This window comes from Brevundimonas sp. (genome assembly GCF_030682035.1).
In the GTDB taxonomy this organism is placed as follows: domain Bacteria; phylum Pseudomonadota; class Alphaproteobacteria; order Caulobacterales; family Caulobacteraceae; genus Brevundimonas.
In genome coordinates this window covers 1-55366 of the sequence record NZ_JAUXQZ010000045.1, presented here as the reverse complement: position 1 = coordinate 55366, position 55366 = coordinate 1, and the positions used below count along the sequence as shown (strand labels likewise).

Below are 55366 nucleotides of genomic sequence, written 5' to 3'. Positions count from 1 at the left end.
TCCGCCGGGGCGCCTCCTATGAACCGGCTCAACTGTCCCGCGGGATGATCGCCTACGGCTCGATCCTGGCGCTGCAGTCGCCGGAGTTCGTGCAGGGCGTGCGCGCGATCGCCGCTGACCCCGACAACCGTCGCCAGATTATCGACCGCGTCGTGGCGGATCCCGCCTATGCGGCCACCCTGCCCGGCGCGGACGCGGCCGCAGGCCTGATCATCGACACCATCGGTCGGGATTCGGCGGCCATGCTGGTGATCGCCGACGCCGTTGAGGGCGACGCCTATACCATCCAGGAGCGCAACGACCCGCGCCGCCGCTGGGCCGTCGCCCATATCGCGGATCGCGTGACACGGCTGGAGGGCGCCAAGGCCCTGTCGGCAGTGCAGATGCTGCCGTCGGCCGAAGAATCGGCCCGCCTGTTCGCCGCGGCGAACTCGGGCACGGGCCTGTCACTGAACGGTTCCCGCTCGGGGCCGCCCTATACGCCGGCCATCGCCCGGTCGCTGGCCATCGCCGCCCTGGCCGCGCTCGGGGCCGGCGGAGAGGACGCCCGCGCCAATACCGAGGCCCTGACCGTCGAGCAGAACAGCGAGTTCTGCCTCAACATGTCCAAGCTGATGCTGTTCCAATGCCTCGCCGCCTCGCGGCCCAGCTATGAGGACATGTTCTGCGTCGGCCGTCATGTGGCGCGCGATCTGGCCACCTGCACGGCCCAGAACATCACCCCCGCGCCCGTCGAGATCCCGGCGACCGCCGTGGCCGGCGGGGCCCCTGATTCCGCTCCGGTGCAAACGCCCGTGGCCGAAGCAGCGGCGGCGGCGTCGATCTCCGCGACCTCGGCTCTGAACAGCGGGCGCTGACGTTCGTTTCCATTCTGGCGTCGCAATGACGCCTGGGGCGGTTGCGTCCGCGCCGGTTGGCGTGTAATGACCCGCGCTCTTGAATTCAGGGTCCCTGACCCCGCCGCGAGGGCTGACTGGTCAGCGCGGCGTTTGTGTTGTTGAGGCGAGGCGATGGCCGAGATCATTCTGAACGTGGACGTCCGTGATGGCGTCGGCACCGGCGGCGCCCGCGCCGCGCGTCGTGCGGGCATGGTCCCGGGCGTGCTGTACGGCGGCGACAAAGCCCCCGTCGCCATCGCGGTGAACGAGCGCGACTTCCGCAAGTCACTCTATACCGGCAAGCTGCTGGGCCACCTGGTGACCCTGAAGTACGGCGACGAGAGCCAGCCGGTCATCGCCCGCGACGTGCAGTTCGACCCCGTGTCGGATCGCCCCCTGCACTTCGACCTGATGCGCGTCAGCGAAAAGCAGACCATCAAGATCGAAGTGAACGTGCACTTCATCAACCAGGACCAGTGCGAAGCCTTCCGTCAGGGCGGCTCGCTGGAAATCGTTCGTCACTCGGTCGAGGTGAAAGTCCGCGCGGACCACATCCCGGAAGACCTGATCGTCGACCTGGCCGGCCACAAGATGGGCGACACCATCCGCTGGACCGACCTGAAGGGCACGGAAGGGGTCGAACCCACCATCACCGACCGTGACTTCGTGATCGCCTCGATCAAGACGTCTTCGGCCGCCATCTCGGCCGCCGCCGACGAGGCCCACGACGCCGAAGTGGCCGCCGAGGCCGCTGAGGTTGAAGCCACCGAACAGGCCGCCTCCGGCGAAGCCGAAGACGAAGCCACGGAAGACACCGCCGAGGGCTGATCGCCCCTCGACAAACTGCTACTGGAACGGCCCCATCCGGAAGCGGACGGGGCCGTTTCCTTATCCGGACCTCGCGCCATGATCATCATCGCCGGCCTGGGCAATCCGGGACCCAGATACCAGGGCAACCGTCACAACATCGGCTTCATGGCCGCCGACGAGATCGCCCGGCGCTGGTCGTTCGGACCCGAGCGGGCCAAGTTCCAGTCGGTGATCCGCGAGGGCGAGGTCGCGACCGCCGACGGCGCGGTACGCGTCCTGCTGATGAAGCCCCAGACCTTCATGAACGAGAGCGGCCGAGCGGTGGCCGAGGCGGCGCGTTTCTACAAGGTCCAGCCCGGCGCGGTCATCGTCTTCCACGACGAGATCGACCTGGCCCCCGGCCGGTTCCGCATGAAGATCGGCGGCGGCGCGGCGGGCCAGAACGGCGTGCGCTCCATGATCAGCCAACTGGGCGCGGACTTCCGCCGCGGTCGTATGGGTGTCGGACACCCGGGCGAACCGCAGCTGGTGCACGGCCATGTGTTGAGCGACTTCCACAAGGCCGACCAGACCTGGCTGGAGCCGATGCTCAACGCCGTCGCCGACGCCCTGCCCTTCGCCCTCGCCGGCGACGACGACCGCTATCAGGCTGAAGTCATGCGTCTGGCCCCCGCCCCCAAATTCAGCCCTCGCCAGGCTGCGCAGAAGGCGGCGAAGGGCGAGGACTAGGTGTTCCGTCCCCGAGTGTCCGCGGCGCGGCGAGTGCGGGCACGGCCGACAGGGTCGTCGTCAGGACGGCGGCCTTCGGTGCGAATTTCATGCGCCATCGTAACCGGGTGTTGACCGCAGCGCGAGTAGACTGACGCCATGACGCGCTTCATGACCCTCGATTTCGCCGACGGCGACCGGGCCCAGATGCTGGCCCGCGTGCTGGGCATGGCGCGCGGGGCCTATGGCTATGTCGTGACGCCCAATGTCGACCATGTGGTCAAGCTGATGGACGGCCGGGTGGCCCGTGAGGTCTATGAGGGCGCGGCGCTGAAGGTGTGCGACAGCCGCATCCTCAGCCATCTGGCGCGGCTGCGCGCGGTGACGTTGCCGGTATATCCGGGCTCGGACATGACCGCCGACCTGCTGGCCTCGCCGGCCGCAGAGGGGTTGACCATCGCCGTCTTCGGCCCCGACCGCGCGGCCTTCGACGCCCTGGCCGCCCGCTATCCGCGCCAGACCCTGAAATTCCTCGAGGCGCCGATGCTGGTTCCGGGCACGCTCGGCTGGCGGGCGGCCGTCGGCCATGCCGCAGGCTCCGAGTGGGACGTGCTGCTTGCCTGCGTCTCCTTCCCGAAACAGGAGTTGTTCGCCCACGCCCTGCGCGCCGCGGGCAGGAAGACGGGCGTGACGTTGTGCGTGGGGGCCTCGGTGGACTTCCTCACCGGCCGTCAGCAGCGGGCGCCGAAGGTGTTTCAGCAGTTGTCGCTGGAATGGCTGCACCGGTTGCTGAGCCAGCCGAGGCGGATGTTCCGTCGCTATGTCATCGAGGGGCCGGCCATCTTCGGGTGGTTTGTGCGGACCGAAGTCATAGGGCGCTAGTTCCTCCCCCTTGGGGGAGGGGGACCATGCGAAGCATGGTGGAGGGATGTCACCGCCCCACGGTTCTCCGGATGATCCCGAGCGCTCCGTCCATGTCGGCGAGCACGTCTCGCGCCGCGAGGCGGATCATTTGAACGCCTTGCCGGTTCAGCCAGCCCGTCCGACGCTGGTCATGGGCGATGCGATCCGGATGATCGTGGCTGTGGCCATCGATCTCGACGGCCAGCTGAAGCTCGTCACAGTAGAAATCAAGGATGTAGGGGCCGACCGGGTGCTGTCTCCGGAAGCGCCGTCCCACCAAACGTCCGCCGCGCAACGCCTGCCACACCAGGACCTCCGGCAAGGTGAGCCGTCTGCGGAGTTTTCGGGCGTGTTGAACTGTGTCGTGCGGCGCGACCACTCATGCAATCTAACATGGAATTGCGTAATGTCTGGCGCCCCTCCACCATCCTTCGGATGGTCCCCCTCCCCTGGAGGGGAGGATTACGCCGCCACGATCTCTTCCGCTTGGGTCAGGTCCACGCTGACCAGCTGACTCACGCCGCGCTCGGGCATGGTCACGCCGTAGAGGCGGTCCATCCGGCTCATGGTTACCGGGTTGTGGGTGATGACGATGAAGCGGGTGTCGGTGCGGTTGCGCATCTCGTTCAGCATGCGGCAGAAGCGGTCGACATTGGCGTCGTCCAGCGGGGCGTCAACCTCGTCCAGCACGCAGACCGGGGCCGGATTGGCCAGGAACACCGCGAAGATCAGCGCCGCGGCCGTCAGGGCCTGCTCGCCGCCGCTCATCAGGCTCATCACCGCCAGCCGCTTGCCGGGCGGGCAGGCGTAGATCTCCAGCCCGGCCTCCAGCGGATCGTCGCTCTCGACCAGTTTCAGCTCGGCCTGGCCGCCGCCGAACAGGGCCTCGAAAAGGCTCTTGAAATTGTCGTTAATGATGTCGAAGGCCGCGACCAGCCGCTCGCGGCCCTCGGCGTTCAGTTCGTCGATGCCGTCCCGCAGTTTGGCGATGGCGCTGGTCAGGTCCAGCCGCTCGACCTTCATCGTGTTGAGCCGGTCGCCGTATTCGACCGCCTCGTCCTCGGCGCGCAGATTGACGGCGCCCAGGGCCTCGCGCTCGCGCTCCAGCCCGTACAGCAGGCTCTCGGCCCCGGCGGCGTCGGGCGGGCGGGCGATGGCGTCGTCGGTCAGCTTCTGGCCCAGCGCCTCGGGCGACATCTGGGCCGTTTCACGCAGGTTGGTCTCGGTCTCGGCCAGACGCTCGGCGGCCCCGTCGGCCCGCGCCGCCAGCCCGGCCCGCGCCTCGCGCGCCGTTGAGGCCGCGGCCTCGGTCGCCCGCGCGGCCCGGTCGGCCTCGGTCGCCTCGCTCTCGGCGACGGCCAAGGCGTCTCCGGCGGACTTGCGCCGGGTCTCGGCGGCGGTCAGCGCGTCGAGCAGGGACGAGCGCTGCGCCGCCAGCCGTTCGGGCGCCTCGGAGGCCGCCTTCAGCCGTCCGGACGTCCTCTCCGCATCCTTCTCCAGCGCCGCGATCCGCGCCGTGGCGTCCTTCGCCCGCGCGGCCCAGCCGTCGCGCTCGCGGGTCAGGCCGTCCAGCCGCGCCTGACGACCCGCCACCTCGCGCGCCTCGGCGTCGCGCTCGACCCGCGCCGTCGCCGCCGCGCCGCGCGCCGCATCCGCCGCCGTCCGCGCGTCCGCCAGTTCGGCGCGCAGGCCCTCGAGCGTCTCGGACGGGGCGTCGGCCCCTTGCGCCTCGGCCATAGACGCCTGGGCCGCCTCGACCTCGGTGGTCAGCCGGATCAGGGTTTCGTCCAGCGCCTGCGCCCGCGCCTCCTTGCGGGCCTGATCGCGGGCGAGCGTCTCGACCCGGTCGCGCGCCGCCGTGACGGCCTTGTCGAGGGCGAAGGGCGCGGCGCGGGCGGTCTTCACCGCCTCCTCGGAAGCGCGGAAGGCCTCGGTCGCGGCCTTGAGCGCGGCTTGCGCCGCTTCCAGCGCCGGCTTGCCCGCGTCGATCTCGCCTTCCAGCTCGGACAGGCGGGTGCGCTGCGCCAACCGAACAGCGGCGGGACGGGGCGCCTCGGCGCGCTGGACGAAGCCGTCCCAGCGCCACAGGTCGCCAGCGGCCGTGACCAGACGGGCGCCGATCGGCAGGGATTTGGCCAGCCGTTCGATTTCGCTGGCCGGGGCCACGCCGCAAAGGGCCAGACGCGCCTTCAACTGGTCGGGGGCCGAGACGTGGGCGGCCAGGGATTCGACGCCCGTCGGCCAGACGGGAGCGGGTACCTCGGCGCCGGCCCAGTAGGCCGCCGCTCGCGCGTCCAGCGCCGCGTCCAGATCGTCGCCGAGGGCCGCGGCCAGCGCCGCCTCATAGCCCTTGTCGGCCGCGACGCTGTCCAGCGCCGGAGCGTGTTCGCGCTTGCCGTGGACCAGCAGTTGGGCGAGGCCGCGGGCCTCGGTCTGCAACCGACCCAGACGATCCTCGGCCGCGCGGGCCGCCGTGCGCGCCTCGGCCTCGGCCCGCGCGCGGTCGCCGCGTTCGGTCTCGGCCGCTTCGACCGCTGTGCGCGCCGCCGCCAGCTCGAACTGGGCCGTTTCCAGCACCGTCTTCGCCGCCTCGATCTCGGGCGTCTCCAAGGAGCCCAGCGCAGCGCGTTCGGACTGGGCCGATGCCAGTTGCGTCTCCGCCCGGGCCACGCGGGCTTCGGCGTCGCGCTTGCGGGCGCTTTCGGCATTGACCCGCGCCTCGACCGAGGCCGCGGCCCCGGCCACGCGCTCGACCTCGGCGTCGGCGGCCTTGCGGGCGTCCTCGGCGGCGGAGAGAGCGGCCTCGAGCTCGGGGCCACGCGTCGGCGCCCCGGCGATCTCGGCGGTGAGGGTTTCCAGCGCGGCGCCCAGCCGGGTCAGCTCGCTGTCCGCATCGCCCGCCATGGCCGTCTCGCGGTCGATGTCGGCGGCGATGCGGGCGGCTTCGGCGGTCAGGCGGTCGACCTCGGCCCGCGCCGCCTGTTCGGCCATGTCGAGCCGGTCGCGCTCCAGCGAGGCGCGGTGCAGCAGGGCCCCGGCGACGGCGTCTTCCTCGCGGGCGGGCTTGAGGGCCTCCTGCGCCGACAAGGCGGCGGTCTGGGCCCGGCTCGAGGCGGTAGTCGCCTCGCCCGCGGCCCGCTCGGCGTCGGCCAGCTCCTGCGCCGCGCCCTCGGCCGCCACCCGGGCGTCGTTCCAGCGCACAAACAGCAGGGCCGCCTGCAAGGCCCGGATCTCGGCGGAAATCTTCTTGTAACGCTCGGCCTGCCGCGCCTCGCGCTTCAGCCGCGACAGGGCCGTCTCCAGTTCGCGGCCGATGTCGTCCAGCCGTTCGAGATTGGCCTCCGCCGCCCTGAGCCGCAGCTCGGCCTCATGCCGGCGGGTGTGCAGGCCGGCCACGCCGCCGGCCTCCTCGAGGATGCGGCGGCGGTTCTGCGGCTTGGCGGCGATCAATTCGCTGATCTGCCCTTGCCTGACGAGGGCGGGGGAGTTGGCGCCGGTCGAGGCGTCAGCGAACAGCAGCTGGACGTCGCGGGCACGGACCTCCTTGCCGTTGATGCGGTAGGTCGAGCCCTGGCCCCGGTCGATGCGGCGCGACACCTCCAGCATGGGGCTGTCGGTGAAGGGCTGGGGGGCCTTGCGCTGGGCGTTGTCGATGGTCAGCTGGACTTCGGCGTGGTTGCGCGGCGGGCGATCGGCGGCGCCGGCGAAGATGACGTCGTCCATGCCCTGGCCGCGCATGGCCTTGGCGGAGTTGGCGCCCATGACCCAGCGCAGGCCTTCCAGCACATTGGACTTGCCGCAGCCATTGGGGCCGACCACGCCGGTCAGGCCGGGCTCGATATGCACCTCGGCGGGGTCGACAAAGGACTTGAAGCCCACGAGCCGGAGGCGCTGGAACTGCATGTGTTGCTACGCGGTCAACGGGCCGCCGCGGCCGCCCGGATTGCAACCTCCAGCCCGCCCAGCGAGCGGTCCGTCACCCGGCGTCCGTTGACGAAGAAGGCCGGGGTGGTGGTGGCGCCGGCCGCGTTCGCGCTGTCGACGTCCCGGTTTATGGCGGCGAGGATGGCCGGGGTCGCGACGCAGGCGTCAAGCTGGGCCTGGGTGCGGCCGCTGACGGCGATGGCGGGAGCGTACCAGTTCTCGCGCGTCCCGCCCCGGAAGACCGCGTCCTGCCCAAGCATCAGGGCCGAGGCAACCTCGAAGAACCGTTCGGGCGCCGCGCACCGGGCCAGGGCCGCGCCCGGCATCGACATTTCCTCGGGCAGGGTCGGCAGGTTGCGGAACACCAGCCGCACCTGGCCGGTGTCGATGAAGCGCGTCTTGAACGTCGGATATACGAACCGGTGCCAGTCGGCGCAGTGGTTGCAGGCGAAGGAGGCGTATTCGACCACTGTCACGGGGGCGTCGGTCCGGCCAATGCTGCGGTCGGCAGCAGTGACCGGGGCGAGCGTCTGGCGCGCGAGAGCGGAATCCGATCCCGACGCGGAAGCCGCGACCGCGGGCGCCAGCAACGCCAACGCCAGGATCAGCAGGGATCGCCGCCGTGTCGCCACCGCCGCGATCAACCCTTGGCCAGTTCGGCGTCGATCGCACGCGACAGGTCGGCCATGGTCACGCCTTCTGCGCCCGGGGACACGATCGCAACCCCGTTGACGTAGAAGGTCGGCGTGCCGGAGACGCCCGCCTTCACGGCGGCGTTGGAGCGCTCCTCCGCCGCTTTCAGGTTCTCGGGGTCCTTGATGCAGGTCTCGATCTGCTGGTTGCTCAGGCCGGCGCCGTTGCCGATGCGGAACAGGGTGTCGCGCGGGTTGACGCCTGCGCGCCACTCGGCCTGGCTGGCCATGATACCGTGAATCACGTCGAAATATTTGTCCTCGCCGGCGCAGCGGGCGATCATGAAGCCGGCGACGGCGACATTCGTGGGGGGCGTCGGCAGTTCGCGAAAGACATAGCGGACCTTGTTGGTATCGACATAGGCGGCCTTGAACGCGGGCCAGGTGGTTTCCTGCCAGGCGGCGCAGTGCGGACACGTGACCGAGGCGTATTCCACCACGGTGACCTTGGCGCCCTCGGCCGCACCCATGGCCATGTCGCCCTCGGCGGCCGCGCCCGCGCCGCCCCCGCCGCAACCGGCCAGCGTAGCCATGGCGGCCAGGGCCGCGGCGGTCATCGCCGCGCGGCGGCTCATGGCGGCGTATTTGGTCTGGGCGCTCATGGCGTCGTCCTTAGCTGGGGGCGGGATTTTGGAAAGCATCGCGCGACATCCCCGCGTATACGCGCGCTTCAGCACTTTCGAGAACAGAAACGGCGAAGTTTTGTCAACGGCCCGAACGGTCGCGGCCTTTTTCCGGATCGCCCAGAACCGCCCGTCCGAGCCGCTCCAGCGGCCCCTTAAGCGCCTCGGGCGCTGCATCGATCGCGGCCTTCAGCTCGGCTTCTTCATGGGCGGCCAGGGGTTGGGCGGCGGGGCGGCGCTTCGGCGCGGCGGCGATGTCCGACAGCGGCCTGACCGGGCCCTGGGCGATCCTCAGCCGATCGACGCTGCCGGGGCCGAGGAACAAATTGACCCGCGCCAGTATGTCCTCGGACTGATGCTGCACCAGCAGGGCCGCCGGTCCGGCCACGCGCAGCTCCAGCGTCCCGCCGGCGCCGCCCCGACCCTTGGTCAGCTTTTGCGGCCGCGTCACCCGCGCCAGCCGGTCGCCGACGATCTCGCGCCAGCGCGGCTCCAGCGCCGCGGCGCCGCGCCCGAACTTGCCGTCCAGCTCCTTGATCAGCCCCTGCAACGCCCGGCCGGCCTTGGGCGTCGGCCGGGGCGCGGGACGCGTGCGTCGGCGCGACAGGATTTCGCGGGCCTCGGCGTCTGTGGGCAGCGTGCGGCGCATTTCCGGTTTATAGCGCGGTCGATGGCCGCCGTCCCCAATCCCGTGCCCGCTCTCCGCGCCGCCCTGCTGGACTGGTACGATGCCCATGGGCGGACGCTGGCCTGGCGCGCGCCGCCGGGTTCGCCGCGGCCCCATCCCTACCGGGTCTGGCTGTCCGAGGTGATGCTGCAGCAGACTACCACGCCGCATGCGACGCCTTATTTTGAGGCCTTCACCGCCCGCTGGCCGACGGTGACCGATCTGGCGGCGGCGGGCGACAGCGACGTCATGGCCGCCTGGGCGGGGCTCGGCTACTACGCCCGCGCCCGCAATCTGCTGGCCTGCGCCCGGGCGGTGGTTGAAGACTACGGCGCGGTTTTCCCGGACACCGAGGCGGGCCTGCTGGCCCTGCCGGGGGTCGGCGCCTATACCGCCGCCGCTGTCGCCGCCATCGCCTTCGACCGCCCGGCCAATGTGGTCGACGGCAACGTCGAGCGGGTCATGGCCCGTCTGTTCGCGGTCGAGACGCCGCTGCCCGCCGCGAAGCCGGAGCTCAAACGGTTGGCTGCGACGCTGATTGCGGATGACCGCCCCGGCGACTGGCCGCAGGCCCTGATGGACCTCGGAGCCACCGTGTGCCGTCCGGGCAGGCCGTTGTGCGAGGCCTGTCCGCTGACCCGTTGGTGCGCCGGCTACGCCTCGGGCCATCCCGAGCGCTGGCCGTTGAAGACGAAGAAGGCCGAGCGCCCGCACCGGACGGGCGTCGCCTGGGTGCTGCGCGATGACCGGGGCCGGGTGGCGCTGGTGCGTCGCCCCGACGAGGGGCTGCTGGGCGGGATGACGGGTCTGCCGACGTCGGAGTGGAGTGTGGGAGCCGCGGAGACCCCACCGCCCGTCGTCGTGGACTGGCGTGAGGCGGGGACGATCGAGCACGTCTTCACCCATTTCTCGCTGACGCTGACAGTGCGCGTGGCAGAGGGCGGAGGCGACTTCCTCTGGATCGATCCAGAGGAGGCCTTGGCCTCCCTGCCGACGGTGTTCCGTAAGGCACTGGAGCGTGGCCTTGTCTGACGCCGATGGACGCCTGCTATCGCGCCTGTAAGACTGCTGACTGGCGTACCGCCAGTGACAAGATAAGAGTTGCGCCAGATGACCCTCGAAGACGAAGCACCCTCGAAGAGGTCTGTCCGAAAGCGCGCTGATGAGATCAAGCCCTATCGCTGCAAGAACCTGATCGCCGTCATTGAGAATCCGGCTGACATCGCAAACATCGGGACGGTGATACGCAACGTTAACGCCTTGGGCGTGGAGAAGGTCTACGTCGTAGACCCACGCCGCAGCCTTCCGGACGACTGGCAGGACCTGCGTGAAAGTCGCAAAATCTCGAAGACTTCGGTGTCAGCGGTGAAATGGACCTTCGTGAGGCGCTTCGACAGCACGGACGAATGCTTCGACTACCTCGAGAGCAAGAATTTCAGTTCAATCGTCACCTCGCCGCATGTGAAGGGCAAGGCCAGCATCTACCTGCACGAGGGGGACTACACGACCTACGCCAAGCTGGCGGTCTGGTTCGGAAGCGAGACCCTCGGGATCAGCGATCGCGCTGTCGAACGGGCGGCGATGTGCGTTTCGGTCCCGATGTTCGGCATGATCGAAAGCCTGAATCTCGGGACCAGTTCGGGAATTGTCCTCTACGAGGTCGCCAAGCAGCGGCGCGAATATCAAAGCCGGTATGTGAAGCGTAATCGCAGGGTCGAGCGGGCCGAGCTTCTGCCGACCACGTTGCCGCCGCGCGAGGAGCGTTGACGGAGCGCCGAAACGACACCTAACGCACCGTCCGCACCGAGACCGGCCCGTCCCGGTGCAAGGGAATGACCACCGTGTGGTTCCCCATCTGCTGGAAGGCCAGATCGACCATGCCGTCGCCGACCTTCAGGTTGGTAATGTTCAGCCGGTCGATCCCCGACGGCAGAACCGGGTCGTCGATCTCGACGGTCCCGGCGACCGCGTCGATCTCGATCCCCAGCGCCGCCTGCAGCATCAGAAACACCGATCCCGCCGCCCAGGCCTGGGGCAGGCAGGCGACCGGATAGGCGATCGGCGGCTCGCCGGGATTGCGCTCGAAGCCGCAGAACAGTTCGGGCAGGCGCAGGTGGAAATGCGCCGCCGCGGCATAGATCTCACCCAGAAGCAGGGCCACCGCCCGGCGCTCGCCATAGCGCGCCATGCCCGCCGCCGCCATGGCGGTGTCGTGTGGCCAGACCGAGCCGTTGTGATAGCTCATCGGATTGAAGCGAGCCTGACCGGTCGCCAGGGTCCGGACGCCCCAGCCCGAGCGGAACTCGGCGCTGAGCAGGCGTTTCGTCACCCGCCTGGCCCGCTCCGCCGACGGCAGGCCGGTGAACAGCAGATGGCCGGCGTTGGAGCCGATCGACCGGCATTGTTCGCCGTCGCCGTCCAGGGCGATGGCGTAGAAGCCCTCGTCCTCCATCCAGAATCGGTCCTCGACCAGAGCCCGGACCCGCTCCGCCTGCCCCGCCCATTCCGCCTGCCGGCCGTCGCCCAGCGTCGTCGAGAGGTCGGCCATCGCCCGCCAGGCGGCGTAGGCGTAGCCCTGCACCTCCAGCAGGGCGACAGGCCCCTTCGGGAAGCGGCCGTCGGTGTGGAAGATGGAGTCCTCGGAATCCTTCCAGCCCTGGTTCGACAGGCCGGTTTCGGCGCCACGCTGATAGCTGATCAGGCCGTCGCCGTTGATGTCGCCATGGTCCCTCATCCAGCCGACGGCGGCGATCAGATTGGGCCACAGGGTGCGGATCGTGGCGAAATCCCCGGTCCGACGCGCATAGGCGCCGGCGAGGGTCACGAACAGGCAGGTGGTGTCGACCCCGCCGTAGTAGAGGCCGAACGGCACCTCTCCCAGAGCCGACATTTCGCCGCCGCGGGTCTCGTGCATGATCTTGCCGGGGGCCGAGTCCTGGAAGGCCGAGAATTCCGTCGCCTGACGCGCGGCCAGATAGGTCAGCACCCCCTTGGCGAGGGACGGGTCCAGCCACAGCATCTGCCAGGCCGTGATGATCCCGTCGCGCCCGAACGGCGTTGAGAACCACGGCACGCCCGCATACGGATATGGCCCGGTCGGCAGGTCGGTGGTCAGCAGGGCGACGTCGGCCCTGCTCTGGTCCAGCCAGTCGTTGAACCGCGGGCTGCGGGGGCCCCGCAACGAGGCTCCGCGCCGTCGGCGGGTGCGCATGGCCAGTCGCCCCTGCACGGCGTTCTGGCGATAGCGCGCCTCGTCGGGCTGATCGCAGCGGTCCGGGCCGCATTCGATATAGAGGTCGCAACGCCTGCCCTTGGGCAGGCTGAACATGAATTCCGCGCGCGATCCGCTGAGCCGCGCGGGCGGTTCGGAAAAGGCCAGGCAGCTGGTGCGACGGACGTCGTCCAGGCCGACGTAGCCGAAGGTCACGCGACGACCGTCGTGCGTCGGTAACTCGGCGTTCCCGCGTTTTTCGCGCAGGGTCCCCCGAACCTGGAAGATGTCGGCGAAGTCGGCGGCGAAATCGAGCGTCAGTGGCAGCAGCACGTCCTCGACGCCGTGGTTGGCCATCCGGACCCGCTCGAACATCCGTCGGTCCCGGACGAAGCGACGCCGCTCGATATGCAGCACCCCGGCCGGCGCCGAACGCCCGCCCATGGGGGGCAAGGGGCGGTTGGTCGAATGGCAGGTGAAATACACATTGTCCTGGCTGACACCGGAACTGAGCAGCGAGGGCCGTGCCTTCCCGGCCGTCAGGACCAGTCGCGACAGGATGCGGGTGTCATTGACGAACAGTCCGTCCGCTCCGCCCTTCAGGTCGCCCCAGTCGTCAGCCACCAGGAAGGTGTCGCCATCTTTCAGCGCCATCAGCCGTTCGAGGCCATCGGCGCCGCCCGACTCGGTGGCGGTGGTCTGGACCGTATAGGCGTCGTCCATGAAGGCTCCGGTTGGCGGGCGTGACGGCCTCAGACTGGCGATCAAATGCGAACGCTTGAGGGCCGTATCCCGTTCATCGGGCGCCCGTCAGAGAGCTGTCGCGAAGCTTCTGTCCTCGACCGGCCGCAGCGGCCTCACCACATCAGCGACGTGTTTCTCCGCGAAAGGCCGCTTCGCCAGCAGGTCGCCGTAGACGTCCAGATAGCGCCGCGCCATGGCGGTGGCCGAGAACCGCAGGTCGAACCGGGCGCGGATTGCGGTCCGATCCAGCAGGTGGGCGCGGCCTGCCGCCGCCACGGCCTGTTCCAGCGTATCGACCAGGAAGCCGGTCTCCCCGTCCTCGATGACCTCAGGCGTCGAGCCGCAGCGGAAGGCCACCACCGGCGTGCCGCAGGCCATGGCCTCGATCATCACGAGACCGAAAGGCTCGGGCCAGTCGATGGGGAACAGCAGGGCGTCCGCCCCGCCGAGGAAGGCGGACTTCTGGTGGTCGCCGATCTCGCCGACGAATTCGATCAGGGGGTTGCCGTCGACCAGCGGCCTGATGACGGTCTCCCAATAGACCTTGTCGGCCGCATCGACCTTGGCCGCGATCTTCAAGGGCATGTTGAGCTTGGTGGCGATCTCGATGGCCCGGTCCGGCCGTTTCTCGGGTGAGATGCGGCCGAGGAAGGCGAGGTAGCCTTCCGACTTCGCCGAGAACCGGTACATCTCCCCCGGCATGCCGTGGTGGACCGTAGCCTTCCAGTTCGCGTGGGGCAGGGGCCGGCGTTGGTCATCGGAGATCGAGATCAGGCCGAACTCGGGCCAACGCTCATAGACCGCGGGGATATCCTTCATGTCGAGGCGCCCGTGCAGGGTCGTCAACGTCCTGTCGGCGCAACGGGCGAAGAACGGGAAGTGAATCATATCGGTGTGGAAATGGATCACATCGAAATCATCGACGCGCTTCAACGCTTCCGACAGCATGGTCATGTGGGCGGCCAGATCGGATTTCAGCGGAGCGGGGTCCAGGCGGATGGCCTGATCCCGAACCGGAACCAGCCGCGCCCGTGTCCGGGCGTCGGCGCTGGCGAACAGGGTGACATCGTGGCCCAGATCGACGAGGGCGTCGGTCAAGTTGGCGACGACGCGTTCTGTACCACCGTAGAGCTTCGGCGGAACGGCTTCATACAGCGGCGTTATTTGCGCGATTTTCATGTCGTGGCTCCCGACGCCCCGGGGGAAAGGCGTCGGACTACCTAACCATCTCGCACATGCGAAGTTCCCCGAACGGGGATTTTTCCTGTGGAAACTGCGCGGGTTACTGCTGTTTCAGCAACCGCGTCCGTTCACTGCATCCCGGCGCGAACCTCAGCGCGCAGGGTGTCGATCGACCTGAGTCCCTGATCGGTCTTGAAGCGCCAATAGGTCCAGCCGTTGCATGCCGGAGCGTTTTCGAACAGCGCGCCCAGCTTGTGGATGGAGCCGCTCAGCTCGCCGGCCACCAGAGAACCGTCCGCCCGCACCCGCGCCTCGCGGTCACCCTTGGGACAGTACAGCCGATCACCGGGAGATAGCAGACCGGCCTCGACCAGCGCCCCGAATGGCACCTTCACCTCGGCCCGTTTGGAACCCATGACCACCAGGTCCTCGGGCGCGGCGGGGATCACGGCCTTGATCCGCTTTTCGGCCACCCTGGCGTAGGTCTCGTCGCGCTCGATGCCGATCCAGTGACGGCCCAGCCGCTTGGCCGCCGCCCCGGTGGTGCCGGTGCCGAAGAAGGGGTCCAGCACCACGTCTCCGGGGCGGGTCGCCGCCATCAGCACCCGGTGCAGCAGGCCCTCGGGCTTCTGGGTCGGATGGGCCTTCTTGCCATCGGCGTCCTTGATCCGCTCCTCGCCCGTGCACAGGGCCAGGGTCCAGTCGGACCGCATCTGGACGTCCTCGTTGAAGGCCTTCAGGGCGTCGTAGTTGAAGGTGTAGCGCTTCTGGTCCCGGCTCCGCGCCGCCCAGATCAGGGTCTCGTGGGCATTGGTGAACCGCGTGCCCTTGAAATTCGGCATCGGGTTGGACTTGCGCCAGATGATGTCGTTCAGGACCCAGAAGCCCAGATCCTGGATCGCCGCGCCGAGCCGGAAGACGTTGTGATAGCTGCCGATCACCCAGATCGAGCCCTCGGGCTTCAGGATGCGGCGGCACTCCGTCATCCACTCCCGGGTGAAGGCGTCATAGGCGGCGAAACTGTCGAACTTGTCCCAGTCGTCATCGACCGCATCGACCTTGGAGTTATCCGGCCGCAGCAGATCGCCGCCCAGCTGCAGATTATAGGGCGGGTCGGCGAAGACCATGTCGACGCAGGCGTCGGGCATCGACCGCAGCACCTCGATGCAGTCGCCGCGATGGATGACGTCGGTCTTGAACTCGGACATGGAAACGCGACCCCGCACAGCTTGAAGACCGAGTGGTGAATCATCGCGGTTAAGGGCGGGTTACGCGGGCCTCAGGGACGTGGATTGGCCGGCGCATCGGCTTCGGGCCGAGGCGCCAGGGGAGCGGTTATCTGGACCTCATTGGATGTGGGCTGACCGGCTTCTATGTCGTCGATATATTTGAGCTCGTTCAGCGCGATCGCATTGTCCGGCTCGGCGACTAGGGATGCGTCGTAGGCCTCGCGCGCCTCGCGCAAGCGGCCCAGTTCGACCAGGGTGTATCCCAACCGCCGCTGCAGATGCGCAGGGTTCGCGGTCAGCACCGGATCGCCCGCCGCGAATGCGTCTTTTAGCATCAGATAGGCTTCTTCCCAACGCCGCTCGCCGTGCAGGACCACCAGCTTCTCGTTCAGCAGCAGCCGGTCCAGAGGCTGCAGGGCCAGGCCGGCGTCCAGATGGCGGTGGGCTTCTTCGAACTCCCGCCGCTCCAGCGCTTCGCTGCCCAAGAGGAAGGCGATGCGGGGATAGGTATTGGGGACGACCACCACCTTCACCTCGCCACCGCCCCGGCCTTGTTCGATCTCGCCGATAGCGCGTGCAAGGGTCATCGCTTCGTCGCGGTTGTCGGTTCGGATCAGCCAGCCGCCGTCGACCTCGCTCATCACCGGATAGGTGGCCGGTGCCCGGCCCAGGGCGGTGCGCAGACTGGCCAGATGTGGCCGCAGCGCCTCGAAGCCGCGCTCGTTGAAGGCGGCAAGCGCGGTCAGATAGAGGTCCTGGTCCGCCCGTTCCGACAGTGGCGCGGCCTCGCCCGAAAGCGAGATATTGACGCGCGGGGCGGGGGCCTGCTCCTGGATCGCCCATGCGCCGGCCGCCGACGGAGCCGGCGCCGCGGCGAGCGCGAGTACCAGCGCGGCGAAAAGGACGGCGGTCGTCGGCAGTCTCATCGCGATCGTTCCTCGGATTGGCTCTTTGACATTGCCCGGATTAGTGAGTGGCGCAATCTGCATTCCCGAATTCCGGGAAGTCCCCTGCATCCACGCACCCTTTGTTACAGCCCCGGCCTCGCCTTCGCGGGCGCGGCACGTTAGTCAGGCCGGACGGCGCGACAGGCTCAGGGACCAGGCGATGACTCAGTGGGTGTACGGCTTCGGCGGGGGCTCCGCCGACGGCGAGGCGTCGATGAAGAACCTGCTGGGCGGCAAGGGCGCGAACCTGGCCGAGATGTCCTCGCTCGGCCTGCCGGTGCCGCCGGGCTTCACGATCACGACCGAAGCCTGCGTCCACTACTATTCCAACGGCCAGACCTATCCGGCGGGCCTCGCCGATCAGCTCGCCGCCGGTCTGAAGAAGGTCGAGCAGGTTGTCGGCAAGACCTTCGGCGATCCGGCCAACCCCCTGCTGGTCTCGGTCCGTTCGGGCGCCCGCGCCTCCATGCCGGGGATGATGGATACGGTTCTGAACCTCGGCCTCAACGACCAGACCGTCGAGGGCCTCGCCGCCCTGTCCGGCGACCGGCGCTTCGCCTTCGACAGCTACCGCCGCTTCATCACCATGTATTCCAGCGTGGTCCTGGGCCTGTCGCACGACGACTTCGAGGAGGTGCTGGACGATCACAAGGACCGGCTGGGCGTCACCATCGACACCGACCTGTCCGCCGCCGACTGGGAGAAGGTCGTCGCCGACTACAAGGCGGTGGTCGAGGACCGGCTGGGCCAACCCTTCCCGCAGGACCCGCATGACCAGCTGTGGGGCGCGGTCTCGGCCGTGTTCGCAAGCTGGATGAACGACCGGGCCAAATTCTATCGCCGCATGCACGACATCCCCGAAAGCTGGGGCACCGCGGTCAATGTGCAGTCCATGGTCTTCGGAAACATGGGCGAGACCTCGGCCACCGGCGTGGCCTTCACTCGCAATCCGTCGACGGGCGAGGCGAAGCTGTACGGCGAGTTCCTGATCAACGCCCAGGGCGAGGACGTCGTCGCCGGCATCCGCACGCCCCAGTCGCTGACCAGGGCCGGCCGCGAGGAGATGGGCGAGACCGCCCCCTCGATGGAAGAGGCCATGCCGGTGGTCTTCGCCGAGTTCGTCGAGGTCGTCGGGCGGCTGGAGAGCCACTACCGCGACATGCAGGACATCGAGTTCACGGTCGAACAGGGCCGCCTCTGGATGCTGCAGACCCGCAACGGCAAGCGCACCGCCAGGTCGGCGCTGAAGATCGCGGTCGACCTCGCCGCCGAGGGGGTGATTTCGCAGGAGGAGGCGGTGTCCCGCGTCGAGCCGTCGGCGCTGGACCAGCTGCTGCACCCGACCCTCGATCCGAACGCGTCGCGCACCGTCGTGGCCGCCGGACTGCCCGCCAGCCCAGGCGCCGCGACCGGCAAGATCGTCTTCGACGCCGACGAGGCCGAGCGGCTGTCGCAGCTGGGCGACGCGGTCATTCTGGTGCGCGAGGAGACCTCGCCCGAGGACATCCACGGCATGCACGCCGCCCGGGGCATCGTCACCGCGCGCGGCGGCATGACCAGCCACGCCGCCGTCGTCGCCCGGGGCATGGGCCGCCCTTGCGTCTGCGGCATCAACGAGCTGTCGATCGACGAGAAGGCCGGGACCTTCACCGCCCGGGGCCGCGTCTTCCGCGCCGGCGAGGTCATCACCATCGACGGCTCCAAGGGCGAGGTGCTGGACGGCGCCGTGCCGATGATCGAGCCCGAACTGACCGGCGACTTCCAGACCCTGATGGCCTGGGCCGACAAGGTCCGCCGCCTGCGTGTCCGGGCCAATGCCGAGACGCCGCTGGACGCCCGCACCGCGCGCGGCTTCGGGGCCGAGGGCATCGGCCTGTGCCGCACCGAGCACATGTTCTTCGACGACGCCCGCATCGCCGCCGTGCGCGAGATGATCCTCGCCGACGACGAGGCCGGCCGCCGTCTGGCTCTGGCCAAGATCGCGCCGTTCCAGAAGGCCGATTTCGTCGAGCTGTTCACGATCATGGCTGGCTTGCCGGTGACGGTGCGCCTGCTCGACCCGCCGCTGCATGAGTTCATCCCGCACAGCGACGACGAGATCGACGCGCTGGCGGTGACGCAGGGCCTTGACGCCGCCAAGCTGAAGCGGCGGGCGAGAGAGCTGCATGAGACCAACCCGATGCTCGGCCACCGAGGCTGCCGTCTCGGCGTCGCCTATCCCGAGATCTATGAGATGCAGGTCCGCGCCATCCTCGAGGCGGCGCTGGAGGTCAAGAAAACGGCGGCGCAGGCCCCCATCCCCGAAATCATGCACCCGCTGGTCGCCCTGGGGCTGGAGATGAAATACCTGCGCGAATTGACCGACCGCACCGCCGAGGCTGTCTTCGCCGAGGCCGGCGACCGCGTCGCCTACCTCGTCGGCACCATGATCGAGCTGCCCCGCGCGGCCCTGCGCGCCGCCGATCTGGCTGCGCACGCCGAATTCTTCAGCTTCGGCACCAACGATCTGACCCAGACCACCTTCGGCATCAGCCGCGACGATTCCGGCCGCTTCCTCCAGGCCTATCTCGACAAGGGCATCTTCGAGACCGATCCCTTCGTCCGCCTCGACCAGGAGGGCGTCGGCGACCTGATCCGCATCGCCGCCGAACGCGGCGGGGCGGCCCGGCCCGACATCAAAATGGGCATCTGCGGCGAGCACGGCGGCGACCCGGCCTCGATCGCCTTCTGCGAGGAGGTCGGTCTCGACTACGTCAGCTGCTCCCCCTACCGCGTGCCGATCGCCCGGTTGGCGGCGGCCCAGGCGGCGCTGCACGCGCGGGCCGGGACCGAGCGCGAGAAGGATCGGTGACCGCTCGCCGGTCTTAAAGTCACAATGCTGTCTTACTTGATGTAACGCAGTCTGTGCTTCGGGTCCCACAGTCGACGTTATGTAAACGAGGGCCTCTGGAACGCCTTCATCCTCGACCCATTTGTGTCGTCGCTGGATGGGGCCGGCAGCCGATGGCTGCCACATCTAGAGGATACAAGAAACAATGCGTAACATTCTTCTCGCCACGGCCGCCCTTACTCTGATCGCCGCGCCGGCCATGGCCCAGGATCCAGCGGCCCCGATCACCGGTTCGATCGGCTATACCCAACTCGATACCGACGGCGGCGACCTCGGCGCTGTCACCGGGCGCGTCGGCTATGACTTCACCCGCAATTTCGGCGTCGAGGGCGAGGCCTCAATCGGCGTCAAGGACGACGACATCACCTTCGCCGGCGTCGACGGCAAGCTCGAGCATGACTGGGACGCCGCCGCCTATGGCGTCGCCAAACTGCCGATCAATCCGAACCTCGAGCTGTTCGGTCGCCTCGGCTACGGAACCACCCGTGCGACGGCTGACGTCGCGGGCGCGACCGCCTCGGCGGACGGCGAGAGCGTCAACTACGGCGTCGGCGCCAACTATTTCATCGACGGCCGCAACGGCATTCGCGCCGACTGGACCCGTCGCGACTTCCGCGACGACGGCGCCGGCGAGGCCGACACCTACGGTTTGAGCTTTGTCCGTCGCTTCTAAAGGCTGACGTCTGAAACGACGAAGGCGCGCATTCCTCGGGGGAGGCGCGCCTTTTCGTTGGTTCAGCCGCCTCGGATCAGGCGACGCCGGGTTGCAGCGCCCAGCGCATCGATCCTTCGCCGAACGGCTTGAAGAACAGGTCGCGGTAGCGTTCGAACGCCTCGACGATCTTGTTGGCCAGATCCTGACCGACGCTCTCGCCGCGCTGTCGCTTCATGGCGGCGACGCATTGGACCACATCGCGCTGGTGGGCCGAGCCGCCCATGCGCCTGAGCACGGCGGCGATATCCTGCGCCAGCGGGTCAATCTGCTTCGCCCACGGATTGGTGTTCTGAGTCATGCGGGACACCCCCTTGTTCTCGACACAAGCGAACCGGTCGCAAAATCTTGCAATGGATGCAAGCGTGACCGCGAATTCGTGATCGAAGGGAAAGTTCGGAGCCGCGACGGTCGAACGGCGTTCCCGTTTCATGACCCCGAATCGCCTCACCGCTCTCTCCGTTCTGATGCTTGCCGCGTGCGGACAATCCGAAACCAATCCGCCCACCGATCCGGCCGCGCCCATTGCCACGCCAGAGGCGGAGGCCCCGCCGCCGACTCCGCCGCCGGGTGTGGGCTCGATCATGCCCGGATCTGGACCGCAGACCTTCGTGGGCCGCTGGGCCGCCAACGCCGCCTGGTGCGCAAATCCGCAAGGCGCCGAGCGGCCGATCGAGATCACCACCACCCGCTTCGAGGGCTATGAGAACAGCTGCGGCATTGTCTCGATCAGCCAGGTGTCCGACGGCTACCAGGTTTCGCTGGCCTGCGCCTCGGAAGGCCAGACCTTGAACGAGCGGACCCGGATGGCGGTGCAGGGCGACAGCATGCGCCTGACCTGGTTGAACCGGAACAATGCGGTGATCAGCCTCGTGCGGTGTCCGGCGCCGGCCGCAGCTCCAGTCGCAGCGCCGGCGCCCTAGTTGAACAGGAAGTTCATCACATCGCCGTCGCGAACGATGTAGGCCTTGCCCTCGGCCTTCATCTTGCCGGCCTCCCTGGCGCCCGCCTCACCCTTCAGGGCGACGAAGTCGTCGAAGGCGATGGTTTCGGCGCGGATGAAACCCTTCTCGAAATCGGTGTGGATCACGCCTGCGGCCTGGGGCGCCGTCGCCCCGATCGGAATGGTCCAGGCACGCGTTTCCTTGGGTCCGACGGTGAAATAGGACTGCAGGCCCAGCAGGGCGTAGGCCTCGCGGATAAGACGGTTCAGGCCGGGCTCGACGAGGCCGAGGCTCTCGAGGAATTCGGCCTGTTCAGCCTCGTCCAGCACCGCCAGTTCAGAATCGATCTTCGCCGAGATGACGACGGCCTTGGCGTTGTCCTGGGCGGCGCGGGTCGCGACCATATCTGACAGGTCATTGCCCTTGTCGGCCGAGTTCTCGTCGACATTCGACACATAGAGCGCGGGCAGGGAGGTCAGCAGCTGCAGCATGTGCCACGCCTTCTCGTCCTCCTTGTCGACCTTGACCACGCGCGCGGGCTTGCCGGCGCGCAGCGGCGTTAGCGCCATGTTGATCAGGCGCAGGGTGGTCTGGGCTTCCTTGTCGCCGCCCTTGGCCTTCTTCTCGACGTTGACGACCCGCTTCTCGAGGCTTTCGAGGTCGGCCAGCATCAGCTCGGTCTCGATGATCTCAAGGTCCGAGATCGGGTCGATGCGGTTCTCGACATGGGTGATGTCGTCATCGACGAAGCAGCGCGAGACGAAGGCCACGGCGTCACAGTCGCGGATGTTGGCCAGAAACTGGTTGCCCAGGCCCTCGCCCTTTGACGCGCCGCGCACCAGACCTGCGATGTCGACGAAGGTGATCCGCGAGGGGATGATTTCCTTCGACCCGGCGATGGCGGCCAGCACCGCGAGGCGCGGCTCCGGCACGGCCACGTCGCCGGTGTTGGGCTCGATGGTGCAGAACGGATAGTTGGCGGCCTGTGCCGCCGCCGTCTTGGTCAGGGCGTTGAACAGGGTGGACTTGCCGACATTGGGCAGGCCGACGATCGCGACTTTCAGGGCCATGGTCTTGGGGAGGTTCCTCGTGAGCGCGAGCCTTTAGCCGGTCGCGACCGGTTTGTCAGGCCAGAGCGAAATCGGTTGAGCTGGACGCAGTTCGGCTCGGCTCAGATTTCGCTCCAGATTGATGCTGGACCATTTTTTTTGCTTCGGGTCGATTCGACCCGAAGCAAAAATGGTCTGGACGTCAGTGAGCGGCGGGGGCGGCCGCGTGATCGTCTTCGGACGCGGCCGGCTGGCCGACGGTCGCGGTCACCTCGACCGGGGCCGAAGCAGCGAAGGTCAAGGTCAGGGCGACAGTGTCGCCGGCGACCAGAGGCTCCTTGACCCCCAGAAGCATCAGGTGACTGCCGCCGGGCGCCAGGGCGACGGCCTGGCCGGCCGGGAGGGGCAGGCCCTCCCTGAGCTCGCGCATCATCATCATATTGCTCTCGATCCGGCTCTCATGGATCTGGACGATGTTGGCGTCGGGGCTGGCGACCGAGGCCAGCCGGTCGGCGGCGGCGGCGGTCAGGGTCAGGTAGCAGCCGGTGGTCTGGCGGCCGACCGGCGTGGGTCGGCAGACGGCGCCCGCGACCTGGACCGTCGCGGCGTCACCCGACCGGGAGGGCTGGCCGGAACAGGCGGTCAGCGCCAGCAGGGCGAGGGCGAGGATCGGGGCGCGGGTCATGACGGTCATCCTGTCGGGTGAGCGCGGTCTATCGCCCCCTCCGGCGCCGGGCAAGGCGGCGCCCTGTCACGCTTGCACACGGACAGCAGTCGTGCGGGCGTTTCCGTGGAGTAACTGGCCCATAGCGCTTCCTTCCATTCAGCGGAAAGATTGCACCATCAAACTCCGGGACCGAACACCTGGCGGGCCGCCGCCTCCACCATGTCCGCCAGCTTCGCGGTCGCGTCCGGCAGGGCCGCCGACTTCGCCCCTCCGCTCATCGCCGCCAGCCGCACTGGATTGCCCAACAGCGACAGCAGCGCCGCCGTCAGCCGCTCCACCGTCGCCTCATCCTCCAGCACCATCTCGGCCCCGCCGGCTTCGGCCAGACTCAAGGCGTTGAAGCGCTGGTGGTCGTCCATGGCGATCTTCAACGGGATCAGCAGGGACGGCAGGGCCGCCACCGCCAGTTCCGAACAGGTCGAGGCCCCGGCGCGGCCGATGACCAGGTGCGTGCCCGACAGCCGCCGGGCCATGTCGCCGAAGAAGGGCGCGGCCTCGGCCTCGATCTCCGCAGCCGCATAGACAGCGCGGGTGGCTTCCAGCGTCTCGGCCCGCGACTGTTGCTGCACCCTCAGCCGTTTGCGCAGCGGTTCCGGCAGGGCGGCCAAGGCCTGCGGCACGGCCTCGGACAGAATGCGCGCGCCCTGGCTGCCGCCGGTGACCAGCACATGGATCGGCCCGCGCGCGGTCGGGGCGGCGTACGGCCGATCGAACAGGGCGCGGATGTCGGGACGGACCGGATTGCCGATCAGGGTCACCCGCGCCCCGACGCCCGACGGGACCATCCGCAGGTTCGGGAAGGACGCCGCGACGGCGCCGACATAGGGGCTGAGCCAGCGGTTGGTGCGCCCCAGCACCGAATTCTGTTCATGCAGCAGCGTCGGCCGTCCCTGGCTCAGGGCCGCCAGCAGAGCCGGGGCCGAGGGATAGCCGCCGAAGCCGACCACCACCGCCGCGTCCAGCCGTTTCAGCGCCGCCCAGGCCTTGACCACTCCGCGCGTGATGGCCACGCCCGCCTTGGCCATGCCGACCGGCCCGCGCCCGGTGGCGGCGTCCAGCGCGATCCGCTCCTCGGCTGGAAAAGCCTGGGCGTAGCTCTCGCCGCGGTGATCGGTGGCCAGGACGACGCGCCAGCCGCGTTCCGCCAGTTCGCGCGCCAACGCCTCGGCCGGGAACATATGGCCCCCGGTGCCCCCGGCGGCGACGACGCAGACCTTCGACATCAGATTCCTACGGCAATATCCGCCGGCGATCCGGCAGGCTGGCCCCCGGCTCGTAGGCGCCGGGGCGGCGGCGGGTCAAGGCCAGGGCCAGACCCATGGTCAGCCCCATGGCCAGCATCGACGAGCCGCCATAGCTGATGAAAGGCAGGGTCATCCCCTTGGTCGGGATCAGGTTCAGGTTCACCGCGATGTTGATGCAGGCCTGCAGCCCGATCAGCATGAACAGCCCCGCCGCCGCCGTCTGTTCGAACGGGTCGGTCAGCTTCATCGCCCGCCGCATCCCACGCACCACGATGAAGGCGTAGAGGCCGATCATGGCCAGCGACAGGACCAGGCCGAACTCCTCCGCCCCGACGGAATAGATGAAATCGGTGTGCAGGTCGGGCACCGACCGCTTCATCACGCCCTCGCCGATCCCCCGCCCGACCAGGCCGCCGGCGCGGATGGCCTCCGACGCGCGGTCGATCTGGTGGGTGTCGGCCGTCTCGGGCGAGAAGAAGCGGCTCAACCGGTCGCGCATGTGGCCGAAAGCGAAATACAGGCCGACGACGCCCCCCGCCCCCGCCGCCGCCAGCGCCGCCACCCACTTCAATGGCACCCCGGCCATGAAGAAGACGGCCATGAAGGTGGTGGTGATCAGCAGGGTCTGGCCGATGTCGGGCTGGATCAGCAGCAGTCCGACGGTCAGGGCCCATGTCGCGAAGGCGATCGAGACCCCGGGCACCCCCTGCCCCTTCTGCGCCTCGGAAAACATCCAGGCGGCGAAGACGATCAGCCCCGGCTTGGCGAATTCGGACGGCTGCAGGCTGAACGGACCCAGGTTCACCCAGCGCGCCGCCCCCTTCACCTCATTGCCGATGAACGGCAGGGCGGCCATGACGACTATGGCGCCGAGCAGGGCCAGCACGGCGATGCGGCGCACGCCACGCGGCGACAGCAGGGAGGCGAGCAGCATGGCCGTCGTCCCTCCGGAGGCCCAGACGATCATCCGCCACGAATAGTGGAACGGGTCGGAGATCGACTCATCGGCCAGGATGGCCGCCGGGCTGGAGGCGAAACTCAGCGCCACGCCGAGCGCAACCAGGGTCAGGGCCGCGGCCAGCAGGCCCCGATCAATGGTCCAGAACCATTTGGCGATCGGGCTCTGGTCGTTGCGCGAAAAGGCGGGGCTGTAGCTGTGGGTGGTCATGGTTCGCTAACCATGCCCTGAAGGCGTAGCCCCAAGGTTAAGGACGGCGGCCCGGAACGCCTCCCCCCGCGCCTCGAAGTCGGGATACTGGTCGAAACTGGCGGCGGCGGGCGACAGCAGCACCACCTCCTCGCGCCCGGTGGCGGCGGCCGCCCCGGCGGCCGCGGCGACGGCCGAGGCCATGTCGCCGCTAATCCGGTGCGGCGTCTCGCCCAGCCGGGCGGCGAACGGCCCCGCCGCCTCGCCGATCAGAAAGGCCTCGACCACGCGTGGGAACAGCTCCTCGAGGTCGTCGATGCCGCCCTGCTTGGCCCGGCCGCCCGCGATCCAGAAGCTGCGCTCATAGGACGACAGCGCCTGACGCGCCGCATCGGCGTTGGTGGACTTGGAGTCGTTGACGAAGCGGACGCGGCCGAGGCGTGCGACCTCCTCCATCCGGTGGGCGAGGCCGGGGAAGGTAAGAATGTATTTGGCCGCATCTCCTTCAGCGATGCCCAAGTCGTAGGCGACGAGGAAAGCGAAGGCGGCGTTCTGAGCGTTGTGGCGACCCGGTAGAGACCGAGCCTTCGAAAGATCGATGACCTTCTGGGGGATGATGCGCCCGGCAAGATCGACGTGGTTGTATGTGATCCAGCCATCATCGAGGTAGGCCCCGCTAACGTGCTTGAGTGGCCGCAGCACCGAGACCTCGTTGCGCATGGGATGGTCGAGCAATCGCTCAAAGATCGCTCCGCCCCAAGAATCATCCACGCCGACGTACTTGCTGGTTTCCCTACCCCGGAAGATTTTCGCCTTGGCTTCGATGTAGCCTTCCATCCCGCCATGTCTGTCGAGGTGATCGGGGCTGATGTTAGTCAGGATAGCGAAACTCGGCGCGAAACTCGTCGTCAGGTCCAGCTGATAGCTCGACACCTCGATCACATAGACCGCCCCAGGCGTCGGGGCCGGCAGGGCCAACACGCCGATACCGATGTTGCCGCCGACATGAACCATCATCCCGGCCTGTTTCAGCACCCAGCCGATGAGGGCCGTGGTGGTCGATTTGCCGTTGGTGCCGGTGATCCCGATGACCGCCGGCCGCTCGCCCTCGGGCAGGGCCGCGATCGCCCGGGCGAACAGTTCGATGTCGCCGATCACCTCGACCCCCGCGGCCTTGGCCTTGCCCACGGTCCAGTGCGGCTTCGGATGAGTCAGGGGCGCGCCCGGCGACAGCACCAGCGCCGCGAACCCCGACCAGTCGGCGCCCGTCAAGTCCTCGACCGTGAACCCTTCCGCCTCGGCCTGCATCCGGCTGGAGACGCTATCATCCCACAGCACCGGCAGGGCCCCTCCGGCCTTGAGCGCGCGCGCGGCCGTCAGTCCTGACCGTCCGAGGCCGAAGACCGCGATGCGCCGCCCTTCAAAGCCGGGGACCGGGATCATGTATTCCTCTCCCGTCCCGGGACCGGGCAACTTTCGGGGCCGACAACCGACTCCCTTCCCCCTCGACGGGGGAAGGGTCGGGGATGGGGGTGGAAGCGCGGTCTTTCAGCGCGGGGCGCGAGAGGCGTCGTCGAAGACCGGCCGACGGCGCCCATCGGCGCCTTCCGGGCAACATTCTGCCTCCACCCCCGCCCAACCCTCCCCCGTCGAGGGGGAGGGCTCAGTGAACTGGCGAAGGTTTGTGTTCGATCAGGCAAACTGGATCACCGCAACTTCAACGTCGCCAGCCCGAGCAGCGCCAGCATGGCCGAGACGATCCAGAAGCGGATCACCACCGTCGATTCCGGCCAGCCCATCTTCTCGAAATGATGGTGGATCGGGGCCATCAGGAAGATGCGTTTCTTCGTGGCCTTGAAATAGGCGACCTGGATCATGACCGAGGCGGCCTCGATCACGAACAGGCCGCCGACGATGCCCAGCACCAGTTCATGCTTGGTGGCCACGGCGATAGCGCCCAGCGCGCCGCCGAGGGCCAGCGAACCGGTGTCGCCCATGAAGATCTTGGCCGGCGGCGCATTGTACCAGAGGAATCCCGTGCCCCCGCCGATCATGGCGGCGCAGAAGACGGCCAGCTCGCCCGCCCCCGGCACATGGTGGACGCCCAGATAGTCCGAGAAGATGAAGTTCCCGACGAGGTAGGTGATGATGCCGAAGGCCGCGGCCGCCATCATCACCGGCACGATGGCCAGCCCGTCGAGGCCGTCGGTCAGGTTCACCGCATTCGAAAAACCGACCATGGTGAAGGCGGCGAACAGCACATAGAACCAGCCGACGTTCAGCAGCACGGCCTTGAAGAAGGGGAAGGCGATCGAGGTCTCCAGATTGGGAGAGGTCGGCGAGACCTTCATCCAGACCACCGTCAGCACCCCGGCGATGACCGAGATGACCACCTGGGCCAGGAGCTTCTGTCTCGAGGTGAGTCCGGCCGAAGTCTGTTTCGACACCTTGGCGTAGTCGTCGATGAAGCCCAGCAGGCCGAAAGCGGCCGTCACGCCGGAGACGATCCAGATATAGGGATTGGTCAGGTCGCCCCACAGGAACACCGCCACGGCGATGCCCGCCAGGATCATCAACCCGCCCATGGTCGGCGTGCCGACCTTGGAGAGGTGCGACACGGGACCGTCGGCGCGGATCGGCTGACCCTTGCCCTGTTTGACCCGCATCCAGGCGATGAAGCGGCTGCCCATGGTCACCGCGACGATCATGGCCGTGGCCATGGCCAGCGCCACGCGCACCGTCTGGTACTGGACCAGATTGAGCAGCGGATAGTCCTGCGCAATGTCGGCGTAGTGGAGATAGAGCAGGTAAAACATCAGGCGGCCCCTCCCGAGCCTTCTCCGAGCGCGGCGAGGGCCTTGGCCACCAGCGACGCCTTCGATCCGTTTGAACCCTTGACCATGACAATGTCCCCCCTGCCCACCAGCATGGCGGCCTCGGCGGCCAGTTCCGCGGCCGTCTCGCGCCACAGACCCTGACGCGAGCCGGGCAGGTCGTCATAGAGCCGCTTCATCTCCGGCCCGGCGGCGTGAACCAGATCGAGGCCGGCGGCGTCGATCGGCCCGGACAGACCCTCGTGCAGGGCCTCGGACTGATCGCCCAGTTCCAGCATGTCCGTCAGAACCACGACCCGACGGCCGCCGCTGACTGGCAGCGGCCGGGCGCCGAGGCTGCGGAAGCCGGCGGCCATCGACAAGGGATTGGCGTTGTAGCTCTCGTCGATCAGGGTGAAGTCGCCGCCGGGCGCATGGATCGTCATCACCTGGCCCCGGCCCGCCAACGGCCGGAACTCCGACAGGGCGGCAAGGGCCGTATCCAGCGGCACATCAAGGGCGTCGAGCATCAGCAGGACGCACAGGCTGTTCAGGCCCCAGTGGAAGCCGGACTGGGCCAATGGGAAGTCGATGGTCTTGCCGAACAGCTCGGCCCGGACGCGGGCCCCTTCGTCGTTTGGCTGGAAGTCGATCAGCCGGGCGTCGCAACCGGCGTTCGATCCAAACGTCGTGATACGGGCGCCGGCGCGGCGGGCGGCCGCATCGAGCACGGCCGCAAAGGCCACATCGGCGTTGAACACCGCCACGCCGTTATCGACCAGCCCCTCGAAGATGGCTGCCTTCTCCGCCGCCACCCCGGCCTCGCCGTCGGCGAAGGCCTCGATATGCACGGGTCCCACAGTCGTGACGCAGGCCGCGTGGGGCCGGACCATTTTCGACAGCGGCGCGATTTCGCCGGGCGCATTCATGCCGATCTCGAACACGGCCCGTTCGGTGGTGCGCGGCATACGCGACAGGGTCAGCGGCACGCCGATATGATTGTTGTAGCTCTTGATCGAGGCGTGGGACGGCCCCGCCAGATCCAGTCCCGCCTTGATCGCCTGGGTCACGCTGGTCTTGCCGACCGAACCGGTGACAGCGCCGCGGCGGGCCGGCGTCCGGTCGCGGGCCGCCTCGGCAAGGGCCTCCAGACCACGCAGCGCATCAGCCACGACCACCGACGGGCCACCCTCGACCGGATGTTCGGTGATCGCCCCGGCCGCGCCGGCGGCGAAGGCGGCGGCGGCGTAGTCATGCCCGTCCCGCGCGCCTCTCAGCGCCAGAAACAGGTCGCCCCGGACAATCTCACGGCTGTTGTAGGTGATGCCCGTCGTCTTGAAGGCCGCGCCGGACAGGATCCCGCCAGTGGCGGCGACGATCTCGGCGGAGGTCCAGAGCGGTCTGTCAGGCATGGATGCGCAGGGCTTCAGCAGCTTCGGTGGCGTCGTCGAACGGGTGGGTGACGCCCCCGACGATCTGTCCCTGCTCATGCCCTTTTCCAGCGATGACCACCACATCTCCGTCGCCCATCATTTCGATGGCCTGTTGAATAGCCGCTCGGCGGTCGCCGACTTCCCGCGCGGCGGGGCAGCCCTCGCGGACCGCCCTGCGGATCGCGGCCGGGTCCTCGGAGCGCGGGTTGTCGTCCGTTACGATTGAGACGTCAGCCAGACGGCCGGCGATTTCACCCATCAACGGCCGCTTGGCCTTGTCGCGGTCGCCACCGGCGCCGAAGACCGCGATCAGCCGGCCGGTCGCATGCGGACGCAGCGCCTTCAGCACCGTCTCCAGTCCGTCGGGCGTGTGGGCGTAGTCGACATAGACCTCGCCGCGACCCGAACCGGGAATGCGTTGCAGCCGTCCCTGCGCGCCCGTGATCTTCTCCAGCCCGGCCAGCACTCGCTCGGGCGTCTCGCCCGCGGCGATGCACAGGCCGGCGGCGACGAGCGCATTGGAGGCCTGGAAGGCCCCGGCCAGCGGCAACAGGACTTCATGGAGGGTCCCGCGCGCGTCGATGGTCAGGCGCTGGCCCTCGGGCACGGCCCGGCGCCCGATCAGCGACAGGTCCCGGCCCCGTTCGCCGACGCCCATGACGCCGAGGCCCGACATGATCGAGGCGGCGGCGAAGCTGGAATAGGCGTCGGAATCCGCATTCAGCACCGCTGTCCTGCCCCTCGGCAGGAGGGTCTCGAACAGCCGCAGCTTGGCGTCTCGATAGGCGACCATGTCGCCGTGATAGTCGAGGTGATCCTGGCTCAGATTGGTGAAGGCGGCGGCCTGCAGGGTCACCCCGTCCAGCCGGCGTTGGTCGATGCCGTGCGACGAGGCCTCGAGCGCCAGATGGGTGACGCCGCTCCCGGCCAGATCAGCCAGCATCCGCGCCGCGTCGGCCGCGTCGGGGCTGGTCAGCCCGGGCCCCGTCAACTCGCGGTTAACGTTACCCGTTTGTGCCAAAACCCCCAGCGTCCCCATGCTCGCGGCATGCAGGCCCAAGGCGGCCCATATCTGGCGGCAAAAGGCGGCGACCGAGGTCTTGCCGTTGGTGCCGGTCACCGCCACGCAGGTCGCGGGCTGAGCGCCATAGAAGCCGCGCGCGGCGATAGCGTAGGCGCGGCGCACATCGCCCGAGGTGATCAGAACGGGAGCCAGTCGGGCGTCCGTATCCGCCGGAGCCAGCACCGCGGCGGCGCCCTGCGACAGGGCTTGCGGAATGAAGGCCCGACCGTCGGCGGCGCTGCCCGGCAGGGCCACGAACAGCGCGCCGGGGGCGACCTTGCGGCTATCCGCCGTAACGCCGGTGATCATCGGATCGGCGGCCACGTCGCGGCGCAGCAGTTCCGACAGCTTGATCGGGGCGGGACAGGTCGCGCTCATCGCCCGTCGCCTTCCAGATCCTCGAAGGCCGGGATGCGGTCGCCGAGGGCGGTGCGATAGGGGTCGGCCCGGCGCGCCACGCCGACGAAGCCGGCGATCCGGTCCGCGATCCGCCCCACCGCCGGGGCGGCGACGAAGCCGCCTGTGCGCGGATAGGTCTGCGGCTCGTCGATCAGCACCAGGATCTGGTACCGGCGGGCGTTGACCGGGCCGTCGGCCGGGAAGACCCCGGCGAAGGTGCCGACGGCGTGGGCCGTGCTGTAGCGGCCGTTGACCGACTTGTTGGCCGAGCCCGTCTTGCCGCCGACGCGCAGGCCCGGAGCCTCGGCCCGGCCGCCCGAGCCGCGTACGACGTTGCGGCGCATCAGGTCCAGCATGGTCAGGGAGGTCTCGGGCGAGACGATCTGACGGCCCCGGACATCGGGCCGGCCGCCCTTGCGCAGGGTCAGGGGAATGAACCGCCCGCCGTTGGTCAGGGCCCCCATGGCCGCAGCCATCTGCATCGGGGTGATCGAAATGCCGTAGCCGAACGACAGCGAGGCGAGGGTCGAATCCGACCATTCGCGCGGCACGATCGGCGCTTCCGACGGAATCTCGAACGGCGCGCGCGACATCAGGCCGAAGCGCTCGAAATAGTCGCGCATCACCCGCGGCCCCATCTCGGTCGACAGGCGCGAAGTGCCGATGTTGGACGAGTGCAGATACACCTCCTCCAGCGTCATCACCTTGTTCTGGGCGTGGAAGTCGGTGATCCGGCGGTTGCCGATCTGCAGCGCCTCGGAGGCGTCCAGCAGGGTGTTCATATCGGCCCGGCCGGTATCGATGGCGGCGGCGACGGTGAAGGTCTTGAACACCGACCCCATCTCATAGGTGGCGGCGGTGGCGAGGTTGCGCGAGTTGGACGCCGGCCAGCTGGCCATGCCCAGAACCTCGCCGGTCTGGACGTCGGTGATGATGCCGACCGCGCCCCTGGCCTGGCTCGCTTCGGCGGCGGCGGCCAGTTCGTTCTCCAGAACGCCCTGGACACGCAGGTCGATGGATATCTGGAAGCTCTCGCCGCGAGCCCCGGCGGCGCGGATCTCGTCATTGAAGGCGCGTTCGGCGGCGGACAGGCCGACGCCGCCGGTGTCCACATTGCCGACCACATGGCGCGCGGATTCGCCGAGCGGATGGACGCGAACATCCTCAGGCTCGAAGCTGATCCCGCCGAGGGCCAGATTGTGCAGCGCCACCTTCTCGCGCGGCGTCAGCCGGTTGACCACCAGCAGGCGGCGGTCGCCGTACAGGGCCGTCTCGAGCCGGGTCTTAGACACCCGCGGCAGGGCGCGCCGGATCTGGACTGCGGCCGCCCGGCGGTCCCAGACCTCGGCCGGGTCGATATAGAGGCCGTAGTGTACGATGTTGGTGGCCAGCAGGGCCCCGTTCCGGTCGACCATGTCGGCGCGCACCACCGCATTGGGATGGATCGAGCCGCCGCCGCCGGCGCCCGCCGTCAGCAGGGCCGCATGCACGGCGCCGAGCGTCAGACAGACGAACGCCACCGAGAACGCCGACAGGATGACGAAGATGCGGACCCGCGTGTCCTCCTCGGGCCGGGCGTTGGCGTGGGCGCGGCCGAAGGCGTGCTCGACCCACCACATCGCCTCGGTCAGCCAGCGCCATGACGGCGTATACCGCCGCACGCCCCACGACGGAGCCGGCCGGGGTCCGACGTGCGGATCATGCACGCTCACGGCTCGTCTCCGGGCGCGGGATCGCCGACGGGAGCGTCAGCAGTCGCGGGCGGCGTCGGCGCGATGACCACCGGACGCGGCTCGGGGATCGGAGCCAGGCTTGGCAGGTTCTCGGCCGTGGCCTGACGGTGCACATCGACCGGACCCAGGCCCGCGCCCCGCGACAGGGCCTCGAGGCGGTTGGGCTGTTCCAGCCGGGCGACTTCGGCGCGCAGCAGGCGCACACGCTGACCGTTGTCGCTGATCTGCCGCTCGAGGTCGGAGATGCGGGCGCTCTCGCGCGCCGCCGCCGCCTTGGCCAGATAGACCGAGAAGACCATGGCCGCGACCAGCAGAACGCCGATGATCTCGATCCAGCGGATGCCGCGAATCTTCCAGGCGAGCAGGCGATTCAGGGTGGCGACGGCCGTACTCATGCGGCGATCCTCCCCCCAAAGACGCCCCAAGGGGCGGCATCGGTGCGCACGGCGGCGCGCAGCTTGGCCGAACGGGCGCGGGGATTGTCGGCCCGCTCCGCGTCGCCGGCCTCGCGCGCGCCCTTGAACGACAGGGTGAAGCTGGGCTTGCGGGTCTCGATCGACACCGGGGCGTGGCGCGAACCGCCGGGGGCGTTGCCGGTGCGCTCGGTCAGGAAGGCCTTGACGATCCGGTCCTCCAGCGAATGGAAGGTCACCACCGCCAGCCGCCCGCCGGGCGACAGGGCGGTCTCGGCGGCCTCCAGCCCCTGGCGCAGCTGGCCCAGTTCGTCGTTGACGGCGATGCGCAGGGCCTGAAACACGCGCGTGGCGGGATGGATCGGCGCGCCGCGGCGTCCGCCCAGCGCCTTCTCGACCACCTCGGCCAGATCCAGCGTGCGCTCGAACGGACGCTCCACACGGCGGCGCAGGATGGCGGTCGCAACCCGGCCCGACTGACGCTCGTCGCCGTACAGTTTGAAGATGTGGGCCATCGGCCCGTGGTCCCAGCCGTTGACGATGTCGGCGGCGGTTTCGCCCTCAGCGTCCATCCGCATGTCCAGCGGCCCGTCGCGCATGAAGGAAAAGCCGCGCTCGGCCTGATCCAGCTGCATCGACGACACGCCGATGTCGAACACCACCCCATCAAGCCGCGCCTCCCCGCTGTCGGCGAACGCTTCCGCCAGCCCCGAGAAGGGCGTGCGCACCAGCCGGAATTGGCCGGGATAGTCGTTGGCCACGGCGTCGGCGTGCGGCTGGACCGTCGGATCGCGGTCCAGGGCTATGACCGTCGCCCCCGTGGCCAGAATGGCGCGGCTATAGCCGCCGGCGCCGAAGGTGGCGTCGATGACCACGTCCCCGGCGCGCGGAGCCAGGACCTCAATCACTTCGTCGAGCAGAACCGGGGCGTGCGGGCTCATCCGCCCTCCCCGGTCATGACCTGGCGGGCCAGGGCGCGGCGGGCGTCGCGACGGGCGGTCCAGCGCGCCCGGTCCCATATCTGGAAGCGCGCGCCCAGACCGATGATGGCGACGTCCTCGCCGAGGCCGGCGTCCTGGCAAAGGCTCTCGGGCAGGGTGATACGGCCGCCGCCGTCGTACGCCAGCGGGCGCTGGCCGGCAAAGAAGGTCTCTTCCAGGGCGGTGCGTTTGTCGCTGCCGAACGGCAAGGCCTCGATGCGGGACACGTATTCGGCCATCAGCCGATCCCCGCCGGCCTCAAGGCAGTCATCCGCCAAGGCGAAAAAGCAGAAGACGCCTTGCTCGGCGCCGTTGTCGGCGGTGCGGAACTCCTGCGGAATCAGCAGGCGTCGCTTGCCGTCCAACTGTTTCTCGTAGGTCGAGAGAAACACCCCTGCCCCAAACTCGGACCTCTCGATCCGCCCCTCTTGTCCCCTGAACACCCTCAGACGTAATGGGATAGCATGGGATCAACTGGGTCTCAATGGGATTAGTTGACACTTGTTAACCTCAATCGAGGCGAACTACGCTGTAGGTGAGAGAACATAGACAGAACATCCAAAGTATAACCCCGCCTGTGGATCAATCCTGCGCCCCATTCCGGGCCAAAGGGTTAACGCCATGGCGTCGGCTACAGCTGGAACCCTGAGCGCCCATCGTGAGTTTTTGGGGGATGACCGAGCCCACCACGCCCGCCGACCCGACAAAACCGCTGGCGCCGCAGGCCGTCGATGGCGTCGTTGTGATCAAGGATCCGCCGGAGGCCGGACTCGATTTGACCGCCGACGCCGCAGAGATTTCCGGTCTCCGCCTGATCGACGCCGCCGACGCGGCGCGCAAGCGTTACTAGCGGTCGAAAGCGGCAAGCACGCGCGGGGTGTCCAGGTGCATTTCGCGCGCTCAAGCAGCGAGCGACCGCGTCGCAAGCGTTGGCGCACCCCGGCCTCAGGCAGCGAGCCGCCGCGCGGCGAGCGGTAGGCCCCTTCAAAAGAGAAATGTCAGACGGCCTGTAAGCCGGGTTCTGTTCCGCCCCGGAGGACGGCGACGATCATTCCTCTGGACCGCCCGTTGCCGGACGGTTCTCGCGACCTACCCGGACGCCTCGGGCGGTGAACCCTGCGGCCCCAGGACGAATCCTGAAGGCCGCGCGACATCCCTATTCGGTCTTGCTCCAGGCGGGGCTTGCCATGCCGTCCCTGTTGCCAGGCACGCGGTGGGCTCTTACCCCACCCTTTCACCCTTACCGGCCTCGCGAGGCCGGAGGTTTGCTTTCTGTGGCGCTATCCCTCGGGTCGCCCCGGGCGGGTGTTGCCCGCCGCCTCTTCACCGTGGAGCCCGGACTTTCCTCGACGAGGGCATAACCTCCGCCGCGACCGCCCGGCCGTCTGACGGGGGCGTGATGCGCTGGTTGAGGGATGACGTCAACATTCTCCCTCCCCTTCTGGGGAGGGTGACTGTCGCGCAGCGACAGACGGGTGGGGAGCCACCGCACGGTTCTCCCTCCCCTTCATGGGGAGGGACGGCGAGGCATAGCCGAGCCCGGGTGGGGAACGCCAGTCCCGCACCGGTGGCGCCAAGCTTCCGACTTCCCCACCCGGGCTCCGCTACGCGATCGTCCCTCCCCACTTCGGGGGAGGGAGACCCGAACGCTAGTTCAACACCCCCGTTGCGCTCTCCGCCGTCGCCAGCTGCAACACCCCCATCAGGGTCGCCCGCGTCTCGCCGTCTGCGATCCCGTCCACCCGCCCCGGCCGCCAGTGGCGCTGGAAGGCCTCGACGGTGAGCCGGGTCGCCTCGTCATAGGTCCCGCCCGGGGTTAGAGCGTAGCCCAGCCGGTGCAGGCCGGCGCGCAGCACGATCACCCCCAACCCCTCGTCGCCGACGCCCAGGGGCACGCCGAGCGCCGCGATCCGCTCCTGCGCCGGTTCGAACCACAGGCCGTGACCGACCCCCGCCAGCCGCTTCCATGGGAAGCGCTCGCCGGGGTCCTGTTTCCGCTCGGGCGCGAGGTCGGAGTGGCCGATGATGCGGGCGTCGGGGATGGTCCAGCGGGTGCGGATATCGTTGATCAGGCTGATCACCGCATCGATCTGGACCTCCGGGAAGTCGCGATAGCCGAATTCGTGGCCCGGATTGACGATCTCGATGCCGATGGAGGCGGCGTTGCAATCGGTCTCGCCCTGCCAAGCCCCGGCGCCGGCATGCCATGCGCGGCGTTCCTCGGGCACCAGCCGCAGGATCGACCCGTCCTCATCGACGACATAGTGGGCCGAGACCTTGGCCTCGGGATCACACAGACGGGTGATGGCCTCATCGGCGGACTTCATGCCGGTATAGTGCAGCACCAGCATATCGGGCAGGCCGCGGCGCGCGTCGAAATTGGGGGACGGAGCGTCCTTCACGGTCAGCACGGCGCGGCTTACCGGCCCGGCCGCTCCCAGCCATAGGCGACCCAGGCGCCGTCGACCTTGCGGGCCTCGATGACGTCATCGGCGCGGCGGGTGCGGACCACGGCCTTGCGGCGCGCGCCCATGGCCAGACCGGCGAAGAAGACCAGGACGGCGGCGAACAGGGCTATGACGGCCACGGCGACGGCGGTGAAGACGGCCAGCACGGCGCCCACGGCCATGGCCGCGACGGTCGCGATCACACCGCCCAGCCACATGACCGACGCCAGGACGCCGTTCGACGGGCGGCGCGCGGACGGGCCGAAGAGCAGACGGTCGGACTCGGTCATCAAATCACCTTAGCAGACGCTGGGAACAACGCCGAACTCTCAATGTCGGTCCACTCGGATGAACGGTCAATGACCGGCCCCTTCACAGGCGAGTGTTTCCGCCTCAATAAGGCTGGTCCGCCAGCACCGAAGCGCCGGAGGCCCGGGCCCGCTCGGTCTGCATGCTGCGGACAGCCGCCTCGGCCGCCGGGTCGTTCATGACCCCGCCGATCCCGATCAGCACCCGCGCCGCCTCACCCGAGACGCCGAACGCCTGCGACAGGGCCTCGAACGGCGACCGGGCCTCCGGATAGCGTTTGAACCGCACCGAATCCCCGGCGGGAATGCGAGCCAGCTCGCGCGCCTTGGCGATGGCCTCTTCCAGTCCGCCGAGTTGATCGACCAGGCCGATCTGTCTGGCCTGGGCGCCGGTCCAGACACGGCCGCGGGCGATCTCGCGCACCCGGGCAGGCGGCAGGCGTCGGCCGGCCGCGACGCGGGCGATGAACTCCTCATAGGTCCGGTCGATCTGGGCCGCGAAGGCCGCGCGCTGGGCCGGGCTGAAGTCCTGCGAGGGCGAGAAGGCGTCCGCGTACGGGCCACCGACGGTCAGATTGCGCATGTCGACGCCGAACCGGCCCAGGGCGTCGGCCAGCACGAATTTGCCGCCATAGACGCCGATAGAGCCGGTCAGGGTCGAGGGCTGGGCCACGATCCAGTTCGCTTCCGAACTGATCCAGTAACCGCCCGACGCCGCATAGTCGCCCATCGACACCACCACCGGCTTGCCCGCCGCCTTGGCCGCGCGCACCGCCGCCAGGATCTGTTCCGAGGCTTCCGGGGATCCGCCGGGTGACGAGACGCGGAAGACGATGGCCTTGACGCTGTCGTCCTCGATGGCGTCGTACAGCGCCTCCGCGAGATCATCCGACATGATCGAGGAGCCGCCGCCGAACGGGTCGGCGCCGCCGCCCGTGCCGGTCATGATGGCGCCCTCGCCGCCGACGATGGCGATGGCGTTGCGGCCCGATCCGGCACGCTCCCCCTTCGACGAGGCATAGTCGGCGAACTCCATGATCTCGGCATTGCGGCCGGCCCGGCGCTTCGCCTCGGCCTCAGCCTCCTCGACCTGGCCGATCTTGTCGATCAGCCGTCGTTGCAGCGCCTGCGCCGACGAATACGGGCCGGCCTCGATGGTGGCGCGCAGCGCCGCCGGCGTCACCTTCCGGTCCTGCGCCGCATTGGCGATGGCCGAGGTGTAGATGGACGTCATCCAGGCCGTCATCGCCTCGCGATGGGCGGGGGTGAAGTCGCTCTCGGTGAATTCGTTGACGGCGTTCTTGTATTCATAGCGCTGCTCGAACTCGGCGTTGACGCCGTATTTGTCGAAGGCGCGGCCCAGGAACATGCTGTCGGCCGAGAAGCCTGCCAGCTGGAAACTGGCGGTGTTCTGCATCCACAGCTCGGAAGCCGAGGCCCCGACCATGTAGCTGGAAATGGTGGCGCCGACCGGCTGGAAGCCCTGGCTGTGGGCGAGGACGACCTTGCCCGAGGCGCGGAAGCGGCGGATGGCCTGGCGAATCTCGTCGGCGGCGGCCGGGGTGATCCCGGCCTCAGGCAGGCGGACCAGCAGAGCCTTGACCCGATCGTCATCCTCGGCCTGAGCGAGGGTATCGACGATCTGTAGCGTCGACAGTCCCGAACCGCCGAAGACGGCGAACGGATTGTTGGGGGCCTGATCCGTGACCCCGTCGCGCAGGTCCAACTCCAACACGGTGTTGGCGCCGGCGGCCTCCGTCGACGAGGCCGAACTGATCGCCGCGCCGATCATGCCGAACACGATCACCATGCTGATGATGAAGAAGAGCAGCAGACCGGCGAAAACGCCCGCCATGGTCAGGAAAAATTGCTTCATGGCGAGGGAAGTCGTCCGGAGCACGGGCCGGGTCATGGCCGCTTTTCGACCATAGGGCGGCAAGGCCTGCCGTCAAATGAACTGCCCGTAACGCGCGAGCCGCGCCGCAACATCTGATGCTGCATTGCAACGACAACGATTGATGGGCGGTCGTGAAACCCCTATATGGTGGGTCTGCGAGCGGGGGCCTATCGCCCCGCGTCACATCCGGACCGCACCCCCATGCTGGTCACCCTGATGAAGGCCAAGCTGCACCGCGCGACGGTGACCCAGGCCGATCTGGACTATGAAGGCTCGATCGCCATCGACGCTGACCTGCTGGACGCCGCCGGCATCTTTCCGCACGAGCAGGTGGATGTGCTGAACATCACCAACGGCGCGCGTTTTACCACCTACGCCATCGAAGCCCCGCGCGGCTCGCGCGTCATCGGCGTCAACGGCGCCGCGGCCCGTCTGGTTCAGAAGAACGACAAGGTCATCGTCGTGACCTACGGCCAGATGCCGGAGGAAGAAGCGCGCCAGTGGTCGCCGACCGTGGTGCTGCTGGACGACGACAACAGGATCAAACGCGCGGCTTGACGGTTCGCGACTGAAGCCTTCCTTTGGTTCAACCTCGGGGAGAAGACCATGAAGACGCTCGCAACGCTCGCAGCCACAAGCCTGATGCTCACCGCGCTCCCGGCTGGAGCCCAGATCATGGCGGCGCCCAACCCGCCTGCCGATCGGCCGACGATCCTCGTCGTCGGCACGGGCGAAGCCGAAATGCCGCCCGACACCTTCGTCATCAAGGCGATGATCGAGCAGACAGGACCCGACCGTGACCAGGCCTTGCGTGCCATGGACCAGGCCCAAACCCGCGTCATGCAGGGATTGGCGGACATGGAGGGCCTTGCCGAGGTCAGGCTCACCACGGACGCCTTCTCCGTTGTTCCGGTCCGCGACCCGGAGTGCGAACAACCCTATGGCCGTGAGCGTGAATGCCCGATCGTCGGCTACAAGGCCTCCATGCCGGTCTCGATGTCGGCTTCGCCGGCCCTGCGCGCGGGTGATGCGGTGTCGTTGGCGTCAGAGCTCGGAGCGCTGAACGCCTCCTTGGAATCCTTCGGGCTGTCGGACACCGACGGACTGCAAGCCGAAGCCAACCGCGAGGCGTTCAATGACGCCCGGCGGCAGGCGCAATCGCTCGCCAACGCCTCCGGACAGCGGATCGTTCGGGTTCTCCGCGTCTCGGACGCCAACGCCCGGAGCTACGCCCGGGATGCCTATGCCGGGCCGGAAGAGGTCGTCGTCACTGGCTCGCGGGTGCGCGCCTCCGTACCGATCACGGTCGCGCCACCCCCGACGCGGGTCCAGTCCAGCATCTCTGTCCTGTTCGAGATCGAGTGACCGCCCCACCCACATCTTGACGCCGCCGCCATTCGGGAATCCCCTGCCCGCAGGGAGGACCACCGATGGCGCGCACGCTTCAGGGACTGCAGTGGCTGTTGTTCGCCCTCTATGCGGTGGCGGGCGCCGTCGCCCTGCTGTTCGCCACCCCCGCCGGCCTGCGCCTGCTGGGCCAGCCCGACAGCCTGCTGACCTTCCTGCCCGCCAAAATCCTCGGCCTGCCGTGGAGCCTGCCGCTGTGGTTCATGGACGACGGCCCGATCACCGCCCTGGCCGTGCTGGGCATCTGCTACGGCATGAACCTCGGCGTGGGGATGATGCTGGCGCGGAGTTCGCGGGGGTAGTCAGTGGCGAGTGTCGAGTGGCGAGCGCAGGTCCAGTTCGCGGAGCGGGTGAGCACGGCGACAGCGCCTGCCACTCACCGATAGACTCGCCACTAACCACTCGCCACTCGCCACTCAAACCGCGTCAGCGGTTCAGATCATACACCCCGGTGATGTCGATCCGCACCGTCAGCTGGCCGGCGGCGACCGGGGTCGAGCCGACGGAATCGGCCATTTCGGCGCGCATGGCGTACATCGGCTGCGGCGGCTGGGGCGAATAGCCGCCGCCTTCCGACAGCGAACGGATGCCGCCGAGTTGCACGCCCAGCGCCTGGGCGTACAGCTGGGCCTTGCCCTGTAGATTGCGCACGGCGATCTGGCGTGCCTGGTTTTCGGCGGCCGTGGGATCCTTCAGGCCGAAGCTGATGCCGTCGATCTGGTTGACCCCGGCGGCGACCACGGCGTCGGCGGTCGTGCCCACGGCCGTCAGGTCGTTGATGATCACCGTCACGCGGTTGACGGCCTGATAACCACGCAGCCGCGGCGGCTGGTTCTCGACGTAGTCGTATTGCGCCGACAGGTTCAGGCCCGAGGTCTGGACGTCGCGCGCCTCGATCCCGGCGCGGCGCAGGGCGGCCATCACCTCGTTCATCCGCGACGCGTTCAGCCGCATGGCCTCGGCGGCCGTGGTCGCCTCGGTGACCACGCCGAAGCTGATCGTGGCCATGTCCGGCGCGGTCTTGACCTCGCCATAGGCCGACAGGTTCAGCGCCGGCCGTTCAGCCATGGCGTGGATCATCATCGGCGCGCCGCCGTCCGGCTGCGACTGGGCCATGGCGGCCGGAGCGCCCAAGGCGACGGCGGCTGTCAGGGCGCCGCCGAGCATCCGGGCGCGAGTGTTGCGGGTCATTGCGTAGTCTCCAGTGAACAGGGACGATCCATCGGCGCCGATGGTGTCGGCGGGCCGTGACCGAACCTTGGCGGTATGCACCTGAATGAACGCGCGAGCGACCCTTGCAGGTTCCATTCATCGGCATGAATTCGGCGACAGGTCAGAGCGAACCGGTTTGGACGCAACTACGTCTGATCCCGGATTTCGCTTCAGGACCGATGCCGGGCGGATGGCGCTTGGCAATGCGCGGGACGGCCTGCTAGGCCGAACCGTCGTCCCGGAGGGCGCGTAGCTCAATGGTTAGAGCCGACCGCTCATAACGGTCTGGTTGGGGGTTCGAGTCCCTCCGCGCCTACCACCTCGCGAAAACGGCCCCGGCGCAGTGCGCGCGGGGTCGTCGTCGTTTGGCCTTGGGCATCAGCGGCTGAACAGACCCCCACCGCCGCGCCAGCGGTTGTCGCCGCGGTTGCGTTCGTCGCGAACGTAGCGGCCGTCGCGGGTGTAGTAGCCGATGCCGCTCTGGTAGTCGGGATAGCCTTCCAGCTGATAGCCGTCGTCCTGATAGGGCAGGCCCAGCAGGCCGTCCTCGTCTTCCCACCAGTTCTGGGGATAGGACCCGTACATGCATTCCCAGCCATCGCCGCCCCGCCAGTAGGGCTCGTAGCGGCCGCGATAGCGGTCGCGGAACTGGGCGCTGCACAGAGACTGCGACCAGACCCGGTTGCCGCTGGCTTCAACCGTGGCGCGGCTCTCGGCATAGATAACCTCTCGGACGCCCGCGAAGACATTATCCGTAACCACGGCATGACCCGAGGCGGCCGCCACGCCGATGGTCGAGGCGCGGATGCGGCTGTTGGAAAGGTTCAGTTCGCCATTGTAGAGGACCACGCCCTTGTCGGACCGTCCGATACGGCTGTTGGTGATGGCGACAGAGGCCCCTTCGATGGCCACGCCCTCGACATAGCCGAGGATGGCGGTGTTCTCGATCTCGACCCGACCGTATTCGCGGCCGGACCGAATGACGATCCCGATCGATCGCGGCCCGAAGGCGTTGGGCGCGCCCGTGCCCTTCAGGGTGACGGCCGAAAGACGGGAGGTCTGGCCAGCGCCGGGCACCAGTTCGAGCCCGGACTGGGCCCCGGTGACGAGCAACTCATGGGCGGTCAGCACGGCGCCGTCGGCGACGATGGCCGGGGCGATGGTCTGGGCGTCGATGATGGTGTTGCGGATGTCGAGCAGCCCGCCGTCGGCATAGATGGCGGCTTCGTCTCCCGCGTGACGGAAGCCGACCCGGTTCATGACGATCTCGGCCCCGTAGCCGACGATGCAGGCCGCGTCGCCGGCGCGCGGCGAAGAGAAGACCATGTCGCGGATCTCGACCCGCACGCCCTGCGCCACCGTCATGCAGGGCAGGCCGTCCGGGGCCATCAGGGTCGGCGTCGGATTGCCGTCCCAGTCACGTGGATTGAAACCGCCCTCGCCGATGATGGTCAGCGGCTTGTCGATGTTCAGCCAGCCGACGCAGGCCCCGCCGCGGGCTCGGATGACCAGGGTGCCGCCGGGGCGCACCCGGCGCACGGCGTCCTCGACCGCCCCGGTGCCGGGATTGCCGCCGCAGTCGATCAGCACGATCTCCTCGCCGCCGGGGTAATGGCCGCCGGGGCGATAGTCGGGCCGCCAATCGGGCCGGTGGCGCCCGTAGTCATAGCGCCGGTGGTGCGAACCGCGATTGCGCGAGCCGCGCGTCGGGGGATCCAGTAGAACGCCGAAATTCGGGCGCGTCTGGCTCTCGACCTTGGCGGCGACCTGGGCGTGGGCGGGTCCATCGCCCATGGCGAAGACGGTGACGGCCGCGGCGATGGCGACGACGCCGCCGATCAGGCCCAGAGCGGTGCGGTGGATGATCATGCTTCCGCCCTCCTTAGCGGCGCTGCTGCGAACGGGAGACCTGGGCCAGCACGGCCTGCAGGCGGCCGGCCGAGGGGCCGAAGCCGGACAGGGCGGAATCGATGCGCAGGGCTACGGCCTGGGCCTTGTCCTGATCCGCCACACCCGAGACGCCGAGCGCGAAATAGCTCGACATGGCGAATTTGGCTTCGGGGCTGCCCTGACGCGCGGCCTCCTCGAACCATTTGAAGGCCCGGGCGTAGTCCGCGGGCAGGCCGATGCCCTCGGCGTACATCACAGCCAGCACCAGCTGGGCTTCCGACGAGCCGTTGATGGCGGCCATCTGGATGGCGCGGACGCGTTCCACATAGGATAGCCGGCCCTCCATCGGGTGGCCCAGCATGGCCTCCAGCGTCTCGATCTGGCGTTTGGACAGGTCCTCGGGCCGGTTGGCGACGTTGTCGGTGATGCCCAGATACCTCAAGGCCCGCCCGACGTGCAGGAACGGCAGTTCGCCGCCCATCCGGCCCAGGGCGTATTCATAGGCGTCGCCGCGCGGGCGGCTCTCGTCCGAGAAGGGCACGCCGGACCGCGGCGCGGCATTGGGGTAGAATTCGAACGGCGGCGTCCACTGTCGCGCCTTGGTCTCGACGAACCCCTGATACTGGCCGCGGCTCGGGGCCGAGCGTTCGAAATCCTTCAGCAGCACATAGGCGCCGACATCGCCGGTCTGCACCGCGAGGTAGTTGTACAGATAGGCGTCGACGTCGTTGCGCTGGAACAGGTTGGTGGCCGAGTGGTAGCCACGGCGGTTGCGGTCGCGGCTGTTGCCGCCCGCGTTGCGGCCCCAGGCCTCGCGGGCCTCGCGATTGTCCTCGGGTTCGCCGAACGGGCCGTACAGACCGTCGTGCAGCCGCGCCAGGGTGCGGTAGCCATAGGCGTCCTGGGTCGACAGGATGTAGATGACGCGGTCGCGCACCGCCTCCTGCTCTTCCCGGGTCATCTGGCCCAGCTGACGGTCCAGGCGCTGATAGGCCGTGTGCCGCTCATAGGCGCGGCAGTCGTCGTATTTCGACAGCGGCCGCCAGCCGCCGAAGCCGCCGCGGTCGACACGATTGATCGGGGCGTAGCCCTCGTCATTGGCCAGCGCCATGGCGTACCAGGTGCTGCTTTCGATCGGGTCCTCTATGTTCTTGTCGGTCGCCCGGATCGCCGCATAGCGCCCGCCGAGCTCCAGCTGGGCGAAGAAATCACCGCGGAAGGCCGCGCGGCGGAGGGCCCGCAGGCCGGTCTCCTGGGCGTTGAACTCCGAGCCGGTCAGGGAGGCTGGACGCGGGCAGGCGTTGGAGGCCGCGTCGTTACGCTGCCAGAACTGCACGCCGTTGCCGCCGCCGCTATTGCCGCAAGAGACCATGCCGAGCGCGGTCAGGGCCAGCACACCGGCGACCGCTGCGATGGCGACGGGACCGCGGCCCCGGCCCGAACGGGAGCCGCCTTCCTCGTTGGATCGACCCTCGCCCATATACCCTCGCACGACCAAAGCGGGCAGCCTCCTGCCCATTGCGCCTACCTCTGCGCAAGCTGGACAGTCCGGCCCCGTTAACCTTCTGTCAAGGTAAACGCCGGTTTCCAATAAAGCGTTGCCGCATAGCGGCCATTTTATGACTTGGAGAGAGTTTTCCACGCGAATCAGCGAGTTGCGCACTCGCCTGTGAGGGGAAATGCGGCCCTCGCCAGTCGGGCGGCGGCTTCCTATATGGATCGACCAGACTCCTGGAGCACCCCCGATGGCCTATGCCGCCCGCGATGATCGACCCGCCGACAAAGCCGCCCGCTATGCAGAGGTCGAGGCCGAAATTCTGGCCGTTCTGGACGGTGAACCCAACCGCACGGCGCGGATGGCCACGGTCGCCTCCATGCTCGCCGACGCCTTTCCCGCCTTCTTCTGGACCGGCTTCTACGTCGTCGACCCCGACAAGGCCGACGAACTGGTCGTCGGCCCGTATCAGGGCACCCTGGGCTGCCTGAGAATCGCCTTCGGCCGCGGCGTCTGCGGTGCGGCGGCGCTGGATCGCACGACGCAGATTGTGGACGACGTCCACGCCTTCCCGGGCCACATCGCCTGCGACAGCCGCTCGGCCAGCGAGATCGTGGTTCCGGTGTTCGACGGCTCCGGCGCTCTGATCGCCGTTCTCGACCTGGACGCGACGGTCACGTCCGCTTTTGACGCAGTGGACGCGCAGGCTCTCGAAGGGTTGATGGCCCGCGTGTTCGGCTGAACCATCCGGACGGAGTGGACGCTTCGGACGCTTCGGACGCTTCGGACGGTATTTTTCCTTCCGAGCGGTCCATGGCATTGAACACTTCGGACGCTACGGACTGTGATTTTTGGGAGGCGCGGCGTGTCTGATCGGGTGATCGCAATCACGGGCGGCCATGGCGTCCTGGGCCGGGCCGTTGTCGAGGCGGCGCTGGCCGACGGGCTCAGGGTCGCCGTGATAGACCATGTCCGGGGCCAGTCCGCTCCCGATGGCGTGCTCGAACTGGGCGGCGTCGACCTGACCGATCCAGCCTCGGCCATGAACGCCATTGACGCCGTGGCGGCGCGTTTCGGGCGGCTGGACGCCCTGCTCAACATCGCCGGCGGCTTTGTTTGGCAAACTACAGAAGACCCGGAACCCGCTTGGGCGAGGATGTTCGCCCTCAACCTGACCACCGCCCTGAACGCCGGCCGCGCCGCCCTGCCCCATCTCAAGGCGTCGCCGGAAGGCCGTATCGTCAACGTGGGAGCCAATGCGGCGCTGAAGAGCGCGGCCGGCATGGGGGCCTACGCCGCTGCCAAGGCGGGCGTGCACCGCCTGACCGAAAGCCTGGCCGAGGAGCTGAAGGACACGTCGGTGACCGTCAACGCCGTCCTGCCGTCGATCCTCGATACCGCCCAGAACCGCGCCGACATGCCCGACGCCGATCCGGCCAAATGGGTCGCACCCTCCGACCTCGCGCGGGTCATGCTGTTCCTCGCCTCGCCGGAAAGCCGCGCGATCACCGGGGCGCTGATCCCCGTCACGGGCAAGGTCTGATGCCGGTCGCGTCGGATCGGGAGATCCCGCAGGGTCGACGAGCGCGGCCACTCGAATTGACCCGCTCCGTCCTCTACCTGCCCGCCAGCAATCCCCGAGCGATCGAAAAGGCGCGCGGCCTGAACGCCGACGCCGTGATCCTGGACATCGAGGACGCAGTCGCCCCCGAGACCAAGGTCGAGGCCCGACAGGCCATGGTCGCCGCCCTGTCCGCAGGCGGTTTCCGGGCTCGGGTCGGGGTGCGCGTCAACGGCCTCGACACCCCTTGGGGCGCCGACGATCTTGGGGCCCTCTCCGGCCTCACGCCCGATTTTGTCGTCGCCCCCAAGATCGAGAGCCCCGAGGCCGTGCACGAAGTCGCCGCCCGCCTGCCCGTCGGCGTCCCCCTGTGGATCATGGTCGAGACCCCCCTGTCGGTCCTGCGTCTCGACCAGATCGCCGGCGCCGGCGCCCCGCTCGCGGCCCTGATGCTGGGCATCAATGACTTCGGCGAGCGGATGAACCTCATCCTCGGCCCCGAGCGCGAGCCGCTGAAGCCCTGGCTCGCCGCCGTCGTCGCCGCCGCGCGCGGCCACGGCCTGCTGGCCATCGACGGCGTGGTCAACGCCACCGACGACGCCGACCGCCTGCGCACCGAATGCCTGCAGGGCCGCGCCTTCGGCTTCGACGGCAAGAGCCTGATCCACCCCGCCCAGATCGACGCCGCCAACATCGCCTTCTCGCCCTCGCCCGAAGAGGTGGCCAAGGCCCACGAGGTCGTCGCCGCCTTCGCCGACGCAGAGGCCCAGGGCAAGGGCGCGATCCGGGTCGGCTACCGCATGGTTGAACGCCTGCATCTCGACGCCGCCCACCGCCTGCTGGCGCGCCATGAGGCGGCCTCGACGACTCCCGTAGTCAAGCCTATCTAGTCCATCCAGAAACAGAACTCTGCGCCCGGCCCTCAAGCAGCGAGCGGCCGCGCCGCGAGCGATAGGGCCCTACAAGATGTCCCATGCCGTCATCGCCGCCACCGGCCTGTTCACCCCCGAACAGTCGATCTCCAACGCCGAGCTGGTCGCCGCCTACAATGCCTACGCCGAGCGGTTCAATGCCGACCACGCCGCTGAAATCCTCGAGGGCGACGTCGCCGAACTGACCCCCTCCTCGGTCGAGTTCATCGAGAAGGCCTCGGGCATCAAGTCGCGCTTCGTGCTCGACAAGGCCGGCGTCCTCGACCCCGCCCGCATGGCCCCGAACATCCCCGAACGCGCCGACGAAGACCTGTCGATCATGGCCGAGATGGCCGTCGCCGCCGCCCGCGAAGCCATCGCCGCCTGGGGCAAGCCGGTCTCGGAGATCGGCGCCGTCCTGTGCGCCGCCTCCAACATGCCCCGCCCCTATCCGGCCCTGGCCGTCGAGATCCAGCAGGCGCTGGGCATCGACGGCTTCGGCTTCGACATGAACGTGGCCTGTTCCTCGGCCACCTTCGGCATCAAGACCGCCGCCGACTTCATCGCCTCTGGCTCGGTCAAGGCCGTTCTGATGATCAATCCCGAGGTCTGCTCGGCCCATCTGAACTTCAGGGATCGCGACAGCCATTTCATCTTCGGCGACGTCGCCACCGCCGTCATCGTCGAGTCATCGGACCAGGCCGGCCCCGGCGGCTGGGACGTACTCGGCACGCGGCTCAAGACCGTCTTCTCGAACAACATCCGCAACAATTTCGGCTTCCTCAACAACGCCGCCCCCGAGGGCATTGGCGCGCCCGACAAGCTGTTCATCCAGCAGGGTCGCAAGGTGTTCAGGGACGTGGTGCCCATGGTCTCCGACATGATCGTCGACCACGCCCGCGACCTCGGCATCGACCCGCACGGGCTCAAGCGGATGTGGCTGCATCAGGCCAACATCAACATGAACCAGTTCATCGGCCGCAAGGTGCTGGGCCGCGAGCCGACGCCGGAGGAGAACGTCATCATCCTCGACGAATACGCCAACACCTCCTCGGCCGGCTCGATCATCGCCTTCCACCTGCGCCAGCAGGACATGGCGGCCGGGGACACCGGCCTGATCTGCAGCTTCGGGGCGGGCTATTCGGCGGGTACGGTGTTCGTCAGGAAGCGGGCGTAGCGGTCGCCGGCTCCGGCGCATTGGCCGGGTGCGTCGTCTTCCACTCCATGGCCCGGCGCACCCCCGATTCTCGACCGAGGGGTGGTCGCCGCGGGTCCGGTCGCGGCTGCCGCATCACATCAGGAACCGCGCCCGGTCGTCCGCCGACGGAACCATGCAGGTCTCCGTCCGCCCAAAGATCGCATAGCGGTTCCGCGCGATCAGGTCATAGACCGGGTCCCGCACCCCCCTCGGAACGGCCTTCAGCACACCCAGCGGCCGCGTCGCCGTCAGCGCGCCCAGCGGGGTCAGCCCGGCGTCCGAGTTGAAGAAGATGCGGCCGCTCCAGACCACCGCATTGGTCTGCGGCGCCTCCGGATCGATCCCGAACCGCGCCGCCAGTACCCGGCCCGGTTCCGACTGGATCGCGATGAAGCGGAACCGCCGCTCCGGATCGCGGTCGATCACGAACCGCACCCAGCGCGAGCAGAACACGCACACCCCGTCGAACAGGATCAGGCCGTCGGGCTCATCGGGGGCGGGCTGCGGCGACCAGCGGCTCATGGCGTGACAGTGCGGCGAACGGATGGATGCCGCAACGCGTCAATGCGCGCGTTCCTCCCCTTCAGGGGAGGAACTACGCCGCCGCCACCGCCTCGATCTCGACCAGCCAGGCCTCGTCAAAGAGGCCGGTGATGATCACCGTCAGAGCCGGCTGACGTCCCGCCAGCCGCCGGACGCGAACCTCGCGGTTCTCCAGCGCATGGGCCCTGTCCGACAGGAAGGTCGTGACCTTGACAAGGTTGTCCAGCGTCATGCCCGCGGCGGCCAGCTGGGTTTCGATGTTCGACCACACCTGTTCACACTGGCCGGTGAAATCCGCCGCCAGCGAGCCGTCCGGCGCGACCGGAATCTGGCCCGACAGATAGAGCCAGCGGGTCGGGGCCATGACCTCGACCGCCTGCGGATACGACCCCTCAACCGGCGGCGAGCCGTCGCCGGTCAGGGGCCGGATCGTGACCGTCACTGGCGAGCGGCGTCCGAGCGGGCGCGGACCACGGCGAACTCCGAGGTCGGCTTCCACATCGGCCAGTCCTCGCCATTGGCCAGTTGGCTGCCCAGCTGGACCAGCAGGTTCAGGTTTTCGACCGCTGAGCTGAAGTCGAGTTCAGCCGACCATTCGTCGGACGACTTGTGATAGTCGGCGGTGAATTTCGCCGTATAGGCCGGCTGGCCGACGGCGACGCCGCCCCCGTCCAGATCGACGCCGTGCCAGGGCATCAGCGCCGGCACGCCCGCGCGGGCGAAGGGGAAGTGGTCGGAGCGGTAGTAATAGCCCTGCTCCGGCTCGCGGTCGTCGGTGACATAGCGCCCTTCCGCCTGGGCCAGAACCTCCAGCCGGTCCTCGAGATCATTCTGGCCCTTGCCGAAAATGGCCAGGTCCCGGGTCGGGGCCGACAGCGGCAGCATGTCGATATTGATGTCGGCGACCGTGGTCTCCAGCGGATAGACCGGATCGGCGGCGTAGCCGTAGGAGCCGAGCAGGCCCATTTCCTCGGCCGCCATATGGGCGAAGACCACCGTGCGCTCGGGCTTGGGCGCGGCGGCGAACTGGCGGGCCACCTCGACGACGCCGACGGTGCCCGAGGCGTTATCCCAGGCGCCGTTCCAGATCTGGTCGTCCGCGGGCGCGTTCGGATGTTGGGCCGCGCCGCCGACGTGATCCCAGTGGGCCGAATAGATGATCGTCTCGTTCGGCCGTTCCGTGCCGGTGATTTTGGCCAGCAGGTTGTGGGTGGTCAGGGTGTCGATGGTCTCCTCGGCGGCGACCGACAGGGTCACGCCGGTCATCTCCCTCGCCTTGAACTCGCCCGAGGCGATGTCGCCGAAGGAATCCATGCCGAGGCCGGCGGCGGTCGCCATGGCCATGGCGGCGTCGTGGTTCAGGATGGCGGCGAATTCCAGATCCGCCGCGCCCGGGGTCAGGGTGCGCTGGCGGTTTCCGCCCTGGGCGACCCGCTCCCAGCTATTGCCGTCGGTCCACAGGGTGATCACGCCGACCGCGCCGCGGCGGAAGGCCTCGTCGGCCTTGTAGGCGCCCGACTGGTAGTTGGTGGCATAGGCGCCGTTGAACAGGTCGCCGTCCGGTTCGCCCGATACGATGACCACGACCTTGCCGCGCACGTCCAGGTCGCCGTAGTCGTCCCAGTTCCGCTCGGGGGCGTAGATGCCGTGTCCGGCGAAGACGACCGGGGCGCCGGCGATGGCGGCCCTGCCGTCGTTGGACACGGCGCGAATGACGATGTCGGTCCCGGGAACCAGCGGATGGGCGACGCCGTCCGGGCCGGACCAGCTGGCGCTGGCGGCGCCGGCGACCGGCGTGTAGCGCTTCAGCTCGATGGCCTGGGTCCACTGGCCATTCGGACCGCCCGGCTCCAGACCCATTTCCTCGTACTGCGCCTGCAGCCAGGCCAAGGTCATGCGCTCGCCTTCGGTGCCGGGATAGCGGCCCTGGAAGGCGTCGGCGCTGATCGTGCGGATGCCGTCGCTGAGGCGCTGGGCGGAGACGTCCTGGGCCGAGGCCGTGCCGGCGGCCAGCAGCACGGCGGCGACGGCGACGCCGCCCATCATTTTGCGAAACATGTGGCAGGCTCCAACGCCGGACTGAAGGCGCGCACTGTAGGGGGCCGTCGCAACAGCGCGTGTTAAGTTTTGGTCATGTGGAAAGTCGGCTCTCCCTCCCCTTCATGGGGAGGGACGGCGAGGCGGAGACGAGCCCGGTGGGGAAGTCTGAAGCTTGGCGCAGCCGGCGCGTGGCTGGCGTTCCCCACCCGGTCGCTGCGCGACCACCCTCGCCACTACGGGGGAAGGAGACCGGAACCTCCTACCGCCGCTGGCTCGCGCTCGGCGCGCGCGCCGGACCGAACTCGGAGCCCGGCATCCATTCCGGCCAGTCGCGGCTGTTCGCCAAGTCGCGGCCGATCGAATAGATCAGCTGCAGGTCCTCGACCTGACCGCGCAGGTCCCAGTCGGGCGACCATTCGTCGTCGGCCTGGTGATAGCGGCGCGCGCTGTATTCTGACCGGGCCGCGTCGCGCACCGCCATCGGTTCGTCGCGGAAGGCACCGCCGCCATCGACATAGGCCATCGGCACGCCGCGCTTGGCCAGGGGGAAGTGATCCGAGCGGAAATAGCTCCCCGAGGCCGGGTTGCCGTCCGGTTTGGCGGTCCGACCCTGGCGGATGGCTTCGGCGGTGACGCGGGCGTCGAGGTCGGACTGGCCCGAGCCGATGATGTCCACATCGGCGACCCGGCCATAGACGTTCATGGCGTCGATGTTGAAGCCCGCCACCGTCGTCGCCAGCGGATAGACCGGATTGGTGGCGTAGAATTCCGAGCCCAGCAGGCCGCTTTCCTCGGCGGTGAAGCTGATCATCACGATCGACCGCTCCGGCCGCGGACCGGCGCCCCAGACTCGGGCCAGCTCCAGCAGGCCGGCGGTGCCGGTCGCATTGTCGACCGCGCCGTTGAAGATGCGGTCACCCGCCGCGTCGGGCTCGCCGACGCCGATGTGATCCCAGTGGCCGGTGTAGAGAATGGTCTCGTCCGCGTGGGTCGTTCCCGGCAGGCGGGCGATGACATTGTGGGTCGTCACCTGGGTGGTGGCGACGTCGAACATGCCGCTGAATGTCGCGCCGGTCAGTTCGACCGGGCGGAAGTCGCGGCTGCGGGCGGCGACCTTCAGGGCCTCGAAATCCTGACCCGCGCGGCGGAACAGATCGACGGCCACATCACGCTGGATCCACGCCTCCATGCCGACGCGCTCGGCCGCGGCGTTGGCGCGGACGATGTCGAACTGCGGTCCCGACCAGCTGTTCTGCACCGTGGTCCAGCCATAGGAGGCCGGAGCCGTCTCGTGCACAACGATGACGCCGGCCGCGCCCTGCCGGGCCGCCTCCTCATACTTGTAGGTCCAGCGGCCATAGTAGGTCATGGCCCGGCCGTTGAAGGTGTTCAGTTCCGGCTGTTCGAAGTCGGCGTCATTGACCAGCACGACGATGACCTTGCCGCGCACATCCACGCCCTTGAAGTCATCCCAGTTCCGCTCGGGCGCCTTGATGCCATAGCCGACGAACACCAGCGGCGCGTCGGTCAGCATGACGTGGTTGCCCGGTCGGCGCGTCGAGATGGTGATCTGCTGGCCTTGCGTCAGTGGAATGGCCTCGCCGCCGACGTTCAGCCGGACGCCCCGGAAATTGGAGGCTGTAAACCGGTTCAGCGCCACGTCCTGGGTCCAGGATCCGTTCGCCCCGCCGGGCTGGAAGCCCGCGGCCGCATACTGTTCGCTGAGGTAGCCGATGGTCATGTCCTCGGCCGGCGTGGAGATGCCCCGTCCCTGGAAGCTGTCGTCGGCCAGCACCCGCACGTGTTCGGACAGGCGGGCCGTCTCAAAGGTCGCGGCCGGCGCGGCGGGGGCGGACCCGTCCTCCCCCATGCTGGCGCAGGCGGAAATCAGGGCGCCGGCGGCAAGCACGGCGGCGGTCGGAAACAGACGCATGAACGGAAACATCCTCAGCCGAAATCAGAGGCCGGGACGTTAGGGCGCCGCCCGCCGGGTGTCGATGCGCCCGAGCTTTCCCGGGTCAGGGAGCCGATGCGGAATCAGTGTCGGCAGCCCTAGTGGGCCACGCCCTTCCAGATCCGGCGGTAGCTGAGATAGGTGATGCCCGCGAAGATGAAGAGGAAGATCAGCACGCCCACGCCGGTCTGTTTGCGCTGAACCTGCCGCGGGTCAGAGGCCCAGCCGATATAGGCGGCCACGTCCCTGGCCATCTGGTCGACCGAGGCGACGGTGCCGTCGTCGTAGGTCACCTGCCCGGCGGCCAGCGGGGCCGGCATGGCGATGAACCCGCCCGGCGGCACATGGGCGCCCTCGGGCATGAACGGCGTCAGGTCGCCGGCCATATATGTGTTGTAGTGCTGGCCCGGCCGGATCTGCAGGCCCACCGGCACCGCCGAATAGCCGGTCAGCAGCGAATAGATGTAGTTGGCGCCGCCTTCACGGGCCTTGGCCATGACCGACAGGTCGGGCGGAGCCGCCCCGCCGTTGGCCGCCGCAGCGGCTGTCGCGTTCGGATAGGGGCTGGGAAAGCGGTCGGCGGCCGTGCCGTCGCGCATCACCGGCTCGCCGGTCTCGGTGTCGATGTCCGCGATCTGCACTTCCTTGGCCAGGGCCTTGACGAAGCGGTTCTCGGCCGGACTGGCCTGGTGCGCGTCAAAGAACGGCCCGCCCGGTTCGGCCAGGGTGCGGAAATGCATGAGGTTCATGCTGTGGCACGAGGAACAGACCTCGCGATACACCTTGTAGCCGCGCTGCAGCTGGTTCCGGTCGAAGCTCCCGAAGGGGCCCTCGAAGCTGAAGCCGCCGTCGCGCAGGGCATGCGCCTGCCCCTCGGCCAGCGCGGGCTGGGCCGCGAAGGTCAGGCCGGCGGCGGCGATCAGGACCAGGGTCTTCTTCATGGCGCGGATATTCGTCTTGAGGGTCATGGTCCCGCTCAGCCCTTCTTCTCGGGCGAGGCCGGGGCCGCCGCCGTCATGGCGTCGCCGCCCGACAGCACCGGCTCCGAGATCGTCGCCGGGATCGGCAGCGGCGTCTCTCGCAGGCCCACGAGGGGCAGGATGATCAGGAAGAAGGCGAAATAGTAGGCCGTCGCGAGCCGTGTCAGCCACAGATAGCTGTTCAGGTCGCCGTCGATCAGGACGAAGGTCTTGAAGGTCCCGATCACCGGCGCGTCGGGCAGCTGGGCCCCGCACCAGCCGAGGATCAGACCGACGATCACGAAGATGATGAAGAAGGTCCGCATCGTCGGGCGGTAGCGCATCGAGCGCACCCTGGACGTATCCAGCCACGGCAGGATGAACAGCACGCCGATGGAGCCGAACATGGCCATCACCCCTCCGAACTTGTCCGGGATGGCGCGCAGGATGGCGTAGAACGGCAACATGTACCACTCGGGCACGATGTGCGCCGGGGTCACCAGCGAATTGGCCGGAATATAGTTGTCGGCGTGGCCCAGGGCGTCCGGCATGAAGAAGACGAACAGGGCGAACAGGATCAGGAACAGGATGATGGCGAAGCCGTCCTTGACCGTGAAATACGGGTGGAACGGGACCATGTCCTTCTTCTCGCGATCCTTCGGGATCAGGATGCCGACGGGGTTGTTCTGGCCCGCCGCGTGCAGCGCCCACAGGTGCAGGACCACGCAGCCGGCGATCACGAACGGCAGCAGATAGTGCAGCGAGAAGAAGCGGTTCAGCGTGGCGTTGTCGATCGCCGGGCCGCCGCGCAGCCAGATCAGGACGGGCTCGCCGACTACCGGGATGGCTCCGATCAGATTGGTGATCACCTCGGCGCCCCAGTAGGACATCTGGCCCCACGGCAGGACGTAGCCGAGGAAGGCGGTGGCGATCATCAGGAAGAAGATCAGGCAGCCGACGATCCAGATCATCTCGCGCGGCGCCTTGTACGAGCCGTAGTAGAGGCCGCGCAGCATGTGCAGATAGACCGCGATGAAGAACATCGAGGCCCCGTTGGCGTGGGTGTAGCGGATCACGTCGCCGCCGTTGACGTCACGCATGATGCGCTCGACCGAGGCGAAGGCCATTTCGGTGTTCGGCACATAGTGCATGGCCAGGATCACGCCGGTGGCGATCTGAATCACCAGGCAGAGGGCCAGGATACCGCCGAAGGTCCACCAGTAGTTGAGGTTCCTCGGGGTCGGCAGCGACATATAGTCAGCGCCGAAGCGGATGATCGGCAGACGGGTGTCGAGCCATTTCTCGAGGCCGGTCTTCGGGACATAGGTGGATTCGTGATCGCTCATCGGTCTCGCCCTCAGCCGATCTTGATGCGGGTGTCGGAGAGGAAAGCGTACTCCGGCACGACGAGGTTCTTGGGCGCGGGGCCCTTACGGATGCGGCCCGAGGCGTCGTAGTGCGAACCGTGGCAGGGGCAGA

The 55366-nt window shown here is 68.5% G+C and carries 52 protein-coding genes, 1 tRNA gene and 1 other RNA gene (1 of these 54 cut by a window edge); 18 read left to right on the top strand and 36 right to left on the bottom strand.

The window, feature by feature from the left end; genetic code table 11:
• The 4 genes from Q8K49_RS12960 to Q8K49_RS12945 all read left to right on the top strand — a co-directional run.
• A protein-coding gene (locus tag Q8K49_RS12960) for a hypothetical protein (RefSeq protein ID WP_305306501.1) crosses the window boundary here: on the top strand, positions 1 to 857 show its 3' portion. 250 nt of this gene lie to the left of the window's left edge; 857 of the gene's 1107 nt are visible here — the last part of the coding sequence; the start codon falls outside the window, past its left edge; the stop codon is at positions 855 to 857.
• 153 nt (positions 858 to 1010) lie between these two features.
• Entirely contained in the window at positions 1011 to 1706 is a 696-nt protein-coding gene (locus Q8K49_RS12955; protein WP_305306500.1) for a 50S ribosomal protein L25/general stress protein Ctc, read from the top strand.
• Positions 1707 to 1784: 78 nt separating this feature from the next.
• A complete protein-coding gene (pth, locus tag Q8K49_RS12950; protein ID WP_305306499.1) occupies positions 1785 to 2417 on the top strand; it encodes an aminoacyl-tRNA hydrolase in 633 nt (210 codons plus the stop codon).
• Between the two features lie 138 nt (positions 2418 to 2555).
• The gene (locus Q8K49_RS12945; protein WP_305306498.1) at positions 2556 to 3278 is read left to right on the top strand and encodes a WecB/TagA/CpsF family glycosyltransferase; all 723 of its coding nucleotides are present in this window, start codon (positions 2556 to 2558) and stop codon (positions 3276 to 3278) included.
• Between the two features lie 49 nt (positions 3279 to 3327).
• On the opposite strand, the gene Q8K49_RS12940 is transcribed toward Q8K49_RS12945, so the two are convergent.
• From Q8K49_RS12940 to Q8K49_RS12920, 5 genes are all read right to left on the bottom strand, one after another.
• A complete protein-coding gene (locus Q8K49_RS12940) occupies positions 3328 to 3621 on the bottom strand; it encodes an endonuclease domain-containing protein (RefSeq protein ID WP_370867780.1) in 294 nt (97 codons plus the stop codon).
• A 140-nt stretch (positions 3622 to 3761) separates the two neighbouring features.
• Positions 3762 to 7202 carry a chromosome segregation protein SMC gene (smc, locus tag Q8K49_RS12935; protein WP_305306496.1) on the bottom strand — a complete coding sequence of 1147 codons (3441 nt, stop codon included), beginning with the start codon at positions 7200 to 7202 and terminating at the stop codon, positions 3762 to 3764.
• 14 nt (positions 7203 to 7216) lie between these two features.
• On the bottom strand, positions 7217 to 7855 hold the full coding sequence (locus Q8K49_RS12930) for a thioredoxin domain-containing protein (protein ID WP_305306495.1): 639 nt from the start codon (positions 7853 to 7855) through the stop codon (positions 7217 to 7219).
• An 8-nt stretch (positions 7856 to 7863) separates the two neighbouring features.
• Positions 7864 to 8517, bottom strand: a complete 654-nt coding sequence (locus tag Q8K49_RS12925; RefSeq protein ID WP_305306494.1) for a DsbA family protein — start codon at positions 8515 to 8517, stop codon at positions 7864 to 7866.
• Positions 8518 to 8620: 103 nt separating this feature from the next.
• Positions 8621 to 9187, bottom strand: coding sequence for a DUF721 domain-containing protein (locus Q8K49_RS12920; protein ID WP_305306493.1), 567 nt, complete (start codon positions 9185 to 9187; stop codon positions 8621 to 8623).
• Positions 9188 to 9208: 21 nt separating this feature from the next.
• Here Q8K49_RS12920 and mutY point away from each other — a divergent pair, with 21 nt between their 5' ends.
• Together mutY and Q8K49_RS12910 are read left to right on the top strand one after the other, a co-directional pair.
• Entirely contained in the window at positions 9209 to 10237 is a 1029-nt protein-coding gene (gene mutY, locus Q8K49_RS12915; protein ID WP_305306492.1) for an A/G-specific adenine glycosylase, read from the top strand.
• 78 nt (positions 10238 to 10315) lie between these two features.
• Positions 10316 to 10972: an RNA methyltransferase gene (locus Q8K49_RS12910; RefSeq protein ID WP_305306491.1), complete on the top strand. Its 657-nt coding sequence runs from the start codon at positions 10316 to 10318 to the stop codon at positions 10970 to 10972.
• A gap of 19 nt (positions 10973 to 10991) precedes the next feature.
• Here Q8K49_RS12910 and Q8K49_RS12905 read toward each other — a convergent pair whose 3' ends face one another.
• The 4 genes from Q8K49_RS12905 to Q8K49_RS12890 all read right to left on the bottom strand — a co-directional run bounded on the left by Q8K49_RS12905 (position 10992) and on the right by Q8K49_RS12890 (position 16560).
• Positions 10992 to 13139: an amylo-alpha-1,6-glucosidase gene (locus Q8K49_RS12905; RefSeq protein WP_305306490.1), complete on the bottom strand. Its 2148-nt coding sequence runs from the start codon at positions 13137 to 13139 to the stop codon at positions 10992 to 10994.
• A gap of 87 nt (positions 13140 to 13226) precedes the next feature.
• Positions 13227 to 14339 (bottom strand): glycosyltransferase family 4 protein, encoded by a 1113-nt coding sequence (locus Q8K49_RS12900; protein WP_305306489.1) that lies wholly within the window; start codon positions 14337 to 14339, stop codon positions 13227 to 13229.
• Positions 14340 to 14470: 131 nt separating this feature from the next.
• A complete protein-coding gene (locus tag Q8K49_RS12895; RefSeq protein WP_305306488.1) occupies positions 14471 to 15550 on the bottom strand; it encodes a site-specific DNA-methyltransferase in 1080 nt (359 codons plus the stop codon).
• 71 nt (positions 15551 to 15621) lie between these two features.
• The gene (locus tag Q8K49_RS12890) at positions 15622 to 16560 is read right to left on the bottom strand and encodes a hypothetical protein (RefSeq protein WP_305306487.1); all 939 of its coding nucleotides are present in this window, start codon (positions 16558 to 16560) and stop codon (positions 15622 to 15624) included.
• Between the two features lie 118 nt (positions 16561 to 16678).
• Between Q8K49_RS12890 and ppdK the strand changes: the two genes are divergently transcribed.
• Together ppdK and Q8K49_RS12880 are read left to right on the top strand one after the other, a co-directional pair.
• Entirely contained in the window at positions 16679 to 19369 is a 2691-nt protein-coding gene (ppdK, locus tag Q8K49_RS12885) for a pyruvate, phosphate dikinase (protein ID WP_305306486.1), read from the top strand.
• 184 nt (positions 19370 to 19553) lie between these two features.
• Positions 19554 to 20081 carry a porin family protein gene (locus Q8K49_RS12880; protein ID WP_305306485.1) on the top strand — a complete coding sequence of 176 codons (528 nt, stop codon included), beginning with the start codon at positions 19554 to 19556 and terminating at the stop codon, positions 20079 to 20081.
• A 76-nt stretch (positions 20082 to 20157) separates the two neighbouring features.
• On the opposite strand, the gene Q8K49_RS12875 is transcribed toward Q8K49_RS12880, so the two are convergent.
• Positions 20158 to 20421, bottom strand: a complete 264-nt coding sequence (locus tag Q8K49_RS12875; RefSeq protein ID WP_305306648.1) for a hypothetical protein — start codon at positions 20419 to 20421, stop codon at positions 20158 to 20160.
• A gap of 283 nt (positions 20422 to 20704) precedes the next feature.
• Between Q8K49_RS12875 and Q8K49_RS12870 the strand changes: the two genes are divergently transcribed.
• Positions 20705 to 21043: a hypothetical protein gene (locus Q8K49_RS12870; RefSeq protein ID WP_305306484.1), complete on the top strand. Its 339-nt coding sequence runs from the start codon at positions 20705 to 20707 to the stop codon at positions 21041 to 21043.
• Here Q8K49_RS12870 and ychF read toward each other — a convergent pair.
• The 12 genes from ychF to Q8K49_RS12810 all read right to left on the bottom strand — a co-directional run bounded on the left by ychF (position 21040) and on the right by Q8K49_RS12810 (position 34457).
• On the bottom strand, positions 21040 to 22134 hold the full coding sequence (ychF, locus tag Q8K49_RS12865; RefSeq protein ID WP_305306483.1) for a redox-regulated ATPase YchF: 1095 nt from the start codon (positions 22132 to 22134) through the stop codon (positions 21040 to 21042). The two genes, Q8K49_RS12870 and ychF, sit on opposite strands and share 4 nt — an antisense overlap.
• A gap of 181 nt (positions 22135 to 22315) precedes the next feature.
• Positions 22316 to 22798: a copper chaperone PCu(A)C gene (locus Q8K49_RS12860; protein WP_305306482.1), complete on the bottom strand. Its 483-nt coding sequence runs from the start codon at positions 22796 to 22798 to the stop codon at positions 22316 to 22318.
• A gap of 158 nt (positions 22799 to 22956) precedes the next feature.
• Positions 22957 to 24063: an undecaprenyldiphospho-muramoylpentapeptide beta-N-acetylglucosaminyltransferase gene (gene murG / locus Q8K49_RS12855; protein ID WP_305306481.1), complete on the bottom strand. Its 1107-nt coding sequence runs from the start codon at positions 24061 to 24063 to the stop codon at positions 22957 to 22959.
• 7 nt (positions 24064 to 24070) lie between these two features.
• Positions 24071 to 25252 carry an FtsW/RodA/SpoVE family cell cycle protein gene (locus Q8K49_RS12850; RefSeq protein WP_305306480.1) on the bottom strand — a complete coding sequence of 394 codons (1182 nt, stop codon included), beginning with the start codon at positions 25250 to 25252 and terminating at the stop codon, positions 24071 to 24073.
• A 6-nt stretch (positions 25253 to 25258) separates the two neighbouring features.
• Complete coding sequence (gene murD / locus Q8K49_RS12845; protein ID WP_305306479.1) at positions 25259 to 26674, bottom strand: UDP-N-acetylmuramoyl-L-alanine--D-glutamate ligase; 1416 nt, start codon at positions 26672 to 26674, stop codon at positions 25259 to 25261.
• A gap of 263 nt (positions 26675 to 26937) precedes the next feature.
• Entirely contained in the window at positions 26938 to 28047 is a 1110-nt protein-coding gene (mraY, locus tag Q8K49_RS12840; protein WP_305306478.1) for a phospho-N-acetylmuramoyl-pentapeptide-transferase, read from the bottom strand.
• The gene (murF, locus tag Q8K49_RS12835; protein ID WP_305306477.1) at positions 28047 to 29456 is read right to left on the bottom strand and encodes a UDP-N-acetylmuramoyl-tripeptide--D-alanyl-D-alanine ligase; all 1410 of its coding nucleotides are present in this window, start codon (positions 29454 to 29456) and stop codon (positions 28047 to 28049) included. The genes mraY and murF overlap by 1 nt, the downstream gene beginning before the upstream one ends.
• On the bottom strand, positions 29449 to 30918 hold the full coding sequence (locus Q8K49_RS12830) for a UDP-N-acetylmuramoyl-L-alanyl-D-glutamate--2,6-diaminopimelate ligase (RefSeq protein WP_305306476.1): 1470 nt from the start codon (positions 30916 to 30918) through the stop codon (positions 29449 to 29451). The genes murF and Q8K49_RS12830 overlap by 8 nt, the downstream gene beginning before the upstream one ends.
• Positions 30915 to 32558, bottom strand: a complete 1644-nt coding sequence (locus Q8K49_RS12825) for a penicillin-binding protein 2 (protein ID WP_305306647.1) — start codon at positions 32556 to 32558, stop codon at positions 30915 to 30917. The genes Q8K49_RS12830 and Q8K49_RS12825 overlap by 4 nt, the downstream gene beginning before the upstream one ends.
• An 89-nt stretch (positions 32559 to 32647) precedes the next feature.
• Positions 32648 to 33067, bottom strand: coding sequence for a cell division protein (locus tag Q8K49_RS12820; protein ID WP_305306475.1), 420 nt, complete (start codon positions 33065 to 33067; stop codon positions 32648 to 32650).
• Positions 33064 to 34026, bottom strand: a complete 963-nt coding sequence (rsmH, locus tag Q8K49_RS12815) for a 16S rRNA (cytosine(1402)-N(4))-methyltransferase RsmH (protein ID WP_305306474.1) — start codon at positions 34024 to 34026, stop codon at positions 33064 to 33066. The genes Q8K49_RS12820 and rsmH overlap by 4 nt, the downstream gene beginning before the upstream one ends.
• Positions 34023 to 34457, bottom strand: a complete 435-nt coding sequence (locus Q8K49_RS12810) for a division/cell wall cluster transcriptional repressor MraZ (RefSeq protein ID WP_305306473.1) — start codon at positions 34455 to 34457, stop codon at positions 34023 to 34025. The genes rsmH and Q8K49_RS12810 overlap by 4 nt, the downstream gene beginning before the upstream one ends.
• Positions 34458 to 34738: 281 nt before the next feature.
• On the opposite strand from Q8K49_RS12810, the gene Q8K49_RS12805 reads away from it, so the two are divergent.
• On the top strand, positions 34739 to 34915 hold the full coding sequence (locus tag Q8K49_RS12805) for a hypothetical protein (RefSeq protein ID WP_305306472.1): 177 nt from the start codon (positions 34739 to 34741) through the stop codon (positions 34913 to 34915).
• Positions 34916 to 35059: 144 nt separating this feature from the next.
• Here the strand turns inward: Q8K49_RS12805 and rnpB are convergent.
• The 4 genes from rnpB to sppA form a co-directional block, all read right to left on the bottom strand.
• Positions 35060 to 35454, bottom strand: an RNA gene (rnpB, locus tag Q8K49_RS12800) — RNase P RNA component class A.
• A gap of 260 nt (positions 35455 to 35714) precedes the next feature.
• Entirely contained in the window at positions 35715 to 36416 is a 702-nt protein-coding gene (locus Q8K49_RS12795; RefSeq protein WP_305306646.1) for an N-acetylmuramoyl-L-alanine amidase, read from the bottom strand.
• A gap of 68 nt (positions 36417 to 36484) precedes the next feature.
• Positions 36485 to 36802: a hypothetical protein gene (locus Q8K49_RS12790; protein ID WP_305306471.1), complete on the bottom strand. Its 318-nt coding sequence runs from the start codon at positions 36800 to 36802 to the stop codon at positions 36485 to 36487.
• A 103-nt stretch (positions 36803 to 36905) separates the two neighbouring features.
• Complete coding sequence (gene sppA / locus Q8K49_RS12785; RefSeq protein ID WP_305306470.1) at positions 36906 to 38696, bottom strand: signal peptide peptidase SppA; 1791 nt, start codon at positions 38694 to 38696, stop codon at positions 36906 to 36908.
• Positions 38697 to 38918: 222 nt separating this feature from the next.
• Here sppA and panD point away from each other — a divergent pair, with 222 nt between their 5' ends.
• From panD to Q8K49_RS12770, 3 genes are all read left to right on the top strand, one after another.
• Positions 38919 to 39275, top strand: a complete 357-nt coding sequence (gene panD / locus Q8K49_RS12780; protein ID WP_305306645.1) for an aspartate 1-decarboxylase — start codon at positions 38919 to 38921, stop codon at positions 39273 to 39275.
• Positions 39276 to 39323: 48 nt separating this feature from the next.
• The gene (locus Q8K49_RS12775) at positions 39324 to 40082 is read left to right on the top strand and encodes an SIMPL domain-containing protein (RefSeq protein WP_305306469.1); all 759 of its coding nucleotides are present in this window, start codon (positions 39324 to 39326) and stop codon (positions 40080 to 40082) included.
• A 65-nt stretch (positions 40083 to 40147) separates the two neighbouring features.
• Positions 40148 to 40426: a hypothetical protein gene (locus Q8K49_RS12770; protein WP_305306468.1), complete on the top strand. Its 279-nt coding sequence runs from the start codon at positions 40148 to 40150 to the stop codon at positions 40424 to 40426.
• A 124-nt stretch (positions 40427 to 40550) separates the two neighbouring features.
• On the opposite strand, the gene Q8K49_RS12765 is transcribed toward Q8K49_RS12770, so the two are convergent.
• Positions 40551 to 41315 carry an SIMPL domain-containing protein gene (locus tag Q8K49_RS12765; protein ID WP_305306467.1) on the bottom strand — a complete coding sequence of 255 codons (765 nt, stop codon included), beginning with the start codon at positions 41313 to 41315 and terminating at the stop codon, positions 40551 to 40553.
• A 264-nt stretch (positions 41316 to 41579) separates the two neighbouring features.
• Between Q8K49_RS12765 and Q8K49_RS12760 the strand changes: the two genes are divergently transcribed.
• A tRNA-Ile gene (locus tag Q8K49_RS12760) sits at positions 41580 to 41655 on the top strand.
• Positions 41656 to 41714: 59 nt separating this feature from the next.
• Here the strand turns inward: Q8K49_RS12760 and Q8K49_RS12755 are convergent.
• Together Q8K49_RS12755 and Q8K49_RS12750 are read right to left on the bottom strand one after the other, a co-directional pair.
• A complete protein-coding gene (locus tag Q8K49_RS12755) occupies positions 41715 to 43205 on the bottom strand; it encodes a hypothetical protein (RefSeq protein ID WP_305306466.1) in 1491 nt (496 codons plus the stop codon).
• Between the two features lie 13 nt (positions 43206 to 43218).
• Positions 43219 to 44706, bottom strand: coding sequence for a tetratricopeptide repeat protein (locus Q8K49_RS12750; RefSeq protein ID WP_305306465.1), 1488 nt, complete (start codon positions 44704 to 44706; stop codon positions 43219 to 43221).
• Between the two features lie 265 nt (positions 44707 to 44971).
• Here Q8K49_RS12750 and Q8K49_RS12745 point away from each other — a divergent pair, with 265 nt between their 5' ends.
• From Q8K49_RS12745 to Q8K49_RS12730, 4 genes are all read left to right on the top strand, one after another.
• On the top strand, positions 44972 to 45463 hold the full coding sequence (locus tag Q8K49_RS12745; protein ID WP_305306464.1) for a GAF domain-containing protein: 492 nt from the start codon (positions 44972 to 44974) through the stop codon (positions 45461 to 45463).
• Positions 45464 to 45586: 123 nt separating this feature from the next.
• Complete coding sequence (locus Q8K49_RS12740) at positions 45587 to 46264, top strand: SDR family NAD(P)-dependent oxidoreductase (RefSeq protein ID WP_305306463.1); 678 nt, start codon at positions 45587 to 45589, stop codon at positions 46262 to 46264.
• A 56-nt stretch (positions 46265 to 46320) separates the two neighbouring features.
• Complete coding sequence (locus tag Q8K49_RS12735) at positions 46321 to 47172, top strand: CoA ester lyase (RefSeq protein ID WP_305306462.1); 852 nt, start codon at positions 46321 to 46323, stop codon at positions 47170 to 47172.
• Positions 47173 to 47248: 76 nt separating this feature from the next.
• Complete coding sequence (locus tag Q8K49_RS12730) at positions 47249 to 48370, top strand: beta-ketoacyl-ACP synthase III (RefSeq protein WP_305306461.1); 1122 nt, start codon at positions 47249 to 47251, stop codon at positions 48368 to 48370.
• A 114-nt stretch (positions 48371 to 48484) separates the two neighbouring features.
• Here the strand turns inward: Q8K49_RS12730 and Q8K49_RS12725 are convergent, their stop codons facing one another.
• From Q8K49_RS12725 to Q8K49_RS12695, 7 genes are all read right to left on the bottom strand, one after another.
• On the bottom strand, positions 48485 to 48913 hold the full coding sequence (locus Q8K49_RS12725; RefSeq protein ID WP_305306460.1) for a thiol-disulfide oxidoreductase DCC family protein: 429 nt from the start codon (positions 48911 to 48913) through the stop codon (positions 48485 to 48487).
• A 73-nt stretch (positions 48914 to 48986) separates the two neighbouring features.
• The gene (locus tag Q8K49_RS12720) at positions 48987 to 49376 is read right to left on the bottom strand and encodes a RidA family protein (RefSeq protein ID WP_305306459.1); all 390 of its coding nucleotides are present in this window, start codon (positions 49374 to 49376) and stop codon (positions 48987 to 48989) included.
• Positions 49373 to 50992, bottom strand: a complete 1620-nt coding sequence (locus Q8K49_RS12715) for a M28 family peptidase (protein WP_305306458.1) — start codon at positions 50990 to 50992, stop codon at positions 49373 to 49375. The genes Q8K49_RS12720 and Q8K49_RS12715 overlap by 4 nt, the downstream gene beginning before the upstream one ends.
• A 241-nt stretch (positions 50993 to 51233) precedes the next feature.
• The gene (locus Q8K49_RS12710; protein WP_305306457.1) at positions 51234 to 52907 is read right to left on the bottom strand and encodes a M28 family metallopeptidase; all 1674 of its coding nucleotides are present in this window, start codon (positions 52905 to 52907) and stop codon (positions 51234 to 51236) included.
• A 119-nt stretch (positions 52908 to 53026) separates the two neighbouring features.
• Positions 53027 to 53896, bottom strand: a complete 870-nt coding sequence (locus Q8K49_RS12705; protein WP_305306456.1) for a cytochrome c1 — start codon at positions 53894 to 53896, stop codon at positions 53027 to 53029.
• Between the two features lie 8 nt (positions 53897 to 53904).
• Positions 53905 to 55233 carry a cytochrome b N-terminal domain-containing protein gene (locus tag Q8K49_RS12700; RefSeq protein WP_305306455.1) on the bottom strand — a complete coding sequence of 443 codons (1329 nt, stop codon included), beginning with the start codon at positions 55231 to 55233 and terminating at the stop codon, positions 53905 to 53907.
• An 11-nt stretch (positions 55234 to 55244) separates the two neighbouring features.
• A partial coding sequence (locus Q8K49_RS12695; protein WP_305306644.1) for a Rieske 2Fe-2S domain-containing protein occupies positions 55245 to 55366 on the bottom strand: 122 nt, incomplete at its 5' end.

What these genes read in the sequence shown, in the direction of transcription:
- Q8K49_RS12725 (WP_305306460.1), bottom strand. Translation starts at nt 48,913, where the DNA reads ATGAGCCGCTGGTCGCCGCAGCCCGCCCCCGATGAGCCCGACGGCCTG.
- mutY (WP_305306492.1), top strand. Translation starts at nt 9,209, where the DNA reads ATGGCCGCCGTCCCCAATCCCGTGCCCGCTCTCCGCGCCGCCCTGCTG.
- pth (WP_305306499.1), top strand. Translation starts at nt 1,785, where the DNA reads ATGATCATCATCGCCGGCCTGGGCAATCCGGGACCCAGATACCAGGGC.
- Q8K49_RS12750 (WP_305306465.1), bottom strand. Translation starts at nt 44,706, where the DNA reads ATGGGCGAGGGTCGATCCAACGAGGAAGGCGGCTCCCGTTCGGGCCGG.
- Q8K49_RS12755 (WP_305306466.1), bottom strand. Translation starts at nt 43,205, where the DNA reads ATGATCATCCACCGCACCGCTCTGGGCCTGATCGGCGGCGTCGTCGCC.
- Q8K49_RS12745 (WP_305306464.1), top strand. Translation starts at nt 44,972, where the DNA reads ATGGCCTATGCCGCCCGCGATGATCGACCCGCCGACAAAGCCGCCCGC.
- Q8K49_RS12795 (WP_305306646.1), bottom strand. Translation starts at nt 36,416, where the DNA reads ATGCTGGTGCTGCACTATACCGGCATGAAGTCCGCCGATGAGGCCATC.
- Q8K49_RS12920 (WP_305306493.1), bottom strand. Translation starts at nt 9,187, where the DNA reads ATGCGCCGCACGCTGCCCACAGACGCCGAGGCCCGCGAAATCCTGTCG.
- Q8K49_RS12775 (WP_305306469.1), top strand. Translation starts at nt 39,324, where the DNA reads ATGAAGACGCTCGCAACGCTCGCAGCCACAAGCCTGATGCTCACCGCG.
- Q8K49_RS12705 (WP_305306456.1), bottom strand. Translation starts at nt 53,896, where the DNA reads ATGACCCTCAAGACGAATATCCGCGCCATGAAGAAGACCCTGGTCCTG.
- Q8K49_RS12805 (WP_305306472.1), top strand. Translation starts at nt 34,739, where the DNA reads ATGACCGAGCCCACCACGCCCGCCGACCCGACAAAACCGCTGGCGCCG.
- Q8K49_RS12900 (WP_305306489.1), bottom strand. Translation starts at nt 14,339, where the DNA reads ATGAAAATCGCGCAAATAACGCCGCTGTATGAAGCCGTTCCGCCGAAG.
- Q8K49_RS12880 (WP_305306485.1), top strand. Translation starts at nt 19,554, where the DNA reads ATGCGTAACATTCTTCTCGCCACGGCCGCCCTTACTCTGATCGCCGCG.
- Q8K49_RS12730 (WP_305306461.1), top strand. Translation starts at nt 47,249, where the DNA reads ATGTCCCATGCCGTCATCGCCGCCACCGGCCTGTTCACCCCCGAACAG.
- Q8K49_RS12910 (WP_305306491.1), top strand. Translation starts at nt 10,316, where the DNA reads ATGACCCTCGAAGACGAAGCACCCTCGAAGAGGTCTGTCCGAAAGCGC.
- Q8K49_RS12825 (WP_305306647.1), bottom strand. Translation starts at nt 32,558, where the DNA reads ATGTGGTGGGTCGAGCACGCCTTCGGCCGCGCCCACGCCAACGCCCGG.
- Q8K49_RS12700 (WP_305306455.1), bottom strand. Translation starts at nt 55,233, where the DNA reads ATGAGCGATCACGAATCCACCTATGTCCCGAAGACCGGCCTCGAGAAA.
- murD (WP_305306479.1), bottom strand. Translation starts at nt 26,674, where the DNA reads ATGATCCCGGTCCCCGGCTTTGAAGGGCGGCGCATCGCGGTCTTCGGC.
- panD (WP_305306645.1), top strand. Translation starts at nt 38,919, where the DNA reads ATGCTGGTCACCCTGATGAAGGCCAAGCTGCACCGCGCGACGGTGACC.
- Q8K49_RS12890 (WP_305306487.1), bottom strand. Translation starts at nt 16,560, where the DNA reads ATGCAGATTGCGCCACTCACTAATCCGGGCAATGTCAAAGAGCCAATC.
- ppdK (WP_305306486.1), top strand. Translation starts at nt 16,679, where the DNA reads ATGACTCAGTGGGTGTACGGCTTCGGCGGGGGCTCCGCCGACGGCGAG.
- smc (WP_305306496.1), bottom strand. Translation starts at nt 7,202, where the DNA reads ATGCAGTTCCAGCGCCTCCGGCTCGTGGGCTTCAAGTCCTTTGTCGAC.
- Q8K49_RS12875 (WP_305306648.1), bottom strand. Translation starts at nt 20,421, where the DNA reads ATGACTCAGAACACCAATCCGTGGGCGAAGCAGATTGACCCGCTGGCG.
- Q8K49_RS12830 (WP_305306476.1), bottom strand. Translation starts at nt 30,918, where the DNA reads ATGAGCGCGACCTGTCCCGCCCCGATCAAGCTGTCGGAACTGCTGCGC.
- Q8K49_RS12895 (WP_305306488.1), bottom strand. Translation starts at nt 15,550, where the DNA reads ATGTCCGAGTTCAAGACCGACGTCATCCATCGCGGCGACTGCATCGAG.
- Q8K49_RS12710 (WP_305306457.1), bottom strand. Translation starts at nt 52,907, where the DNA reads ATGCGTCTGTTTCCGACCGCCGCCGTGCTTGCCGCCGGCGCCCTGATT.
- Q8K49_RS12860 (WP_305306482.1), bottom strand. Translation starts at nt 22,798, where the DNA reads ATGACCCGCGCCCCGATCCTCGCCCTCGCCCTGCTGGCGCTGACCGCC.
- Q8K49_RS12925 (WP_305306494.1), bottom strand. Translation starts at nt 8,517, where the DNA reads ATGAGCGCCCAGACCAAATACGCCGCCATGAGCCGCCGCGCGGCGATG.
- ychF (WP_305306483.1), bottom strand. Translation starts at nt 22,134, where the DNA reads ATGGCCCTGAAAGTCGCGATCGTCGGCCTGCCCAATGTCGGCAAGTCC.
- Q8K49_RS12870 (WP_305306484.1), top strand. Translation starts at nt 20,705, where the DNA reads ATGCCCGGATCTGGACCGCAGACCTTCGTGGGCCGCTGGGCCGCCAAC.
- Q8K49_RS12770 (WP_305306468.1), top strand. Translation starts at nt 40,148, where the DNA reads ATGGCGCGCACGCTTCAGGGACTGCAGTGGCTGTTGTTCGCCCTCTAT.
- Q8K49_RS12905 (WP_305306490.1), bottom strand. Translation starts at nt 13,139, where the DNA reads ATGGACGACGCCTATACGGTCCAGACCACCGCCACCGAGTCGGGCGGC.
- murG (WP_305306481.1), bottom strand. Translation starts at nt 24,063, where the DNA reads ATGTCGAAGGTCTGCGTCGTCGCCGCCGGGGGCACCGGGGGCCATATG.
- Q8K49_RS12945 (WP_305306498.1), top strand. Translation starts at nt 2,556, where the DNA reads ATGACGCGCTTCATGACCCTCGATTTCGCCGACGGCGACCGGGCCCAG.
- Q8K49_RS12790 (WP_305306471.1), bottom strand. Translation starts at nt 36,802, where the DNA reads ATGACCGAGTCCGACCGTCTGCTCTTCGGCCCGTCCGCGCGCCGCCCG.
- Q8K49_RS12850 (WP_305306480.1), bottom strand. Translation starts at nt 25,252, where the DNA reads ATGACCACCCACAGCTACAGCCCCGCCTTTTCGCGCAACGACCAGAGC.
- Q8K49_RS12955 (WP_305306500.1), top strand. Translation starts at nt 1,011, where the DNA reads ATGGCCGAGATCATTCTGAACGTGGACGTCCGTGATGGCGTCGGCACC.
- murF (WP_305306477.1), bottom strand. Translation starts at nt 29,456, where the DNA reads ATGCCTGACAGACCGCTCTGGACCTCCGCCGAGATCGTCGCCGCCACT.
- mraY (WP_305306478.1), bottom strand. Translation starts at nt 28,047, where the DNA reads ATGTTTTACCTGCTCTATCTCCACTACGCCGACATTGCGCAGGACTAT.
- rsmH (WP_305306474.1), bottom strand. Translation starts at nt 34,026, where the DNA reads ATGAGCCCGCACGCCCCGGTTCTGCTCGACGAAGTGATTGAGGTCCTG.
- sppA (WP_305306470.1), bottom strand. Translation starts at nt 38,696, where the DNA reads ATGAAGCAATTTTTCCTGACCATGGCGGGCGTTTTCGCCGGTCTGCTG.
- Q8K49_RS12765 (WP_305306467.1), bottom strand. Translation starts at nt 41,315, where the DNA reads ATGACCCGCAACACTCGCGCCCGGATGCTCGGCGGCGCCCTGACAGCC.
- Q8K49_RS12820 (WP_305306475.1), bottom strand. Translation starts at nt 33,067, where the DNA reads ATGAGTACGGCCGTCGCCACCCTGAATCGCCTGCTCGCCTGGAAGATT.
- Q8K49_RS12715 (WP_305306458.1), bottom strand. Translation starts at nt 50,992, where the DNA reads ATGTTTCGCAAAATGATGGGCGGCGTCGCCGTCGCCGCCGTGCTGCTG.